The following is a 56806-nucleotide window of genomic DNA, read 5'->3' as shown; positions in this document are numbered from 1 at the left end:
CACCGGCATCCTGGCGAGCGTCGTGCTCCTCGGCGCGTCGCTGCTCACTGTCGGCCTGCGCCCGAGCCCACTGTTCCCGGCCCTCGGCCTGTTCGGCATGGGCCTGGCCACGGCCCTGGTCAACACGCACTGGTTGGCCATCGTGCAGGCCAAGGTCGGGCTGGAGCTGCAGGGCCGGGTGCTCTCGATGGGCCAGATGCTGTCCTGGCTGATGGTGCCGGCCGGTTTCCTCACCGCCGGTCCGCTCGCCGAGCACGTGTTCGCCCCGATGGTGTCGCCCGGCGGCCTGCTGTCCGCTGTCGTCGGCACCGGCCCGGGCCGCGGCATGGCCCTCACGGCGATCGTCGCCGGCCTCTGCTCGCTCGCCCTGGCCGCCGTCGGCATCGCCTACCGACCGATCCGCCACGTCGAGGACGAGCTGCCCGACAACGACCCCGGCACTGTCATCGTCGCCGACAAGGACCGCCTCCAGGCCGAGGCCGACCGACGGCTCGCCGAGCACCGTGCTGGGGGCCCGCAGCGGGCCGAGCCGGTCCCGGTGGGCGGGCGCGGTGGTCGTCGATGAGCGCCCCCGCCCGGCCCGCCGGCCCGACCCGCCGAACCGTGGGCCGACGCGCCACCGGCGTACCAGCCGACGTCGACTGTCTGCACCGGATGGTGGCCGCGCAGGCCGCCCGAACCCCTCACGCCGAGGCGGTACGGCACGCCGACCGCACGTGGTCGTACCGGGACCTCGATGAGGCGGCGAACCGGCTGGCCCGGGTCCTGCTCGCGCGCGGGGTGAGCCGGGAGGACCGCGTCGGCGTCTGTCTGCCCCGGACACCCGAACTGGTGGTCGCCCTGCTCGCCGTACTCAAGGCCGGCGCCTGTTACGTCCCGCTGGACCCGGCGTACCCGCCGGCCCGGGTGGCCTTCATGGCCGCCGACTCCGGGGCCCGGCTGGTGCTCACCCGCGCCGACCTCGCCGACCGGTTCCCCGACCTGGCCGTCCCGATCGACCGACTGGACCCGCCCGGGGACGGCACCGACCCGGCGGTGCCGACGACCCCGACGGACCTGGCGTACGTCATCTACACCTCCGGCTCCACCGGACGGCCCAAGGGCGTGGCGATCGAGCACCGCTCGGCGTCGGTGCTCATGCACTGGATCCGGCAGAGCTTCGACGACGCCGAACTGGGCGGCCTGCTCGCCGCCACCTCGGTCTGCTTCGACCTGTCCGTCTTCGAGATCTTCGGCCCGCTCTGCTGGGGCGGGCGGGTGCTGCTCGTCGACGACGTGCTGGCCCTCGCCGCCCCCGGCGTGGACCGGCTGCCCGTCACACTGGTCAACACCGTGCCCTCCGCGATGGGGGAACTGCTCACCGCCGACGCCCTGCCGGCGAGCGTGCGGACGGTCTGCCTCGCCGGTGAGCCACTCACCGCCGCGCTGGCCGCCCGGGTGTGGTCGCGTCCGCACGTCCGCCGGCTCTGCAACCTCTACGGCCCGTCGGAGGACACCACCTACTCCACCTGGGCGGAGGTGCCGCCGGACAGCGGGGACCCGCCGATCGGCCGGCCCCTGCCGCAGACCCGGGCCTACGTCCTCGACCCCGAGGGGCGGCCGGTCCCGCCGGGCGACCCGGGTGAACTCCACCTCGCCGGGGCGGGCGTGGCCCGGGGCTACCTCGACCGCCCGGAAGAGACGCGGGCCCGGTTCCTGCCCGACCCGTTCCGCCCCGGCGAGCGGATGTACCGCACCGGCGACCGGGTCCGGCTGCGCCCGGACGGGCAACTGGCCTACCTGGGCCGACTCGACGACCAGGTGAAACTGCGCGGCTACCGGATCGAGCTGGGTGAGGTCTCCGCCCGCCTCGCGGCCCTGCCCGGCGTACGCGAGGCGACCGCCGCCGTCCGGAAAGGGCCGAGCGGGGATCCGCTGCTGGTCGGCTACCTGGTCGGCGAGCGGCGCGACGACGTCCGGGCCCGGCTGGCCGGGGTGCTGCCCGCGCCGCTGGTCCCCGCGGCGGTGGTCTGGCTGGACCGGCTGCCCACCCTGCCCAACGGCAAGGTGGACCGCTCGGCACTGCCCTCCCCCGCTCTCGGCGGCGACGCCGGGCCCGGCGCCGGGCCGTTCGACGGCATGCTCGCCGAGGTGGCGGCCGTGTGGCGCGAGGTGCTCGGCGTGCCGGTGACCACCGCCGACGACGACTTCCTCACCCTCGGCGGAGACTCCCTGCTCGCGGTCCGCTGCGCCACCCGGCTGGCCGCCGCGACCGGCCGGCCGGTCCACGCCGGCGACCTCTTCGCGCATCCGACCGTCGGCGCGCTGGCGGCCCACCTCGACGGGCTGGCCGTCGACCCGACGCCGCTCGGGGAACCCGTCGGCCCGGCACCGGCCGGCCCCGCGCCGCTGTCGGCCGCGCAGACCCGGCTGTGGTTCCTGCACCGGCTCGACCCGGCGGACACCTCGTACCTGCTGGCCTTCGCGGTGCGGTTCGACGCGCCGGTGGACCCGGACCGGCTGGCCCGGGCGCTGGGTCGGGTGGTCGAGAAGCATCCGGCCCTGCGCACCGTGTTTCCGGTCGGGCCGGACGGGCCGGTGCAGCACGTCCTCCCCGGCGCCGGGGCGCCGCCGCTCGTCGCGCCGGCCGAACCGGGCACCCCGCTCGACGAGCGGCTCACCCAACTCGGCGTCGAGGCCACCCGGGCCCCCATGGACCTGGCCACCGGACCGTTGCTCCGCGCCCACCTGGTGCCGGACACCACCGGCCGTGCGGTGGCGCTGCTGCTCGTCGTGCACCACATCGTCTGCGACGACTGGTCGTTCGGCCTGATCGTGCGGGAACTGGCCCAGGCGTACGACATCGTCGCGGCAACGGCCCCGGAGCCCTCGGTGGTCGGCCCGGCGGCGTTCGCCCTGGCCCAGCGGGACTGGCTGGCCGGTCCGGCGGGACGGCGGGCGCTGGCCGACCAACTCGACGAGCTGCGCGGCGCACCGGATCTGCTCGACCTGCCCGCGGCGGGCCGGCTCGACCGACGCGCGGCGCAGGCCGGACCGCACCGGGCGCCGGCCGGCGCCACCCTGCGGACCACAGTGGACCCGGAAACCGCCGACGCGGTACGCGAGCTGGCTCGGGCCGAACGGGTCAGCCTGCACATGGTCGGGCTGGCCGCCTTCGCGACAGTGCTCGGCGCCGCCACCGGCCGGCACGACCTGCTGATCGGCGTGGCCTTCGCCGGCCGGACCAGTGTCGCCGCCGAACGAAGCGTCGGCTGCCACGTCAACACCGTGCCGCTGCGGCTGCGCCCCGCGCCGGAGCGCGGTTTCGCCGACCTGCTCGCCGAGGCCCGCCGGGTCACCCTGTTCGCCGCGGCCCACCAGGACGTGCCCTTCGACCTGCTGGTGGAGCGGCTACGGCCCACCCGCCAGCCGCACCGCACCCCGCTGGTGCAGGTCGCCTTCGGCGTGCAGAACGCCCCACCGGCCCGGCACCGCACCGCGGCCGGCGTCCAGTTCACCGGCGTGGAACTGACGCCGGACACCGCCCGCCTCGACCTGACCCTCTGGCTCGACGAGCGGCGGGACGGGCTGGCGGCGCTGTGGACGTACCGCACCGACCTGTTCGACCACGACGGGGTGGTCACCTGGCACCGCCGGTTCACGGCGTTGCTGCGGACCGCCGCCGCCGACCCCCGACGCAGTCTGGCCGACTGCGTCGACACCCTGGGAGCGAGAGATGACTGAGCAGACCCGGGTCGCGCGGAGCATTCCCCGTCGCGGCCGTGAACGGAACCTGGTGGACGTCCACCCCGACTGGCCCGGCGGCCCGCTGCCGGCGCTGATCCGGGCCAACACACCCGACGTGGACCTGGCCAGCTGGCTGGCCGGACGCCGCGACGAGGTCGACGAGCTGGCCCGCCGGCACGGGGCCGTGCTGTTCCGTGGCTTCGCCGTGGCCGGCGCCGAGGACTTCCGCACCGTGATGGCCGCGCTCTCCGACGAGGTCCTCAGCTACGGCGAACGGTCCTCGCCGCGCAGCCAGGTCACCGAGGGGGTGTACACCTCCACCGAGCACCCCGCCGACCAGCCGATCGTGCTGCACAACGAGCAGTCGTACACGGTGAACTGGCCCCTGCGGATCGTGTTCCACTGCGAGGTGGCGCCGGGCGCGGGTGGGCGTACCCCCCTCGCGGACAGCCGCCGGGTGCTCGCCCGGCTCCGCCCGGAGACCGTCGCCGAGTTCGAGCGGCGCGGGGTGCTCTACCGGCGCAACTACCTGCCCGGCATCAGCCTGACCTGGCAGACCGCGTTCCAGACCGAACGACGGGAGGACGTCGAGGCGTACTGCGCCCGCGCGCTGATCGACGTGGAGTGGGTCGGCGAGCGGCAGTTGCGCACCCGGCAGGTCCGCCCGGCGGTACGCCGCCACCCGGTCACCGGCGAGCGGACCTGGTTCAACCACGCGCTGTTCTTCCACGTCACCTCCCTGCCCGACGATGTCAGCGCAGGGCTGCGGGCCGCCCTGGGCGAGGAGGACCTGCCCTACCAGACCGCGTACGGCGACGGCACGCCCATCTCCGACGAGGTGCTGGCCGAGCTGCGGGCCGCGTACGCCGCCGAGACCCGCTCCTTCGACTGGCAGCGCGGGGACGTGCTGCTGGTGGAGAACATGTTGGCCGCGCACGCCCGGGATCCGTTCACCCCACCTCGGCGGATCCTCACCGCCATGTCCGATCCGACCGCCGCGCCCGAACTGACCGAGGCGAGCCACCCGATGCCGGCTCCGACCGGGGACCGGGCATGAGCGGGCCGGCGCCGCGTCGACGCGCTACCGGCACGGTCAGCTCGCCGGTGTCCCGGCGGGTGCTCGTGGACGACCGGTTCGTGCTGCTCGTCGAGGCCGCCGTGCCCGACCTCGACCTGGCCGGTTGGCTCGCCGGCAGGCGCGAGGAGCTGCTCCGGGACTTGGACGAATACGGGGCGGTGTTCTTCCGCGGCTTCGAGGTGCGCACCCCCGACGACTTCAGCCAGGCCGCCCGGGCGGTCAGCCCGGACCTGCTCGGCTACCTGGAACGGGCCGCGCCCCGGCACGAGGTCGCCGACCGGGTCTTCACCTCCACTGAGTTCAACGCCGAGCAGTGGATCCCGCTGCATCACGAGATGTCGTACTCGCACAACTGGCCCAGCTACCTCTACTTCTGGTGCGCGCAGCCGGCAACCGGCAGCGGCGGGGCCACCCCGCTGGCCAGCGAACGGGTCATCACCCCGCTGATCCCCGCCGACGTCCGGGAACTCTTCCTCCGCTCCGGGGTCTGCTACGTGCGCAACTACGGCCCGCACCTGGACCTGCCCTGGCAGGAGGCGTTCCAGACCACCGACCGGGCCGAGGTGGAGGCGTACTGCCACGCCTCGGCGACCGAGTTCACCTGGCTCGGCTCCGACGGCCTGCGAACCAGGGCCCGGCGGCAGGCGGTCGCCACGCATCCGCGTACCGGGGAGACGGTGTGGTTCAACCACGCCCACCTGTTCCACGTGTCGAACATGCCGGCCGAGGTGTCCGGCGCGCTGCTGCGCGAGTACGGCCCGGACGGGTTGCCCCGCAACGCGTATCTCGGTGACGGGCAGCCGATCCCCGACGAGGTGGTCGCCGGGCTGCGCGAGCTGTATCGGGAACACGCGGTGTCGGTTCCCTGGCAGCGCGGCGACGTGCTGGTGGTGGACAACTTCCTGGCGACCCACGGTCGCGAACCCTTCAGCGGCGACCGGCAGATCCTGGTCGCCATGTCCGACCTCTACATCAACCGGAGCGTTCTGTGAACGGTTACCGTCTGTCCCCCGTCCAGCGGCTCGCCTGGTCGGCCAAGCAGGACCTGGTCCGGGCGCGGGTGCGGTTGGACCGCCCGCTGGACCGGGCCCGGTTGCAGAGCGCCCTGGACGCGGTGGTGGCCCGGCACGAGGCGCTGCGCCTGACCCTGGTGCACCACCCGGGTCTGCGGGTGCCGATGCAGGACGTCGACGACGACCGCAGCGTCACCGTCGGCGCGCAGGGCGAGCTGTCGGTGACCCTCGCCGACGATGCGCTGGAGCTGACCGCCACCCCGCTGATCGCCGATCCGGCCAGCCTGCGTCTGGTCCTCGCCGACCTGTCCCGGGCGTACGCCGGCGAGGCGTTGCCGCAGGATCCGGAGGCGTTGCAGTTCCTCGACGTCGCCGAGTGGCAGCTTGAGGAGCGCGAGCAGGCACCGGCCAGCGCCGCGCCGACCGCACCGACCGCCCGACTGGTCACCCCGCACGGGGACGACCCGACGGCCGTGGTGTCCGCGACCGTTTCCGCCGCCGAGCTGACCGACGTGGCGCGGGCTGCCGGTGTCGAGCCGGAAACCGTGCTGCTGGCCGCGTGGGCGCTCGCGGTGTCCCGCCGCGCCGAGGCGCCCGAGGGCGCCGACGAGGTGGACCTGGTGCTGGCCCGGTGGAGCGACGGCCGCCATGCCGCTGGCACCGCCGAGGTGGTGGGTCCGCTGGGTGGCTACGGCCCGCTCCGGTTGGCCCTGCCGCTGCCCACCGCGCCCGCCGACCTGCTGGCCGTCGTCCGCGCGGCCGAGAGCACCGCCGACGACACGTTCCACCTGGTCGACCCGGTGGACGAGCAGTCCGGGGCGGTGGCGGGCTTCGCGGTGCTCCCGGCTGCCGCGCCGGCCACTGTGGCCGGGCTCGGTGGAGTCGCCGTGCACGTCGTCACCCCACCGGCGGCGGCCGGCCCGCAGCTGACAGTGCTGGCCGAGGGCGACCGGGTCACCTTGGACGTGGTCGGCGGCCAGTGGCTGCTCGACGCGCTGCTGGCGGTCCTGCGGACCCTGCCCGCCGCGCTCTCCGGCGCCGACGTGCCGTCGGTGCTCGGCGAGGCCGAGGGCCGCTGGCTGACCGACGCGGCGGGAACACCGTCGCAGGCGTCGGCGCGTACCCTCGTGGACCTTTTCGACGCGGGCCTGGCGGGGATGAACGAGCAGGCCGTGGCGGTGGTCGACGCGGACGGCGCGTACACGGTCGGTGAGCTGCGGGAACGGGCCGCGCGGGTGGCCGGGGCCCTGGCCGCGCGCGGCCTGTCCGGCGCCCCGGTCGGCGTGCTGGCCGACCGGTCCCGGGACACCGTCGTGGCGTTCCTCGGCGTGCTGCGCGCGGGGGCGGTCTTCGTGCCGTTGGACCCGGACGCCCCGCCCCGGCGGCTCGCCGCGCAGATCCGCGCGGTCGGCGCGGAGGTCGTCGTGGGCGACGGCGGTGCGGGGACCGTGACCGTCGGCGACCTCGTCGCGGCCGGCGACCGCCCGCCCGCCGCGGTGCCGACCCCGACCGACCCGGCGTACGTGATCTTCACGTCCGGCTCCACCGGCACTCCCCGACCGGTGCAGGTGTCGCACGGCGCCGCCGCGCACCTGGCCGACGCCCTGGAGCAGGTCGTGTACGCGGGCAGCCGCCCCGATCTGCGGGTGGCGGTGAACGCCCCGCTCACCTTCGACGCCAGCGTTAAGCAGCTCGTGCAGCTCGGCCACGGCCGCAGCCTGTACCTGGTGCCCGAGCAGGTCCGCCGGGACGGGACCGCACTGGCTGCCACGCTGGCCGACCACGGTGTCGACGTGCTCGACCTGACCCCCTCTCAGCTGCGCATCCTGCTCGCCGGGGCGGGTGACATCCGGCTGCCCGGCCTGCTGCTGCTCGGCGGCGAGGCGATCGCACCCGACCTGTGGGAGACCCTCGCGCCGCTGCCCGACGTCCGGGCGGTCAACCTGTACGGCCCGACGGAGTGCACGGTGGACACCACTGCGGCGCACGTGCGTGCCGGGGAGGCCCCGACGATCGGCCGACCCCTGCCCGGCGTCGCGGTGTGGGTGCTCGACGAGCAGCTGCGTCCGGTGCCGCCGGGCGTGGCCGGTGAACTCTGCGTCAGCGGCCCGCAGCTCGCCGACGGTTACCGGGGCGACCCGGAGGCCACCGCCCGGCGGTTCGTGACCGTGGCGCTGCCGTCCGGGCGCACCGAGCGGGTGTACCGCACCGGCGACCGGGTCCGCTTCGACGCCGACCGGCGGCTGCGCTACCTGGGTCGGCTCGACGACCAGGTGAAGATCCACGGGTTCCGGGTGGAGCCGGGCGAGATCGCGGCCACGCTGCGCGAGCACCCGGAGGTGGCCGACGCCGCGGTCGTGGCCCGCGACGACGACGGGCACGGCGACCGGCTCGTCGCCTACGTCCGCCCGGGTGACACACCGACCACTGTGGACGTCGACCGGATCGCCGGGGTCAACCCCCACGAGACCCGCTACCTGTACGACGAGATCTTCGTCCAGCAGGTCTACCTGCGCGACGGCATCGTGCTGCGGCCCGGGGCCACCGTCCTGGACGTGGGCGCGAACATCGGCATGTTCTCGCTGTTCGTGAACGCCGTCTGCCCGGACGCCACGATCCACGCGTTCGAGCCCGTGCCGTCGGTGGCCGACCTGTTGCGCCGCAACGTCGCCGAGTTCGGCGCGCCGGCCACCGTGCACGCCGTCGGGCTGTCCCGGGCTGCCGGAGAGGTGTCCTTCACCTACTACCCGGGCTACTCGATGATGTCCGGCCACGCCGCGTACGCCGACCCGGACGCAGAGGTGGCGGTGATCAAACGGTTCCTCGCCAACGAACGCGACGCCGGCGCCGACCGCGAGGTGCTGCTCGGCCGGGTCGACGAACTGCTCGCGGAACGCTTCGCCGGCCGGGAGCTCACCGTGCCGGTCCGGCCGCTGTCGGCGTTCCTCGACGAGCTCGCCCCGGAGCGGATCGACCTGCTGAAGATCGACGTACAGCGGGCCGAGGCGGACGTGCTCGCCGGGCTGGACGATCGGCACTGGCCGCTGGTCGCGCAGGTCGCCATGGAGGTGCACGACGCGCCCGGCACCGACACCGAGGGCCGACTGGCCGAGTTGGTCGCCACCTTCGAGGCGCGGGGCTTCGACGTGGTGACCCTGCAGGACGACCTGCTGATCGGCACCGACCGGCACACCCTGCACGCCGTGCGCCCCGAGTATGCCGCCGATCCACGCCCGGCCGTGGTCGTCCCGGCCGGGCCGACGGCAGAGCCCCTCGACGAGCGGCTCACCGGCTGGCTGGCCGACCGGCTCCCGGCCCACCTGGTCCCGGCGGCGGTGGTGCTCCTCGACGAGCTGCCGCTGACCCGCAACGGCAAGCTCGACCGGGCGGCGCTGCCCGTGCCCCGCCTCGACCGGCCGCAGAGCGGCACGGTGGTGGCGCCTGCCGACCGGGCCGAACAGATCCTCGTCGAGGCGTGGCGCGAGGTGCTCGGGGTGGCGACCGTCGGCGTGACGGACAGCTTCTTCGCGCTCGGCGGCGACTCCATCCGCAGCATCCAGATGCAGGTCGCCGCGAACAAGCGAGGGCTGTCCTTCCGGCTCAGCGACATCTTCACGTACCAGACGATCCGCGAGTTGGTCACGCACGGCGAGATCACCGTCGCCGGGACCGACGCGGTGGCCGGCTCGGCGTCGGTCCCGGCGGCCGGACGCTTCGCTCTGGTGGCCGCCGCCGACCGGGAGCTGCTGCCCGCCGGGCTGGCCGACGCGTACCCGATGACAACCCTCCAGCAGGGCATGGTCTACCACTGTGAGCTGACCGGGGACCCGGCGATGTACCACAACGTCACCGCGCACCGGATCGCCGCGCCGTTGGACGCGCCCGCGCTGCGGCGCGCGCTGGCCGGTCTGGTGGCCGCCCATCCGGTGCTGCGGACCGGGTTCGCGCTGGGCGCGTACTCCGAGCCGTTGCAGCTCGTGCACGCCGACGTGCCGGTCGAGGTGCCGGTGACGGATCTGACCGGTGTCGACGCGCACACCCGCCGGGCCCGGGTCGACGAACTCGTGGCGGCCGAGCGGGTACGCCCCTTCGACCTGGCCCGACCGCCGCTGCTGCGGTTGCACGCCGTCCGGGAGGACGCCGACGCGTTCACCCTGATCATCGCCGAGTACCACGCCATCCTCGATGGCTGGAGTCTGCACCTGTTCCGCACCGACCTGCTCGCCGCGTACGACCGGGAGCGGGCCGGCGCCTTCCATCCGGCCCGCCCCGGTCTGCCGTTCCGGGAGTACGTGGCCGCCGAGCGACGGGCCCGGACCGATGAGGCCAGCCGCCGGTTCTGGCTGGACGGTCCCGGCGCGGTGCCGCCGCTGCTGCTCGGCGGGGCAGCCCCACGGACCACCACCACCCAGCAGGTGCCGTTGCGAGCCGGCACCACCGACGCGGTCACCGAGGCGGCCCGGGCCGCCGGCGTACCCGTCAAGTCCTGGCTGCTCGCCATCCACCTGCGGATGCTCGGCGAACTCACCGGCCGCGACGACGTGGTCAGCGGACTGGTGGTCGGTGGGCGGCCGGAGGGCGAGGGCAGCGACGCCACCCTCGGGTTGTTCCTCAACACCCTGCCGGTCGGTGTGGAGCTGGGCACCCGTTCGCTGGCCGAGCTGGCCGCCGAGGTGTGGCGGGCCGAACGGGACATGATGGGGCACCACCGCTTTCCGCTGGCGGAGATCGTCCGGGCCGGAGGGGTCGGGCCGCGCTTCGACCACTTTTTCAACTGGACGCACTTCACCAACGACCCGGCCGGTGGCGGCCCTCGCATCGTGGACAGTCGGGGCGTCACCGTCGATGTGGCGTTCAGCCTCGCCGTCGACGCCGAGCTGGACGCGGACACCGGCCGCCTCGCCCTCACCCTCCAGTACGACCACCGCACCGTCGCCGGGGACCGGGTCGACGCGTTCGCCGACGGCTTCCGTCGCCTGCTGGCGGCCGACCCGCAGGCGCCGCTGCCCGCCGTTGCCAGCGGTGGGCAGGCGGCCGGCGATGCGTGGGCGACCCGGGTGGCGGCGGCCTGGCAGGAGGTGCTCGGGGTCGCGCCGGATGATGCGGCGACCGGATGGTCGGCCGCCGGCGGTGACTCGCTGCGCGCGCTGCGGCTGGTCACCATGCTGCGGCAGCGTCACGGCAGCGACCTCACGCTGCCCGAGTTCGTGACGCTGGGCAGTTACGGCGCACTGGTGGACCGGGTGGCCCGGTCATGACCGGTCTCAGCACCTCCGCCGTGCACGGCGACGACGGACTGGTCCCGGGCGGAGCCGTCGCGCCGCCGATCGTGCAGAGTGTCACCTTCAGCGCCGACTCCGACGAGCAGTTCACCGCGATCGCCACCGAGACGCGGGGCAGCGCCTTCTACACCCGCTACGGCAACCCGAACCACGCCCAGGTGGCCGCCGTCGTCGCCGAGCTGGAAGGCGCCGAGACGGGGCTGGTCACCGCCTCCGGGATGGGGGCGGTCAGCACCATCGCGCTGGCCCTGCTCTCCGCCGGCGACCACGTGGTGGTGCAGCGCAGCACGTACGGCGGCACCACCTCGCTCGCCACCGGCCTGCTGTCCCGGTTCGGGGTGTCGTACACCCAGGTGGACCAGACCGACACCGAGGCGTTCGCGCGGGCGATCCGGCCGCGGACGCGGCTCGTGCTGGTGGAGACGCCGAGCAATCCACTGCTGGAGCTGACCGACCTCACCGCGGTGGTGGAGGTCGCCCACGCGGCCGGCGCGCTGGTGGTGGTCGACAACACCTTCGCCACACCGGTCAACCAGCGTCCGATGGCAGCCGGGGCGGACCTGGTCTGGCACAGCGGCACCAAGTTCCTCGGCGGCCACTCCGACGTGTCGGCGGGGGTGGTCGTCGGCTCCGCCGAGCTGGTCGAGCGGGTGTGGCAGACGGCCATCGTCACCGGCGCCACCCTCGGCCCGGTGGACGCGTGGCTGCTGCTGCGCGGCATCCGTACGCTGCCGCTGCGAGTGGAGCGGCACAACGCCAACGCCCTGGCCCTGGCCCACGCGTTGGAGGAGCATCCGGCGGTGGCCCGGGTCCGTTACCCCGGGCTGCCGTCGCACCCGCAGCACGCGTTGGCGCGGCGGCAGATGACCGGCTTCGGCGGGGTGCTCAGCGTCGACCTGAGGGCCGGGCGGGCCGGAGCCGCCGCACTGCTGGACGGGCTGCGGCTGGCCAAACGAGCGGCCAGCCTCGGCAGCGTCAGCACGCTGGTGGTGCACCCCCGGTCGATGTGGGCGGGCATCGTGGACCCCGAGCAGTTGGCCGCGACCGGCATCGGGGACGGGCTGGTGCGCGTCTCCACCGGCATCGAGGACACCGCCGACCTGGTGGCCGACTTCCTCGCCGCGGCGGACAAGGCGACCGCGGCGAGGGATTCCACTGCCAACTGAGCTCGAACCGGCGACCCGGGCCGCCGGCTCACCCACCACCGGGACGGGGACGTCCCGGCCCGACCGCAGGGTGAGCCGGCGGGTCAGGCAGCCAGCGCGGTGGCGAGTCTGCGGGCCTCGGTCACCAACCGGCTCGTGCCGCCGCGCGCCACCACGTCACCCAGCCCCGGCACCTCGATGAGCACACCGGTCGCAGCGGCCGCCTCGGCCGCCAGATTGAGCAGGTCGGGCGTGCCGCGAGGTGGGGTGGGTGCGGCCAGCAACGGTGGCAGCGCGGCGGCGAGCAACCGCCAGACGCTCAGGCGGGCACCGGCCGCCATCGCGTCGCGCAGCGGTGTCGCCACCCGGGTCAGCGTCAGCTGGCCGTCCGCCGCCAACACGCCCAACTGGCCACCGACACCGGGAGAATCGAGGTCGCCGGCGGCTGCCAGCATCAGTAGGGCGTCGAGGGCGGCCACCCGGTCCACCTCGTGCCGGGCACACAGCCCGTACGCCAGCGCCAGGTCGAGCGCCGGGCCGCCCTCGCCGGTGCACTCGGCGAGCACCGGCAGGACCATGGCGAAATCCCGGGCGTCCTCCTGCGCGGCGCTGGCGATTTCAGGCAGGAGGTGGGCGGCGACCAGGCCCCGGTGCCCCGGCAGCAGCGCTGGCCACAGGTTGCTCCAGCGGTGCGGCCCTCGTCCGATCGGGTGCGCCGGCACGGTGAGGAGTCCGAGCGGGTCCGCTGCGCCCTCGGGCGGGGCGCTCGTGACGACGGTGCGTCTGACCGGCAGCTGGTCGAAGCCGTAGTCCCAGTTGCGTCTGCGCTCACGCCGGCCGACGGTGACCACCTCGTGGACCGGTGCCGGCAGGGCGTCGCCGCGCAGCCAACTGGCCAGTTCGTCGCCGGCCGGGGTGCCGAGCGCGGCGGCCCGGGTCGCCAGCGCCTCGTCCACGCCGACGGGCAGCCGCAGCAGGGCTTGGGTGAGATCCCACCGCCACACCGGACGGTCCCCGAGTGCGGCCAGCCGTTCATAGAGCGCGGTCGCGTCGAGGGCCCCGGTGACGGACGTCGGGGCGGCCAGCAGCCCGGGGTCGTTCCGTCCGTCCAGGCGCTGCCCGATCTCCGCGATCCGGGCGCAGTAGACCAGCGTGAGCGCGGACCCGTGGGGCGGCTCGACCGCCGGCCGGTTCCGGAACGGCCGCATCGTCCGGGTCAGTGACTGGCTGAGAATTCTGGACCACTGGTCGCGTCGGGTGGCCGCCTCGCCGGGTGCGGCGGCGGCCAGCAGAACGCCGTTCAGTTGGACCAGGACGTTGAACTCCGCCCACTGGTGGTCCCAGGCACCCACCTCGGCCCGCCGCAGCACCGGCAGTAGGGCGGTGGCCAGCCGGTCCCGGTCGGTGGTGGTCAATCGGACCAGCCCGTCGAGGACCCGCTCCAGGGTCGACGAGGGCCAGCGCTGGGCGTGCAGCGCGGCGACTTCCTCGACCAGTTCGTCCACCTCGGTGATCGGTGACGGAGCGGGTGCGGGCGACACCGGCGGGGGCAGCTCGTCGTCGGCCACTGCCACGGTGACCGTGGCGACCAGCCGATGGCCGTGCCGCTGCGCCAACGTCGCCGCGCGGTCGCGCAGGTCGGCGGCGGGATGTTCGGCACCCGACGCGAGTGCCTCGGCGATGTCGGCTGCCCGCTCGGGGTTCTGCCGGGCCAGTCTGTCCAACCAGGACAGCTGCGCCCGCACCAGCACCTTCTCCGGTCGGCCCAACACGACCCGCGAGGCGTCCAGCAGCGACTCGAACTCCACCTCGCGGCCCGAGTCGCGCAGCGCCCGCTGCGCGAGGCCGGCCACCGGTCCCGGTCCGTCGGCGAGCAGCCGCAGGTACGTGCTCGCCCGCGCCGCCACCTCGTCCGGGCTGGGTCCAAGCTGCTCGTGCAGGGCGAGGAACGGACGCAGCGCTCCGGGTCGGTCCCCGCGCAGGAGGCGGCCGAGAACCCCGTCCAGCAATGCCATCCGGTCGAGTCGACCCTCCATCGCGAGCGCCGCCAACGTCGGGGTCACCGCCTGCCCGGAGCCGGTGAAGGCCAGGTCCGCGCCGATCCCGTCGACCTCGAACAGGCGGGGCACCAGCGCGTCCAGGAACGGGTCGGCGCGCAGCCGGTCGAGCATCGGCACCTGCTGGCGCCCCTCGGCCGACCGCACCCACCACATCGAATGCGCCCAGCCGGCGACGAACGCGTCCCCGGTCGGCGGTGGCGCCTTCTCCGCCAGCAGCAGGTCCGCGATGAAGTGCCACCCGTCCCACGCTCGGCTGCGGGGCAGCCGCTCGGCCAGCCGGTACGCGAGGTCGGCCAGCCAGGGCACGCCCCGCTGCCGCGCTGCGGCGACCACCAGCTCGGAGTCGACGTCCTCCAACGTGACCGACCGCCGACCGAGCAGAGCCGCGGCCTTGGTCGCGGTGCTCAGCGTGCCCACGGCGGCTACCGCCAGCGCGGTCGCCTCCTTCCCCCACCACCAGTTGTCCCGCCGACGTCGGACGTGGGCGACCAGTTCGTCACCGAGCGCCCGCCGGGCCGGTTCGTCCAGCGTGTGCAGCGCTGCCTCGACGGTGCTCACGTCACCACGGATCAGCGCCCGGAAGAAGCCCGTCACGCCGTCACCTCCGCCACCATCGACACCGCGAGGGCATGCTTGCACGGGCCACGTTGCCCCTGGTGCGTCGCCCACCACCGGCAGGTGCACGTGAAGCCCCCGTCGGGCAGTCGGCGTACCCGGTAGTCCTCGTCGCCGCTGCGTACCGTGGCATGATCGCCGTCGCGGCGGACCGCGCCCTGCTCGACCAGCGTGCGCGCGCCGACCAGCCGGGGGTTGTCCCGCTCGGCCCGGCCGGCGTCGTGCGGCATCACCCGGTGGAAGTAGCCGGCGTCTGCGACGTCGTAGCCGACCCGTCCGGCGGTGCCGAGCTGGGCCAGGGCCGCGCGGACCCGGTCGTCGGGCAGGCCGGCCGCCTCGGCCAGCGCGACGACGTCGATCGTCGGATCCCAGGAGAGCAGGGCGCCGACCAGCTCCGCGTCGTCGATCACCTCGTCACCGGCGAGCGCGAGCAGTGCGGCCCCCTCGCCGGAGAACCCCCGGTACGGCTCGGGTGAGAGGGTCAGTGACAGCCGCAGCGACCCGGTGTCCAGCTCCCACGTGCTCGGCACGGCCGGTGAGCCGGTGCGCACCGTCGGCCCGTACACCCGCAGGGTGCGGGCGTGCCGGAGAAGCCCGCGCAGCGCCGCGAGTCGCCCCGCGCCGGCCAGACAGACCGCGCCCGGCGCCGGGCGCGAGGTCAGTCGGAGGGTGCGCCCGGCCGGTACCGCCCAGAGCACCGACCGATCGCTGCCCCCGGGCAGCCGGCGCAGGAACGCCGCTGCCTCCGTGGCGGGGACCTCGGCGCGCGGCTCGAACCCGGCGGTGAGAACGTGCACCTCGGCGAAGCCACGCATCCAACGCCCCGGCAGCGGGACCTTCCGCTCCACCACCGCCGCCTCCATTGTGGAGACGGTGAGGTCGTCCGGGCCGACAGCCAGGTGCAGCGGCTCGATCCCACCCACCCGGGCGAGGGCCTCGCGCAGCGGCGGGTTGACGTCGACGTTGGTGGTGCCGTGCCCGACGACCTCGCCGTCGAAGCCGGCCGGCACCACGTCCATCCGGGCGTACACCCCGCAACAGCCGGAGAAGGACTCGAAACGCAGCCGGTTCCGGCTGCCGGTCACCACCGGATCGAGGCTCGCCGGGCTGACCGGCTGGTGGTAGCGGGTGCGGGCCACCTCGGCCACGGCAAGCAGCCCGGCGGCCGCCGCCGCCGGGGTGGTGAGAAACCCGGAGAAGAAGCGCGGGTTGGCCGCCGGGCCGCCGCTGGTCTGGAGGTCGAGGCCAGCGGTACGCAAGGCGGACGGCTGGAGATATCGGTACGTCTGAACGGCGTTCACGGCGCACACCGTAGAGCGACCGACCGACATCCGTTCCGGTGCTTGCCCGTCGCTGCCCTCCCGAACCGCCCCGCCGCCTCAGGAACGGCGGGGCGGGCCGTTCGCACCTCGTCGGGTCACCTGTCGCCAGCGGCCCGCTCACGGTCGGCCTCGGCATCCGCGGCACCGGTCGGGACCCCGTCGCCGTCGCGGGCCGCGTGGGACAGGTCCACGTCGGCACCGGTCCGGGCGGCGTCGGCCGCCGCGTCGTCCGCGCCGACAATCTCCCCGCCGCCGTCGGCGCCCACGCCGTCGTCGTCGATGAGCTGTTCAGAGCCGGCCAGTGCGATCGGTACGTACCTGGGATCGGTCATCTCGTCCTCCTCGGGGGATCCGGAACTTCCCTAAGCGCTACCCCGAGATCCGTTCCACACACCCCCGCCCATGCCACCGACGGGCTCACTGTCGGCTGGGTAACCGCGCCGGCCGGAGCGGGCTTGGCCGGGGTGAGGTTTCGGGCCGGGCACAGTGGGCACTGGCCGCTCATGACCGACCAGCGCGGACCACACCTGGACGATTCACTCGGGTTCCTGCTCAACGGCTACGCCTGGCTACCCGCCCTGGCGCGACGCGACGGTCGGTCCACCGTGCGAACCCGCGTGATGGGCCAGCCGGCACTCACGCTGCGCGGGCCCGACGCGGTGCGGTTCTTCTACGACGAGCGGCAGGTACGTCGGCACGGGGCCATTCCGGAACCGGTACAGGGAACGTTGTTCGGCCACCGGGCCGTGCACACCCTCGACGGCGCGGACCACCGTCATCGCAAGGCGATGTTCCTGTCCCTGCTCACCGACCCGAGACGCGTCGCCGACCTGGTCGACCACGTCGGCGCGGCCTGGAACGAGGCGATCGCGAACAGCGGCGACGGGCGACGCGTCGTGCTCTTCGACGAGGCGAGTCGCGTGATCACCAAGGGCGTCTGCGGCTGGGCTGGGATTCCGGTCGACGACGCGGAGATCGCGCCGGTGGCCCGCGACCTGACCGCCCTGGTCGACGGCTTCGCCACAGTGGGTCCGCGACACTGGCGGGCGCGGCGCGCCCGTGGCCGGCGGGAGGACTGGCTGGCCGGGCTCGTCGAGCAGGTCCGCGCACATGTCGTCACCGCACCCGCGGGCTCCGTCCTCGAAGCGGTCGCCGGGCACCGCGACCGCGACGGCGAGCCCCTGGACCCCAAGCTCGCCGCGGTCGAGCTGCTCAACGTCATCCGCCCCACCGTCGCGGTGTCCTGGTTCGTGGCATTCACGGCCCACGCGCTGCACCTCTGGCCCGAGCACCGCGACCGGCTGCGCACCGGCGACGCCGCCTACGCCGTCGCGTTCGCCCACGAGGTACGCCGCTTCTACCCGTTCGCCCCGTTCGTGGGTGGCCGGGCCGTCACCGACCTGACCTGGCAGGGCCAGCATGTTCCCGCTGGGTCACTCGTGCTGCTCGACATCTACGGTCAGAACCACGATCCGGCGCTGTGGTCGGACCCGTACCGCTTCGACCCACAGCGATTCGTCGGGCGTGCTCCCGACCCGTACGAGCTCATCCCCCAGGGCGGGGCTGATCGGAGCACCGGGCATCGCTGCCCCGGCGAGGATGTCACAGTGGCTCTGCTCGCTGCCTTCGCCGGCTGGTTGGCGCGCCTGGACTACACAGTGCTCGAGCAGGACCTGACCATCTCGCTGCGCCGCATCCCCGCGCTGCCCCGCAGCCGATTCGTCCTGGCCGACGTGCGTCGGCCAGATCGGCCTGCCGAATTCGAACCGGTACGGCAGGCGACGCCGGACGCAGCAAGCTAGTCGGCGTGCGGCACTGCGGTCGCCGAGCACCGTTGGTCGGTCAGGCGGTGCCCAGTCGGACCATGAACTGGCAGCCGTCGGCGATGTTGCGCACCTCGACCCGACCTCCGTGCGCCTCCACGAGGCCACGAACGATGGCGAGACCGAGCCCTCCGGACGCCCCACCGTCGCCAGGCCCGGGGGTGCGGGCCGGTTCACCACGAAACGCGATGTCGAACAGCTGGGGAAGGTCGGCCGGTGGGATGCCGCCACAGGTGTCGGCAACGGACAGCCAGGCGTGCTCCCCCTCGCGGCCGGCCTCGATGCGGACGGTCCCGTCCTCCGGGGTGTAGCGGACGGCGTTCAGCAACAGGTTCGTCACCACCCGGGCCAGTTCCGGTTCGCTCGCGGCGACCATCGGCCATCCGGACTCGCTGGCGACCAGCTTGATCCGGCGAGCGTCGGCCAGCGGGGCGGTGCTTGCCAGCGCGTCCGAGACCACCTCGCCGAGCGGCACCGCCGTCAGCGACAACCGCAGCGCTCCCGCGTTGATCCGGGACAGCTCGAACAGGTCGTCGACGAGCCGGGTCATCCGGTCGGTCTCCAGCCGGATCCGCCGGTGGTACTCGTCGACCGTGTCCGGGTCACGGACCACCCGGTCCTCCAGCGCCTCGGCCATGGCCCGCAGCCCGGCGAGCGGCGTACGCAGGTCGTGCGAGACCCACGCGACCAGGTCACGCCGCCCCTTCTCCAGCTGTCGTTCCCGCTCGCGGGCCTGATCCCGCCAGACGGCGGCGAGTGCCAGTCGGCGGCCGAAGTGCCCGCCGACGGCGAGGCTGACCACGGCTGCGGCCGCGACGGTGATCAGCACCACCTCAAGATCATGTGGGGAGAGGAACATCGCCTCCGCGACCGCCATCACCCCGACGGTGACGGCGACGACCGTGGTGGTGAGCAGCACGCTGAGGTGCACGGTGATCGAGCTGCGCCGAAGCGCACGGAGCAGCACCGCACCGACGAACCCGATGGCAAGTGCCGCGCCGAGAGAGATCGCAAAGATCAGCAGGAGGTCACGCATGGGCGGGCTCGTACCGGTAGCCGACGCCCCAGACGGTCACGATCCGCCGTGGATCGGCCGGGTTGGCCTCGATCTTCTCCCGCAGCCGGCGTACGTGCACTGTCACTGTCGAGTGGTCGCCGAAGTTCCAGCCCCAGACCTGCTCCAGCAGTTCGGCCCGCCCGAACACCTGGGACGGGTGCCGCAGCAGGTGGACGAGCAGGTCGAATTCGCGCAGCGTCAGGGCCAGTTCGGTCCCGCCGAGGCGGGCGGTGCGGGACGCGGGGTGCACCACCAGCTCGCCGTCGGTCAGCGCCTCCGGTCGTTCGGGCGGCGGTTCACTGCCGGCACGACGGAGCACCGAGCGGACCCGCAGCACCAACTCCCGGGGGGAGAAGGGCTTGGTCAGGTAGTCGTCGGCGCCGAGTTGCAGCCCGAGGATCCGGTCCGACTCGTCACCGCGTGCGGTCAGCATGATGATCGGTACGCCATCCGGACGGGCTCGCAGCTCCCGGCACACCTGCAGGCCGTTGATCCGGGGCAGCATCAGGTCGAGCACGACCAGGTGAGGTGCCTGCCGCTGCACCGCCGCCAGGGCCGCTTCCCCGTCCGCGGCGAGGCTCACCTGGAAGCCGTCCTTCTCCAGGTAACGACGAATGACGTCGCTCACGGTCTGATCGTCGTCGACCACCAGCACGCGCTGTGTCACGAACCTCCCCCGTTCCGGCCCGTCATTCGCCGCACGTCCATCGGCCCAGCGTAGCCACGCAGCGTGGTCCGCCCGCACCAGCAAAAGCTTGCGAGGTTCTTACGGCTGCGCGAGCAGGCCCGCGCGGGCTTTCGCGAGGTCATACGGTGACCGGAATGCGGATACTTGTCACCGGTGCGGCCGGATTCATCGGCTCACACGTCGCCGATCTGCTCACCGACCGCGGGGACGAGGTGGTGGCCGTGGACGCGCTCCTGCCGGAGGCGCACGGTGCGACATCACCACCCTGGGCCGAGCGGCACGATCTCGTCGTCGGCGACATCCGTGACCTGGGACTACTGACCGGGCTGCTCGCCGGAGTCGACGCGGTGTGCCACCAGGCGGCCATGGTCGGCCACGGCGTCGATCCCGCCGACGCCCCCCGGTACGCCGCGCACAACGACCTCGGCACGGCCACCCTGCTCGCGGCGATGCACGCCACCGGGGTACGCCGCCTCGTGCTGGCCAGTTCGATGGTGGTCTACGGCGAGGGCCGCTACCACTGCCCGACACACGACATCGTCCGGCCCGCCGGCCGCCGAGCCGTCGACCTGGCGGAGGGCCGGTACGAGCCGACCTGCCCCCGCTGTGACCGGGTGCTCTCCCCCGGTCTCGTGCCGGAGGACGCACCGCTGGAACCGCACAGCACGTACGCCGCCACCAAGCTGGCTCAGGAACACCTCGCCGCCGCGTGGGCCCGGCAGACCGGCGGGTCGGTCTGGGCACTGCGCTACCACAACGTCTACGGCCCGCGGATGCCCCGCGACACCCCGTACGCCGGGGTCGCGTCGATCTTCCGGTCGGCGCTGGCCGCCGGGCAACCGCCCCGGGTCCTGGAGGACGGGCGGCAACGGCGCGACTTCGTGCACGTCACCGACGTTGCCGAGGCGAACCTGCTGGCGCTGACGACACCGGCACCGGAGCCGCTGGTCCCGGTCAACGTCTGCTCGGGTGAGCCGCACACCGTCGGTGAGCTGGCCCACGAGTTGGCCAGCGCGATGGGCGGGCCGGCGCCTGTCACGGTCGGGGGCGGACGGGCGGCGGACGTACGGCACGTGGTGGCCGATCCGGGCCGCGCGACCCGGCTGCTGGGTTTCACGGCCCGCACCGGTTTCGCCGCTGGCGTCGCCGACTTCACCACTGCGGTGATGCGGGCACCGGCGACGGTCAGGACCCCGTCCACAGCAGGTGGTTGACGGCGAGCGCGGTCGCGGCCTGGGCCGCCAGCCACCACCGTCGGTGGCTGGCGGGCAGGTGCGCGGTGGCGACCAGCAGCCAGACGGTGAACGGTAACCAGATGCGCTCCACCTCGGCCTTGCTCAGAGCGGACAGGTCCGCCGCGAGCACGGCCACCGCCGCCGCGATGGGCAACCACACAGTGGGTCCGGCGCTGGCGAACCGCTGCCGGAGGGTCGCCGCGAGCGGACGGCCCGGCCCTCGGATCGCAAGGGCGGCCACCGCCCGCCGCACCGCTGGCCCGGCCACCGGGCCGGCCGAGAGCAGCAGAGCGGCCAGGTTCGCCCAGACCCAGTAACCGAAGGGACGCTCCGCCGCCCAGCCCTGGTAGTAACGACGTGCCACCAGGTGGTAGCCGTCCAGCCACCAGAACCCGGCCAGGGTGAACACGGCGACAACCGCCGCGACGGCCGCCGCCGCGAGCAGGAACACGCCCAGGCGCTGCCGGGCCCGGAGCAGCACCACGGTCACGGCGAGCACCCCGACCAGGACGAACCCGTACGACAGGTAGAGCGCGAGACCGAGCAGCAGCCCGCCGGGTACGGCCCCGGCCCGACCACCCACCGCCAGCAGCGCCAGCCCGGCCGCGACCACCGCGGCGAAGATCCCGTCCGCGGACGCGCCCACCCAGACCGCCCCCGGGAAGAGAATCAGGAACGGCCACACCGCCCGAGCCGCGTCCTCGGCGCCAAGCGCCCGCAACGTCACCGGAACCGACACCGAGACCGTGGCTCCGAGCAGCACACAGGCGAGCCCCGCGGCAGCCCCGCCGCCCAGACCGATCCGTTCCAACCCCACGAAGAACAGCAACGCACCCGGTGGATGACCAGCGGTGTGCGTGGACCACGAATCGGGCTGGAAGTCGAGGATACGGGCGGCGAAGCCGGACAACATCGTGGCGACGTCCGTCACCCGGGGCACCTCATGCAGGTACTCGGCCTGCACCGTGAGCCGCTCGGTCAACCCGGCGGACCAGCCGTCCACCAGGGCCAGCGACAGTGTCCAGAGCACCGAGGCGAGGTATCCGACCGCCAGCAGCCACGGCCACCGTGTGTCGGTCGCCCAGCGCACGCCGTGCCAGACGCCCAGTGCCGCGACGAGAAGCGCGGCGGGGGTGCCCACACCCAGATGGGGCTGCCAACTGGCGTAGAGCGGAGCGGCGTCAGCGTGCAGCCGCACACCCCGATGGTTGAGCAGTGCCCCGACGGTGACGGCGGCGGCGAGCAGTGCCACCTCGGCACCGAGGACGATCAGGTCGGCGCGCCGGGATCGTCCCGGCCGGGTCATCGTGGTCATGGTGACGGCCGACGATACGACCTCCGACCAGCCACCCGACGGCTCGACGGTGAGACGTCAGGGACTCGTAAGACCCGTTGCCGCGTAAGCGATTCGTAAGGCGGCACGGCGGTCGGATCGGCGCGTGGCGGGCCTAGCGTCGCCGGTATGCACACAACGATCGACGTGGTGCTGCCGTGTCTGGACGAGGCGGCCGCACTGCCTGCCGTACTGAGCGGGCTACCGCCGGGCTACCGCGCCCTCGTGGTCGACAACGGCTCCACAGATGGTTCGCCGGTCATCGCCGCCGAGTACGGCGCCCGGGTCGTGCACGAGCCGACACGCGGGTACGGCGCGGCCGTGCACACCGGCCTGCTGGCAGCGGACGCCGATCTGGTCTGCGTCCTCGACGCGGACGGCTCGTTCGATCCAGCCGAGCTGCCCAGGCTCGTCGCGGCGGTGCTCGACGGTCGGGCGGATCTCGCCGTCGGGCGGCGGCGACCGGTCTCGGCGGACGCCTGGCCGTGGCATGCCCGTGCCGGCAACGCGCTGGTCGCGGCGTTGCTACGACGCCGTGGCGTCCCGGTGTACGACATCAGCCCGATCCGGGTGGCCCGTCAGGCAGCGTTGCTGCAACTCGGTGTCAACGACCGCGCGTTCGGCTATCCCCTGGAACTGCTGCTCCGCGCGGCCGGGGCGGGCTGGCGGATCGTCGAGCTGGACGTCGCGTACGCGCCCCGCGCCGCCGGCACCAGGTCGAAGGTCTCCGGGTCGGTCCGGGGCACCGTGCGGGCGGCCCGGGACTTCGCCGGAGTGCTGCGCGCCGGCGTCGGAGGTGGGAGATGAATGTCCTGCTCCTGGTCGCGAAGGCGCCGGTCCCGGGGCTGGTCAAGACCCGGCTCTGCCCGCCCGCTGATCCCACACAGGCCGCCCGGATCGCGGCGGCGGCGCTGCTGGACACCTTGGCGGCGTTGCGTGCCACCGCGTCGACCATTCCCGTGCTGGCCCACACCGGTCAGTTCGCCGACGCCGAGTCCGGCGCGGAGCTGACCGCCGCGCTGACGGGTTGGCACCTGATCCCGCAGCGCGGCGACACGTTCGCCGACCGCCTCGCCAACGCCCACGCCGACACCGGTACGGCCTTCCCCGGCCGACCGGTGCTGCAGATCGGCATGGACACACCGCAGGTCACGCCGGTCCTGCTCACCGCCGCGCTGGAGCGACTCGCCGAGCACGAGGCGGTGTTCGGACCAGCATTCGACGGTGGCTGGTGGGCACTCGGGTTACGCGATCCGGCCAACGGGAGCGTGTTGCGCGACGTACCCATGTCGACCGGCGACACCGGCCGACGCACCCTCGCCGCTCTTCGCGGGCGCGGCGTGCACCCGGCGATCCTGTCCGTCCAACGGGATGTCGACGACTGGCCGACAGCGTTGGCGGTCGCGGCCGACCTACCCGGCACCCGGTTCGCTGACGCCGTGGCGTCGGTAGGCGGCCAACTGGTGAGCGGACGCCTCCGGTGAGGTCGACGATCAGTCTCGGCGGTTTCGACGTGGTGCTGGGCAGGCTCGACGCGTGGCCGGCCGGTCCGGACGATTCCGGTACGCCGGCCGCCGCGTTGCCCCCGGCGCAACGCGAACACTGGCTGGTGCACGCCGACGGGCGACGTGACCTGCTGCCGGTACGCCGCTGGCACGGCCCACCCGAACCGGCGATCGAGTCCGTCGCCGCCCGGTGTACCGGCCCCACGATCGACCTCGGCTGCGGCCCCGGCCGGCTGACCATGGCACTCGCCCAACGAGGCCTCGTCGCACTGGGGGTGGACATCTCCGCCGAGGCGGTACGCCTGACTCGGGGCCGGGGTGTGGTCGCCCTGCGACGTGACGTCTTCGAACCACTTCCCGGCGAGGGGCGGTGGGCACACGCCCTGCTCGTCGATGGCAACATCGGCATCGGCGGGGACCCGGTCCGACTGCTGCGCCGGTGCGGCGACCTGATCGCGGCCGATGGGACGCTGGTGGTCGAGGTGGACCCTCCTGGCGCCGGCCTGTGGCAGGGACAGGCGTACGTCCTGTCCTGCTCGCGCCGTGGATCGGCGTTCAGCTGGGCTCGCGTCGGGGTGGAGGCGATGGACCGCACCGCGGCCGCCGCCGGCATGCGGGTCGTCGACGGTTTCCGGTCCGGCCCGCGCTGGTTCACCGAGTTGGCGCGCCGATGAAGCACAAGCCACGCGTTCCCACCCCGGAGGACTTTCCGGCGCCGTCACACTCGCCACTGGTCGCCGCCCGCCTCGGCCTCTGGCTCGGGGTGGCGTTCGGGCTGTGCTTCGTCACCGGACTGCTGAGCCACTACATCCAGCACCCGCCGGGCTGGTTCACCTGGCCGACCCGACCGGTCAACCTCTACCGAGTCACCCAGGGCGTCCACGTGCTCTCCGGGATCGCGGCGATCCCGTTGCTGCTCGGCAAACTGTGGAGCGTCTACCCCCGGCTGTTCGTCCGTCCGCCCCTGCGCCAGCCGATCCGGTTGTCCACGCACGTCCTCGAACGGATCTCCGTCCTGGTCCTGGTCTGCGCAGCGTTCTTCGAACTGGTCACGGGCCTGTTCAACGTGGCGCAGTCGTACCCGTGGGGGTTCTTCTTTCCGACGGCGCACTACGCGGTCGCCTGGCTGGTGGTGGGCGCGTTGCTGCTGCACATCGCAGTGAAGCTCCCGGTCGCCAGTGCGGCGCTGCGAACGCCACTGCGGCGGGAGGATGTGGGTGAGGCTGCGTCCACCGGGCGCGACGATCGAGACTCGTCCGGACGGCGCGCGTTCCTGCGTACCTCGGCAGGCGTCGCCGGCGTCGCCGTGCTGGCCACCGCCGGGGTCACAGTGCCGTGGCTGCGCCGGGTGTCCCCGCTGGCCTGGCGGTCCGCGTCCGGACCGCAGGGCGTGCCGATCAACCGTACGGCGGCGGCGGCCCGCATCGTCGTTCCACCGGACTGGCGGCTGGAGATCGTCTGGCCGGGCGGCCGGGGCACCCTGTCCCTGGCCGAGCTGACCGCCCTGCCACAACGCACCGCGGCACTGCCGATCGCCTGTGTCGAGGGCTGGAGCGTCTCCGCAAACTGGACCGGCGTACCCGTCGTCGAGCTGCTCCGACGGCTCGGGGCGCCGACCGGCCGACCGGTTCGGGTCTCCTCGCTGGAGACCGACGGTCTCTACGCGGCAAGCACGCTCCCGCCGGCCCATGCCGGCGACCCGCTGACCCTGCTCGCACTGCGGATCAACGGCGAAGAGCTGTCCGCCGACCACGGACACCCCTGCCGTCTCATCGCTCCGAGCCGGCCGGGCGTCCTCCAGACCAAGTGGGTGGCCCGACTGGAGGTGCTGCGGTGAGAGCCGTCCGCCTGTTCCTGGTCGCACTCGGTGCCGCGGCGGCGGCGTACGGGGGTTGGCTGCTCCTCCCCCAGCTCGGCACCCCAGTGCCCTGGCTGATCGGCGGCCCGGTGCTGCACGACCTCCTGGTGGCACCGCTGGTCGGGCTGGTCGGGCTGGCGCTGGGCCGGCTGGTGACAGACCGGCTACGCCGGGCCTGGATCAGCGCGGGCCTGCTGGCCAGCGCCACATTGCTGCTGATCGCGGTGCCACTGCTGTGGCGACCGCCCTCGGCACCTCCGAACCCGGGCCTGCCGGACCGCGACCATCCGCTGGGCCTCGCTGCCGGGCTGGCCGTCATCTGGGCCGTCACCGCTGTCGCTCTGGTGGTCGGCACGGTCAGCCGCCGCGTCAGGGACCGACGAGCCGACCGTCAGTGAGTGGGTCCCACACGCGCTTCCTTCCACTCCGCTCCGCTCCGAGGAGGAGTTCGCATGTCAGAAGGACCAGTCCCCACTGCCGACCGACCACCGATCGGCGTGATCGGCGGATCCGGTTTATACGAGTTCCTCGACGACGTCGCCAACCTCACCGTCGACACCCCGTACGGACCGCCAAGCGACGGCCTGTCCATCGGGAGACTCGCCGGGCGCCCGGTGGCGTTCCTGCCCCGCCACGGGCGGCGTCACACCCTTGCGCCGCACCGCATCAACTACCGGGCCAACCTGTGGGCGCTGCGAGCGATCGGTGTCCGCCAGGTGCTCGCAGCGGGCGCCGTGGGCGGCCTGCGACCGGATCTGGGCCCCGGGACCCTTGTCGTGCCGGACCAACTGGTCGACCGGACCAGCGGCCGCGAGCAGACCTACCACGACGGAACGCCCGGCGCCGACGGGCAGCTGCCCGGGGTGGTCCATGCTCCGTTCGCCGACCCCTACTGTCCGGTCGGACGCGCCACGGTCCTCGACGCCGGCCGCTCCGCCGGCTGGCAGCCGGTCGACGGCGGCACCATGGTCGTCATCGAGGGGCCCCGGTTCTCCACCCGCGCCGAGTCACGCTGGTATGGCCGAGAGGGCTGGTCGGTCGTCGGCATGACCGGCCACCCCGAAGCGGTTCTGGCACGCGAACTGGCACTGTGTTACACCGCGCTGTCGCTGGTGACCGACCTCGACTCCGGCGTCGAGGTCGGTCACGGTGTGACCCAGCAGGAGGTGTTCGCGGTCTTCGCACGAAACGTCGATCGCCTGCGCGGCCTGCTCAGCGAGGCGGTGACGACGTTGCCGGAGGGCCAGGACGACTGCCCCTGCGACTGGAGCCCAGCGGGCACGGAGAACGGCACCACCGATGACGCTCGGCATGACTAGTGTTTCGGTATGGCACAACGACTCGTCAGCGTGTGGCAACCGTTCTTCCTCGTCAGCGAAAGTCGGGGTGCGGCCATCGATGCCGCGACCGAGCTGGAGGAGCTCGGCTATGCACGGCTCTGGTTCTCGGGCGGTTTCGGGGAGAACGTCGCCCCCCGCTTCCGGGAGATCCTGGACGGGACCACCCGCATCGGGGTCGCGTCGGGGATCGTGAGCATCTGGCACTCGTCGCCCCCTGAGGTGGCGGCATTCGCGCAGGACGCGGAGCGGGCCCATCCCGGCCGGTTCCTGCTCGGCCTCGGCGCCAGTCACGCTGTGCTGCTGGAAGGCAGTGGCACCGCCTACCGCAAGCCGTATTCGAAGATGGTGGACTACCTCGACGGTCTTGACGCTGCCGGGCTCCCTCCGGAGCGGCGGATCCTGGCCGCACTCGGCCCACGGATGCTCGAACTCTCCCGCGACCGTTCAGCCGGGGCGCACCCATACTTCGTCCCTGCCAAACACACCGCAGAGGCCCGCGCGGCACTCGGGCCAGACCGGCTCCTCGCTCCCGAGGTCGCGGTGGTCCTCGACGCAGACCCCACCACCGCGCGCGCCACGGCCCGGCAGTACACGAGCGGATATCTCGCACTGCCGAACTACACCAACAACCTGCGGCGGTTCGGCTGGACCGACGAGGACTTCGCCGGCGGCGGCAGCGACCGCCTCGTCGACACCCTGATCCCCTGGGGCACAGCCGAGCAGGTCGCGGCCGGGCTGGAAAAGCACTACCGGGCCGGCGCGGACGAGGTGGCGGTCCAGGTGCTCAACGGCGGTGACGCCACGGCGTTCCCCGCCGACGCGTTCCGCGCTCTCGCCGCGATCCTGATCTGACCTTCCACAGAAGGCCCGCGTCCGGTGTGAGGTGATGGGGTGGTGACAGCAGAGGCAGCGGGAGCGTTCCGCCGGACGGCACTCGAGCGAGCAGATCAGCAGGTCGCCTGGGCCCGGGCTGACCAGGCCTTCTTCGCTGCCGGAGCGTGTCACATCCTCGCCTGGGCCTGTCGAGACGCATACCCCGCCCGGTCGATCGACGTGGCGGCGGTGCGTCTGGCGGGCGACACGCAGATCTTCCACGCCTACGCGAGCTGGAATGGTTGGGCGTTCGACCATTCGGGGTGGAATCCGGAGCCGCAACTGTTGGCCGTCAACGCCGACTTCGAGGGCCATCCGCTGGAGCGCGTCGGGATCACTGTCGATCTCGCTGAATTCTGTACAGAGCACCACCACCGGATGCCGGACCAGTTCTGGCGCGACCCAGTGCCCCGTGCTCGCCGGTATGTTGGCCTGTTCACCCCGCCCTGGGCGTAGCGCCAGTCGGAACCAGGCCGAACCACTCGGAGTGCTCGGAGAAGGTGAGTTCCTTCAGCGCCTGCCGCATGCGGCCATTCTAGGTAAGCACGGCCGGCCGCAGAAGCAAGATCACCACTCATTCGATAGGCACCCTAGGATCGGGCGGTATGACGTCAGCCCCTGCCGCCACAGCCTTCGACTCGCTGCGCCTCGACGCCGTACCCGACCAGGAGGCGCTTCGCCGGGTCTACGAACTCCCCAGTGACGCGGCCGTGCGAAAGCAGATGACCGAACTCACCGAGCAGACCCGGCGGCTGATCGCCTGCTCGTCGCTGGTCCTGGTGGCCAGCGTGGACGCCGAGGGCAACTGCGACGTCACCCCGCGCGGCGGCCCCGCCGGGTTTGTCGCCGTCCTGGACGCACGGACGGTGGCGATACCGGACGCCACCGGCAACAAACGTCTGGACACCCTGCAGAACGTCATCGCCACCGGGCGGGCCGGGCTGATGTTCGTCATCCCTGGGCGCACCACGACGCTCAGGGTGAACGGCCGGGCCTGCGTCTCCACCCGCCCGGAGCTGCTGTCGCAGCTGACCGCCGTGGGCAAGCCACCGGCCAGCGCGCTGGTGCTGGGGATCGAGGAGGTCTACCCGCACTGTCCCAAGGCACTGCTGCGCAGCGGGGCCTGGAAGCCGGAGCAGTGGCTGCCGGCGGACGCCCAGCCGACCTCGGCCGAGGTGACGCTGGCCCAACTGCGGATGCCGGAGCTAACCATCGCCGACATCGAGAAGACGGAGGCGGACTCGCTGAAGTACCGGTACGAGTGACGGGACAAGCGCCTCAGGCCGATTGTGTGTCACCGTTCGCAGACTTCTTCGCGTACCCGCTCATCGGTCAGCGGCGCACCCGGTAGCGCAGGTGGAGCACCCGGTTGCCCGGAATCACCGCGTCAGGTTCCTCCAACAGGTGCTGCGCGTCGACCGACCCGAAGTAGCGCTTGCCGGACCCGAACACGACGGGTACGACGTCCATGCGCACCTCGTCGACCAGGCCCGCGGCAAGCACCTGTCCGCCGACGTCGCCGGCGGCGACCTCGACGATGCGGTCACCCGCAAGCTCCTGCGCCCTGGCCACGGCTGCCTCGACGCCGTCGACGAAGTGAAACGGCGCCTCGGGGTCCCAGCCCTCGGGCTGCGGCCGGTGCGTCACGACGACCACGTGGTCGATCCCGCTCGGAGGCTTCCCGTCCCAGCCGTCCGTCATGTCGAAGACGTGGCGGCCGGTGATCGTCGCCCCGATCTGGTCCCAGTAGGACCGGGTGTAGTCGTAGGACGCCTGTGACACCTTCAACGCGCCGCTCTCGTCCAACGGCACGTCACCGCTGAGCAACCAGTCGAACAGCGGTCCGGGCTGGTCGTTGTCGTCGGCGATGAAGCCGTCCACCGACACCGAGCTGTACATGACCACTTTGCCCATGGGCGCTCCTCTGATTGCGGATGCCCTCAGGTTAGAGTCTCGTGAGCTGCCGTTCTTGTAAGAAATCAATCGGCCGGTAGCGGCCAGCCGTCCAGCACGTGGCCGGGATGTTCGCGCAGGAACCGTCGCCGGACTTCGACGTACCGTGTCGGTGTGAGCCCGGTGAACGCCCGGAACTCGTGGCCGAAGTGGGCCTGGTCGAAGTAGCCCGCCCTACTGGCGAGGTCGGCCCAGTCGATCGGTTCGGCGGGGTTGATCGAGAGCACGGTGACGGTGAAGCGGTAGGTGCGGGCCAGCCGCTTCGGCGTGACGCCGATGAGTTCCTTGAACCGCTGTGCCAGGTGAGTGCTGCTGACACCGGCTGAAACCCTCAGGTCGTCGATAGCCACCGCCCCGCTGGTCGCCGCGATCACGCTGCTCGTGTGGCGGACCAGCCCCAGGCCGGCCGCGTCGCCCAGCCGTCGCATCAGCTCCTGCTCCAACAGCGTCAGCATCTCGTGAGGTCCGTCTGCCGCGTTCAGCCGGTCTCGCAGCTCAGCAATGGCCGGCCGGCCCCACACCTGCTCCACCGTCACCGGCCGGTCACACAGCTCGGCCGCGGGCATCGGCAGGAACAGCGCCAGCCCCCAGGGCTTGAAGTGCACGCCGACGGACCGGGTCACCGACGGATAGCTGAACTCGAAGGCGCGGGTGGGCATGGTGACCACGCAGCCGTCGGCGTACTCGGCCGTCTCGATGTCGGTGCCGGCACGAATGCGGAACGGCGCCCCGAGGTTGACGATGAGGAACGCCGCCGGACTTGCCGGCAGCGTCAGCCGGGCGTACGGCGGCGCACCCTCCAGGTAGTAGAGGTCGTCGATCAGCCCGTCCAGCGGCGGTCGCGGCACTCGGGACACGTACTCCACGCGCACAGCATCGCCGACGCGGCGCCGGCCGCAACATTGACTGGCCGGTCTACGAGTCGTCTCGGCCCTGCCAGGTCGTCACACAAGCCTCGTTACCCTCGATATCGGCGAGAACCCAGAAGGCGGGAGCATCGGACGCGGACACAAGTCGGCCACCGGCCGTCAGCGCGGCTTCGATCCGCCGTGGTGCCTCGTCGTGCGGGACACAGATGTCGAAGTGGATGCGATTCCGGTCCGGGCGTGGCTGGTCCATCTGCTGAAACCAGATCGTCGGACTCTGCCCGACCGGGTCGACGATGGGATCCTTGGGACCGTCGGCTCCCGGCTCGTCCGTGTAGCCCAGCACGGCCTTCCAGAACGGCCGGACCGCTGCGATGTCGAGCGCGTCGACAGCGATCTCCACGAGCTGAACCGACCGCGGCGCTCCCGTACCAATCTCAGGCTCCGTCCGTAGCCCAACGGCCCGCATGGCGGCGGAAATCCGATGCGCAAGGTCGATATCGCAAGCGGTGAGCGCCGCCTGATCCATCGACTGAAGGGTCAAGACGACCCGGTCTGGCCGGATATCAGCGCGTAGGTGCCCATCGGCGTCGCTGCCGCACGCCGCCACCACGCGCGCCGCCACGTCGGCTGCCTGGACCAATGAGCCGACGGGGACCGACGTGCGCATCGCGCCCAGCAGATACCGCCATCCCTGGTCGCTGATCGCGTCCGAGGCCGCCCGCCGACTCAGTGTCTGTTCCATTCAGGCATCCTCACATGTGCCCGTCGTGACTTCCGCCCGCTGGCAGACGCGGCCTGGTCGGCGAGGATCCGCACCATCGCCACGGTCCGCATCACCTCAGGCCGAGTCGAACCTCAGAGGGCCGTGCGCGACCACTGCTGGTTGGTGCCGGTGTTGCACGAATACTGCTTCAGGACCACGCCGTCAGCCGTCGACAACGCCGGTACGTCCACGCATTTGCCGCTGTGGCGTGCGCGGAGCTGGAAGTAGCCACCGTTGGTCACCATCTGGAACTGCTGGTTGGTGCCGGTGCCGCAGGTGTACTGGACGAGTTCGGCACCGTCGGCGGTGGAAGCGCTCACCACGTCGAGGCACTTTCCGCTGTGCCGGCTGACGATGCGCCAGTAGCCGCTGCCGGCGTCCTGGAACTGCCACTGCTGCCACGCATTGCCGCCGTAGGTGTACTGACCGACGCGCGCACCGTTGTCGGTGTTCGGTGACTGGACGTCCATGGCCTTGCCGCTGTGCCGCGCGGTGATCCGGTAGAACGTGCCCGTCGCCGGCGGAGGCGTCGTGGGGCCTCCCCCGCTGGTGTCGCCCCACGCGTACCGGATCTGGTCAGCGCCGGAGGTGTTGCGGACCGTCAGGTTGAGGTCGGTGCCGCTGCCGCTGAGGGAGAACATCGAGTACCAGTCGTATCCGATGCTGCCCGGTTTGCCGCCGAGGGCGGGCCAGTAGGTGCCGCCCATCTGGTTGTCGCGCATGACCTGGGCCATGGCGCGGATGTGTCGCACGAAGTTGTCCGTGCTGCTGGCGTCGGCGTAGTTGCGGCCGTCGTTCATGGGCGCGCCGAACTCGGTCGCGACCGCCCGTGAGGCGCAGTTGCCGAGACGGGTCTGCATGTGGCTTCGGAAGGCGTCGTAGGTCATTGCGCCGTAGAAGAAGGCGTAGTGGTGGAAGGACAGCAGCGTCGCGTTGAAGCGGCTGTCGTTGCAGATGTCCCGCAGGTCCTGGCTGAAGCCGGTGCCGCCGATGAGCACCCGACCGGGCACGGCCGAGTAGTGGTAGCTGAGCCAGTTGGCCGCAACCGTGCGCCACTCCGCCGAACTGTAACCGTGCGGCTCGTTCATCGGCTCGAAGTAGACGTTGGTGTTCGAGCCGTACGTGTTGGTCACCGTCGACCACATCGCGTTCCAGGCGGCGAGGTTGGTGATCCTGCCGCCGGAGGCGGCGCCGTCCTCCCAGTAGGCCAGGATGACCTTGAATCCGCGGGCGGTGGCGGCGTCGATGGCGCCTCGGTAGGCGTCCCACCACGCCGTCCCCACCGTGTGGGTGTTGATGGGCAGCCGGACGGTGTTGACCCCCATGGTGGAGGCCATGTCGTCGTAGAGGGCATTGGCCTTGGCCCGCACTGTCGCGTTGCTGTCGGACGAGCTCAGGCCCTGCACGACGAGCGGGCCGGTGCTGAAGTTGTCACCCAGCACTGCCCAGTTCATGCCGCGGAACTGGTTGGTGGCGGCAGTGGCCGGCGACGACGTGACGACGACGACGCCGACCATCGCGGTCATCGCGGCCGCCAGGGCGATCAGTATCCGGCGCATCAACCGGGTGCTCCGCGATACGTGCTCCAGGGGCAAGCTGGTGTGTGTCATGACCTGTCCAATCGGTGTCACCCGCAGTCGGGGTTCAGCTCGTCACGCGGAAGGTGGCGTCGGCGCGACTCTGCGCGTCGGAGACCGGGTCGAGCCGGAGCAGATAGGCGTAGTGCCGGATGTAGCGGTCCGGGTGGCTGTAGGACTGGAATGACGTCCACGAGGAGTTGGCGAGGCCCGCGACCTGCCGGAACGTGGAGTCGCCGGCGAAGGTGGCGGTGCCGTCATTGGCTTCCAGCCGGAAGTCGAACCCGTAGTGGCGCAGGTAGTGGCCCGGGAAGTTGACCGACTGGATGGAGACAGTGCCGGAGCCGACCAGGCCGGGCACCACCCGCCACTGGCCGTCCTGCGCGGGGCTGACGTTCGGGTCGATGCGGACGTCGTAGTCGGCGTGGCGCACATACCGGTCCTGGAAGTTGTACGACTGGACCCGGTTGATCGCGGTGGCGGGCCAGCGGGCGAGCACGCGGGTCTGCTCCGCGGCGGTCAGGTTGAGGATCGAACCGTGCCGCTTCTTGGTGCCACCCATGGCGTACGAGCCGGACGCCGGCAGCCGGAAGGCGCTCGGGCTCGACGGGTTGGTGGTCAGGACGGGCAGGTAGCCGCGCCCGGTGGCGTACTGGTCAAGGTAGAGAACCCACTCGTTGCGGGAGTTGAACTTCATCCACATCGGGCCCTCGACCTGGGCCCCGGTCAGCCCGATACCGGACAGGTTCCCGAGGGTCGTCCAGGTGCCGAGCAGGGAGTTGCTGCCCTCGATGGTGATCTGGTCGTCCCGGGAGGCCCGGACATAGCGGTAGGCGCCGACGCCGGTCGGCACCTCGACGATCTGGGTGTCGATGATCTCCTGGCTGCCGGGCCGGCTGAGGTAGACCTGCGGCGTGGTGATGCTGCGGAAGTCCGCCGTGCGCGAGTAGTAGATGCGGTGCTTGGCCGCCCCGTTGAGCGGCACGTTCGTCGCCCAGTAGAGGACGTAGTCGCCGGTGGCCGGGTTCCAGATCGCCTCCGGAGCCCAGGCGTTGCGTCCGTCCGGGATCGGGCCGGCGACGTTCAGCAGCCACGGCGCCGACCAGTTGACCAGGTCGATGGACTCCCACACGACCAAGTTGCGGCTGCCGTTGTTGATCGCGGTCGACCAGTCCTGCCCGCAGCCGATGCACAGGTCCGTGGCGATGATCCAGTAGCGGTCACCAGCGGGCGAGCGGACCAGGGCGGGGTCGCGGACGCCACGGGTGCCGACTGTGGAACGCAGCACGAGCCCGCCGTTGTTGAGGTCGGTCCAGCGTAGGCCGTCGGTGCTGTGGGCCAGGTAGATCTGCTGGTTGGTCGACGACTCGCCGGTGAAGTGCGCCATCAGGTAGCCGACGGTCGGATCCAGCGCGGCTGCCTCCTTCGGCGTCGCCGCCGACCAGGTGGTGAACAGCAGGCACGCGGTGACCGCCACCGCGCAGAGCCGGGCAAGGACTCTCGACATGGGTCTCTCTCCTTCGCGGAGGGGCATACGAGGAGGTCGGATGGTGTTAGCGCTAACAGACGTGACGCGGCGAGGCTTGGGGTTCTGCGATTTCTAGGCGGCAGCGACCTGGCGGAACGGGTGGCTCTGGCGCTTCAGGTTGACGAAGGCGCCGTGTGTCCACTTCGTTAACGTCACGTTGCAGACCAGTGTTAGCGATCGCATCTGGAGTGTCAAGGCATCGAAGACCTTCGTTCGGCTGAGGTGCCGCCACCACAGCGAGCGGCGGTGCCGGTGGCGCGCCGACGTGCTCCACTCGGCGCAGCACGGCCTGCGACCTGCCACTGAGCCAACGGGCGCAGGTGCCCGGTGACGAACCAGACCGTGGGCAACGCCTCCTCTCATGGTGTCGCCGGCTTTCAGCCGGTCAGCCGAGCGCGGCGGTCAACGGTCCGACAACAGCTTGAGCCACAGCCCGCTGTCAGAGTGCTCCGGGAGCCAGTCCACCGAGAGGATTGTCGGCATGTGGAGCCGGGACCTCGACGTACTGGTACCGACGTGGCAGGGCGCGGACGACCTCCGTTTGCGCGAGGGCGCGACCGCACTGGCTGCCCTCACCACCCCTGGAACACACCCGCGAGCTCGCCGAGCGGGACGGCATTCCCTGCGGCTGCTGCTCCTGGACGCGTCAACGCTGGGCGTGCATCCCGCCCGACTGGCCGAGCTACCCCCGCCCGACGCCGCGGTGTACGTACACCTCGACCTGGACGTGCTGGACCCGTCCGCGTTGCCTGCCGTGGCCGTCCCCACGCCCGACGGCCTGACAACCGCCACGCTGACGCGATCGCTGACCGCGCTGCGCGCCCACCACCAGGTGGCCGGAGTGGGGATCACCGAGTACGTTCCGCAGCTCGCGCACGACCAGCAGGTCCTCAATGAGGTGCTTGACGCACTCGGGCTGACCGGTGCCCGGCCGACAGCACCCGATGGCGGGGTCCGCTGATCAAACACTCTGAACAGCCGGCGCGCACAGACGTTCAGGGGAGTCATCCAGGTGGGCAAGCCATCGACGGACGGCTGCGAAATCCGCGTCGGTCAGGCCCTTGTACGGGTCGACGCGGTGCAGCAGCGCTCGCGCCGGATGATGAGCCGCGACCCATCGCCGGTCAACGTCGGTCGTCTCGTCGTCGAGCCAGACAAACGGTCGTCCCGCCGCCCACTGCGTCAGATATGCGGTCTTCCAGTGCAGGCCGTGCGCTGGATCCTCATCGTCGTCCGGCCATTCGACGACAGGTAGGGCAGGTAGGCCGAGCAGTGGCGAGATGACTTCGTTCGCGTCGGCCATCCACGTCGTCGCCCACACCAACTGGCAATTCAGAGCCGACAGCCGCTGACCGTCAGCTGGGTCGATCCGGTCGAGCAAGGGGTTGCCGGCGCCTCCTGAGGAACGTGCCACGGCACCCGTGAAGGAGTGCCCACCGCCAACCGACCTGGCCCTGAACGGGATCAGTGGTCCGTCCACATCGAGAAATACCAAGGGCAGGTTGGCAAGACCATGCGTCACGCGCGAACCGTATCGTGCGGGTGACCTTGTGCCGCTCATCGGGCACAATGTCCCGGGTGAGCGCTCCCGTGCCGCGCCGGGTCGAGGAAAGAACCCTGCGGCTCGACTACGGCCAGTTCTGCCTCTACGGCAACCCATCGCCCGACGCCGACTATATGACCCTGCTGGAACAGGCGATCAACGGCTCAGGCATCGCGGCAGACGACACGGGGGTCGTCGTCATCTCCCCTCACCAGAACAACTTCGAGATGCCGTTCCGTCTGGAGGTGTGGGACGACCCGCCGCCTGATGATCGCGAAGACTGGGAGGAGGCCTTCGAGGCCAGCCTCCTGGTGGTCGATGACGTGCTCCAGTATTTCAGCCCCACGGACACGGTCGTCACCTTCGAGGTGCCGAGCGGCCGGTACGCCGCACGAATATCGGGTCGGGGGTTCGTCAACCGGGGCTGGCCCGGCTCGACCACCCCCGGCGACAGGTGGCGGGTGCAGCTCTGGTCGCCTGCCGGCGATTTCCCCGCGCGCCGGCTCAAGCAGTGGCGTCAACCTGCCGTCTGAGCACTTCGTACGATCCTGGACATGTCTGATCTGCGGCGCTAGGTTGAAACGTCATTGATGACCGTCTTTATGCCGCACAGGTACGGGGGCCCGCATGTCCACGTCTGTCACTCGCCGCACCGTCCTGGCCGGTGGTGCCGGTGCCGCCATCGGCCTCGCGCTGCCCGGCGCCGCAGCCCACGCCGGTGGCCACCACCCCACCAGCGTGAGATTCACCCTTGACGCGAGGACCCTTGACGGCGGTGAGCAGGTCACCTCGGTCACCCTGGAGACCGGCCGGCTCGGGCCGATCGACCCCGCCGGGCTCACCCCCGGCACGTTCACCGTCCACGCCAAGGCCACCAGCCCGATCCCGATCGCTCCCGGGGACCAGATCTTCAGCGAGTACGACCTGGACCGCACGGTGACCACGGCCCGGCTCGACCGGCACGGAAACATCGTGCTGGAGCTGAGCCACGCCGAAGGTCAACCCGGCGGTGGCACCCTCGGCTACATCGTGAGCAGGGGCCGCAACGTCCGGCTGGACCTCGTCTACACCATCAGGCAGAACACCCCACTCGTCCGGCGCCACGGCTCGCCGGTCACCATCACGCGCTTCGTGCAGGGGCGGCTGTCGAACCCCGAGGTGGACGCGTTCAGCCACCACGTCTCCGGCTCGGGCCTGAAGTACCGGCTGTACTCCCCGGAGCGCTCGCCCCGCCACGGTCGGCGGCCGTTGATCCTCTGGCTGCACGGTGGCGGCGAGGGTGCCTCACTGCCCGACGACTACTACGACAACGAGACCACGCTGCGCGCCAACCGGGGCGCCCTGGGCTTCGCCACCCCGGAGGCTCAACGGATCTTCTCCGGCGCGTACGTCGTCGCTCCGCAGAGCACCTCCTACTGGATGGAGGACGGCCCCCGGTTCGCCCCGTTGATCCGGGAGATCGTCCAGGACCTCGTCCGCCGCAAGCGCGTCGACCCGGACCGGATCTACGTGGCCGGTTGCAGCAACGGCGGCTACATGTCCCTGGAGATGACCGTCGCCTATCCGGACCTGTTCGCCGCGTCGGTGCCGATCTGCGGCATCGTCGAGCCGCTCAGCGGGGAGGGGCCGCCGCTGATCACCGATGAGGAGCTGGCGGAGATCCAGACCCCGACCTGGCTGGTCACCTCGCTCGACGACGACACGGTGCCACCCGAGACCAACACGATCCATGCCCACGACCTCATCCCGGGCTCACGGATCACCCTGTACGACCACGTCGTCTGGAACGGCTACCAGTTCCCCGGTCACTGGTCCTGGATCTACGTGGCCCGCAACGACCCGAGCCGCAACGGCACCCACATCTGGCAGTGGATGGCCCGCCGCCGTCGGTGATCCGCCGTCCGGGGTCAAGCGGGCGGGCGCACCGTCGGCTGGAGCGGGCTTGTCCCATCCCTGTGCTCCAATCCGGTCATGCATGTCGTCGTCACAGGTGCACTCGTTGAGAACGGCGCGGTCCTGCTGGTCCACCGCAGCCCGACCCGCCGGGCATACCCGGATCTCTGGGATCTGCCCGGGGGCCATGTCGACACGGGTGAGTCCGAACTACAAGCACTCGCGCGGGAGATGCACGAGGAGCTGGGTGTTCACATCGTGGCGGAGTCCGCTTCACGATTGGGCGACTGGCATGCCGGCAGTGGCGAGGACGCCGTTCACGTGGGCGTCTGGAAAATTGGAGACTGGGTCGGCTCTCCCACCAACCGTGCACCCGACGAGCATGACGACATCGCTTGGGTCGGGATCAACGAGCTGGGTGGCCTTCCCCTGGTGTTCGGCGACCTGGCGGCGCTGCTTCGGGACGGGACGCCTTGAGCCCTATCTGGCAACCAGGGGCCTGACACCCTGGGGAGTCGACCTTTCACCCGAGATGATCCGCGTGGCTCGGCGTGACCATGCGACCTTCCGGTTCGATGTTGCCGACCTGCGTGAGCTGCCCTTCGAGGACGCGTCGCTGGTAGGCGTGGTCTGCTGGCACTCCCTCATTTTCCTGGCCCCGGCCGATCGACCGGCGGCCTACGGCGAGCTGTGTCGCGTCGTCAAGCCGGGTGGGTATCTGGTGACCGCCTTCAAGGCCGGAGCTGTCACGGACGCTGGCTTCACGACCGTGTTCTGGGGCGGCGTGCCCGCCGATGGGCCGGACAGCCCCGCCCAGGGGTATCTGCTCGCCCAGAAAGCCTGATGCCGATCCCCCGCCGTGCCGCCGAACCCCTCAACGCGGCAGACCGCACGAGGCCTTGAAGGCAAGCCCGAACGAACGCATCCCGTTGACAACATCACCCGCATCCCAATACGCTTAACACACTGGTTAAGTGAAGGAGCTCACGATGGCTGGCACCGATCAGCTCAGCGCGGTGTTCTCGGCGCTCGCCGACCCGACTCGACGGGCAATCGTCGCCGAGTTGGCCGAACGCGACGCCACGGTCACCGAACTCACCGCTCCTCTGTCCATCTCGATGCCAGCGGTGTCACGGCACCTGAAGGTGCTCGAACGCGCCGCGCTCATCTCGCGGTCACGGTCGGGCAAGTGGCGCGCGAGTCACCTCGAAGCTGCCCCGCTGCGCGAGGCAGCCGACTGGATCGAGCGCTACCGGCGGTTCTGGGACTCGTCCCTCACTCGCCTCGATGCCCACCTCGCCGCGGTGCAGGCCGCCGGACCGGCAACGGACCGGGTGGCTGACGACCCCAGGGAGCCCGAATGACCACCGAAACTCCGCAGCTCGTCATCTCTCGCGTGTTCGACGCGCCGCGGGAGCTCGTCTACCGAGCCTTCACCGATCCCGACCATCTGGCGGCGTGGTGGGGCCCGACCGGCAACTCACTGCCGCGCGACGAGATCGAGTTCGACGTACGCCCCGGCGGCTTTCAACGGTGGACGGAGGTCAGTGCCGCCCAACCCGAGCTTCGGGTGCACGTCCACGTCGACCTCACGGACGTCGCCGACGGCGAACTGCTCCAAGGCGTCATGCACGTCGGCGGCCGGCTGCAGGAGGGCCTCGAGCCGTTCGAGACGAGACTCCGGGTCGAGTTCCACGACGAGGCAGGCGGACGGACGCGACTCGAGATCCGCCAGTGGCTTCCCGAACGCCTGGCGCGCCCCAGCGAGGAGGGCTGGCGCCAGGCGTTCACCAAGCTGGACACCGCGCTGATGAATGCGCAGGCCGTTGCAACAAGTCATCGAGAGGCAGAGGCATGGCAAAGCTGATCTACGTGACGAACGTGTCGCTTGACGGGTACATCGAGGACGAACGCGGCGCGTTCGACTGGTTTCCACTCGGCGACGAGGTGTTCGCGTTCCACACCGACCTCCTGCGATCCGTGGGCACGTTTCTCTACGGGCGGAGCCTGTACGAGGCGATGGCCGTCTGGGAGACCGACCCCGCTCTGGCGGCGCAGTCCGACCTCGCAGCAAACTTCGCGAACGCCTGGCAGGCGGCGAGCAAGGTCGTCTACTCCACGACCCTCGACGCGGCCTCAACTGCCGACACTCGAATCGAACGCCGTTTCGACCCCGCCGCCGTACGCGAACTGAAGGCCACGGCCAGCACCGATCTCACCGTTGGAGGTGCCGACCTCGCGGCGCAGGCTTTCAAGGCCGGGCTGGTCGACGAGTGCCAGCTGATGATCCTGCCGGTTGTCGTCGGCGGCGGCAAGCCAGGGCTGCCGACCGGCATGCGCACCGACCTTGAGCTCCTCGATGAGCGCCGATTCCCAAACGGGGTCGTACACCTGCGCTACCGCCCTCGCGGGCAGTGAACGACAGCCCTGCGAGGTTGGATGACGGCGGTGGCTCAGTGGCCGCGGAACGCCTCCTCCAGCCACCATGAGCCGTGCGCCGCGCTGACTTTGGCGTCGACCACCAGTGGCCGGGTGCGGGAACCAGCGAGCCAGTGGCGTACCGGTCCGAGATCGTCGACGGTCCGGACGGTCAACCCGTCGCAGCCGTAGCCACGGGCGATCGCGGCCAGGTCGGTTTCGGGGAAGGTGATCGTCTCCAACGGGTGCCCGTCCGGGCCGAAGTGGTGCACCTCGGCGCCGTACGCCGCGTCGTTGTAGATCACCACGACGAGGGGTGCCGCCAGCCGGACGGCGCTGACCAGTTCGGTCGCGGACATGACGAAGCCACCGTCGCCGACCGCCGCGACGGTGAGCCGGTCCGGCCGGGCGACCGCCGCGCCGAGTGCACTGGCCAGGCCGAGCCCGACCGACTGGAAAGCCTGGGTGAAACAGAACCCGGCCACGTCCGGCACGTCGAGCCACATGGACGGGTAGCCCATGAAGTTGCCCGAGTCGACCACCACCGTCCGGTCGGGCGGCAGCAGGTCGTCCAGGGCTGCCGACAGCGTCCTCGGGTCGATCGTCGCCGGGGTGTCGGACCGCGCCGGCCCACCCTCGTCTGAGTACGGGACGGTCCGCCACCGGCCGTGGTCGCGAATCCGTTGCGCCAGCTCCGGCGTACGCCAGCCGCCGGGCCCGGCGTCCACGGGCCCCGTGGAGCCCAGTCGACCGAGTGTCGCCTCGGCGACCGCCGAAACCTCGCCCGCCACCGTCAGGTCGACCGGGCGGTTCACCCCGAACGCGGCCGGGTCGTGGTCCACCTGGACGACGACGGCGGAGGGCGGGATCAGTTCACCGTGCCGGGTGGTCCACATGTTCAGTGTGCTGCCCCACGCGACGACCAGGTCCGCCGCACCGATCAGCTCGGCGGCGAGCGGGGTGGCGAAGCCGCCGGCCACGTCGATATACCACGGGTTCCCGGCGAACAGGCCCTTCGCTGCGGCGGAGACCGCGAGCAGTGCCCCGCACGCGTCGGCGAGCCGTGTCAGCGGTTCCCGGGCCGCCCGGGCGCCCCGACCCGCGATGAAGACCGGTCGACGTGCGGCCTGGAGCGCGGCCAGCAACGGCTCGACCTGCGGGACGGTGGCCGGGGTGGGCGCGACCGCAGGGAACAGGCCGGACCACGGTTCGGTCACGGTGAGCTGCACCTCCAACGGGAGGCCCAGCACCACCGTCGCGCCCCGGGCGGCAGCCCGGTACGCCGCGCCCGCGTCCTCGGCCGCGTGTGTCGCGCGTACCCGATGGAAGTCCGCCCCGACCGCGGCGGCGAGCGCCGGCAGGTCGATGAAGAAGTTAGACCGCGGCGCGGTCGCCTCCGGGGCCAGGACCACCATCGGGGTACGGCTCTTCGCGGCCTCGGTGAGGCCGGTCAGCGCGTTGGTGACACCCGGACCCTGGTGCACCGAGAGCAGGCCCACCGTCCCGGAGGTGCGGGCGTACCCGTCCGCCATGCTCGCCGCGCCGCCCTCGTGGGCCGCCGCCACGAACCGGGCACCGGCCGCCACGAGCGCGTTCGTGACATGGAAGTTGCCACTGCCGACCACCCCGAAGACGTACCGTGCGCCGTGTTCGTACAGAACCCGGCCGACCACCTCGGCGACCCGCATCTGTGGCCCGGTCCTACCGTTCGACCAGCGCGAGGACCCGGCACGGGCTGCCGGATCCGGAGACGATCGGCAGCGGTCCGGCGATCACCACCGCGCCGGTCGTCGGCAACTGCGCCAGGTTGCGTAGCTGGGTCAGGCCGTACTTCTCCTGGCCGAGCAGGAACGAGTGGCACGGGAACGGCGGGTCGAACGAGTGCGCGGCGCCCGCGTCGGTGCCGACCGTCTCCACTCCGACGCCCTGGATCGGCGACTCCTCGGCCAGCCAGCGGGCGCATTCGACGGAGATGCCCGGGGTACGCCCGGCGTTGGCGTACCGCTCCGGGTCGTCGCCGTACGCGTCCCAACCGGTGCGGTAGAGCAGCCAGCCGCCGGTGGGCAGGGCACCATGTTCCGCCTCCCACGCCTTGATGTGCTCGACCTCGAGCAGGAAGTCACTGTTGTCGGCGGCGTCGGCCGCGTGGTCGATCACCACCGCCGGGGCGATCAACTGACGCACCGGGACCTGGGAGACGTCCGCGCCCTGTTGACCGGAGACCCAGTGCACCGGCGCGTCGAAGTGGGTGCCGGTGTGCTCGCCGGTGGAGAAGTTGTTCCAGTACCAGGCCGGACCACGGTCGTCGTACCGGCTGATCTCGCTGAGCCGGAACGGCCAGGTCTGGCCGAACTGCTCGGGCAGACCCAGGATCGGGGTCTGGTCCGAGAGCGGGGCGGTGAGGTCGACAACCTGGATCCGGCCGCTGGAAAGAGCGGCGACAAACTCCTGCAGCACCGTCATGCGGCGACGGTACACCGCACTCACGATCCACGATGGATGCCCGGACGGGTCACGTGATCTGCTCGGCCAGCGCGACGATGATGCCTGCGGGGCCACGGAGGTAACAGAGCCGGTAGCTGTTCTCGTATCGCACCACTTCGCCGACGAGTTCGGCTCCGTGTGGCCGCAGTCGGTCGAGGATGTCGTCCATGTCCTCGACGGCGAACATGACGCGATGCGCGCCCAGCGTGTTCGTCGGCGCCCGCGGGTCACCGTCTGGGCTCGTCGGCGTGTGGTACCTGGTCAGCTCGAGCCGTCCGTGGCCGTCCGGGGTGCGCATCACCACGATGTCTGAGCGGACGCCCTCGAGCCCGACGAGGCGGTCCACCGCGCTGCCCTCGACTGTCGCCTCACCTTCGAACTCCAGGCCGAGTGCGACGAAGAATGCCCTGGCTGCCGGGAGGTCGTCGACGACGATGGCGATGTTGTCCATCCGCTGGATCGTCCCCCGCCCAGGTTGGGGGTCCCGCTGGTCGGCGTCTTCCATGAGCCACAGATTACAATTCCGCCATGGACGACCCCACCCGCGGCGTACGAATCAGACGCGGTGGCCCGGCCGACGCACCCGCAGTGCTGACCATGCTCGACTCAGCGGTGGCTTGGATGAACGATCGCGGCAACACCGAGCAGTGGGGCACGACGCCGTTCTCCGAAAAGCCCGAACGGGTCGAGCTGGTCGACCGGTATCTGACCGAGAGCCTTCCGTTCATCGCGGAAATGGACGGAACGCCGGCCGCGGCATTGGTGTTGGATGCCGGGCCCGATCCGAAAGCACCGATCGCGCCTGCGGCAGAACCGGAGCGCTACGTCCGTCTCCTGGTTTCCGACCGACGATTCGCCGGCCGGAGCCTGGGGTCTGCCCTGTTGGCACACGCCGTGAACGAGACCCGACGAGCGGGCGTGCGGTTGCTACGGGTCGATTGCTGGGCGGGCGGCGGTGGCGAGTTGGTGGCGTTCTACGAGCGCCACGGGTTCACCCCCACCCACACCTTCCTGTCTGGGTCCTGGCCGGGTCAGGTGCTGGCCCAGCGGGTCGACTGAACCGCACTTCTTCACCTGAACCCTGGGCGCCGGCCGGTCCGGCCCTTACCGCAGGACGGGGACGGGCCCGGCGCAGAGAGTGCTCCTCCGCGCCGGGCCGCAGCTCCCGGATGGGTCAGCCGACGCAGACGGCGATCCTGCCCGGGCCGGTGCCGTTGCCCTGGAAGCCGAAGGTGGTCGACTGCCGGCCGGCGACGCGTCCGTTGTAGCTCACGTTGGTGAACTGGACGGCGCCGCTGGTGCCGCTGGCCTGCGCGTTCCAGGTGCCGGTGACCGCGGCGCCTGCGGGCAGTTCGACGGTCACCTTCCAGCCGTTGATTTCCGACTTGCCGGCGGTGACCGTCACGGTCGCAGTGAAGCCCTCGGCCCACTGGTTGACCGCCACATCCGCGTAGCAGCCGTCACCGGTCGGCGGCGAGCTGTTCGGCGGAGGGGTGGTCGGCGGGGTGGTCGTCGGCGGGGTGGTGGTCGGAGGAGTGGTCGTCGGCGGAGCGGTGGTCGGCGGGTTGGGCGCGCCGTTGGCCAGGCTGAAGGCCAGGTCGGGCTGGAACGAACCGGCCGTGTAGCGGCACCCGTCCGCCTCCCCCGGCGGCTTCACCCAGAGGTACGCGTCGATGTTGCTGTCTCCGGTGCTGGTCGTCGGGTACTGCCCGATGCGCCGGTCGGTGTTGTCGTCGCCGCACCAGTCCCCGCTGGCCCCTCCGTTACGGCTGGTGTCGATGACCTGGCGCTTGCCCGAGATGCCCATGCCGTTGAGGGCGGAGATGACGTTCCGGCCGAAGTTCGCCTCGCCGGAGGTGGAGTTGTAGTTCGACACGTTGGTGAAGAAGCCGTCGGCGTACTGCACGCCGGCCGCCCGGAGCCGGTTGGCCGTCTCCCCCGCGCTGTTCCAGGTGGAGTGACCGCCGTCGAGATACACCTTGGCGTTGGGGTTGGCCGACTTGATGGTCCGGGTGGCCGTCGAGATCGCCTCGTTGCGAGCGCTGATCTCGCCGCCGCTCAGGCACGTCAGCAGGGCGAGCGAGTCGGTTTCCAGGATGATGATGACGGTCTGGTTGCCCAGTCCCCTGGCGAAGTTGGACACCCACGTCTGGTACTGGTTGAGGTCCGGCGCCCCACCGGCGCTGGCTCCGCCGCAGTCCCGGTTGGTGATCTCGTACACCGCCAGCACCGGGATCTGCTGCGCCGCGTTGGCGGCGCCGATGTGCTCGGAGACCTCGGACTGCACTGTCGACGGGTTGAAGTTGGCGAACCAGCGGGCCTGCGGCTGGCTCGCGATCTTGTCGCGGATGACGGCGGTACGCGAGTCGCCGGGGTTCGCGGCGACCCAACGGACGACGGCCGAACTCGGGTCGCGGTAGAGCGAGCCGGACAGCGTGCCGGCGGAGGCACTGCCGACGGTCAGGCAGACGCCCACGACGGTGGCGGCCGCGACGGCCGCCATGCTGATGGCCGCCGATCTGCGGCGAAGCGAGGAGAGGGTAGGCACGACGTGTTGCCTCCTGATCACATAGATGTTTCCACGTTCATGGGAGCGTTCCCAGGACGGTATCGGAGGCGCGCCCCCCTGCCAAGACGTGGAGGCCCGTCGATGAGCAGGACCTCGTCATCCGTCAAGGCGGGACGAATGCACACTGATACTTGTCGATGTTGCCAGAACGGGCTCAGGCGTGCTGGAATGACTCACATCGCCGCAGCGCGGGGGCAACCGCGCTGGGAACGGCCAGCGCGGGAGCATCGCAGTGCCGGCAGCGCGCCGCTTGGCGGACGCTCACCTGCCGCATCGCCGGGCCATCTCCAGGACGACGGGCAGGCATCCTCGCCCGCCGTAGGCATTCCTCACTGCGCATCCCCCGACGGCCGACGCGCTCGACGTCTGACACGCCGTGCATCCGATCCGGTCCGTCAGCGCACCAGAACCGGCGACGAATTGAGAAGCAATCATGATTTCCCGAGAACGTTTCGCGGGTTGGCACCGAAACCGCTATGTGTGGATGGCGGTGATCCTGCTGGTGGTGTCGGCCGGCGCGGTCATACTGCTCAACAGGGCCGACCCGAAGGCGAAGCCGGCCGATCTGCAGGGGCAGATCATGGCTCGGATGCGTACCACGCTCGAACAGGCGGACCCGGGGCAGCACAATCACGCCGGACACACTGCCCAGCAGGTGACCACCGAGAAGCCGGCAGTGATCTGCGGGGTCCGCGTCTACGGCTACGAGCCGGCCAAGGTCAGCGCGCTTGCCGACGTGCGGACGGTCTACGGCTTCCACCTCTGCGGGGTCGCCGAGCAGAAGCGCCCCTGGGACGTGGCGGTCAAGCTGGCCGGCCCCGTGATCATGGATATGTCCACCGAACCTCCGGGCATCCAGGTGGTCGAGGCGACCGCCGACGTCATGTTCACCGACCGGCTGCGCGAGATGTTCCCGGAGAAGTACGCGGAGTTGGCGCTCAAGGAGGCGCTGACCGACTCGGAAATGGCCGACCAACGCCGCCGGTACGACGCCGCAGCCGGGCTCTGAAGGCTATGCGAAAGTGCCGCTGGTGCGTGCCGCGATGCGAATGGTGGTCCCTGCGGGTCCGCTGACGACGAGGAGGTAGTCGGCCATCTGCCCGACCACCCACAGGCCCATACCTCCCGTTTCGGACAGGGGTGGTCGCTCGGTGCGCGGAAGGTAGTGCGCGGTGTTGAAGCCCGGTCCGCAGTCGGTGACTTCACAGGTGAGCTGGCCATCCACGAGCAGGCGTAGGCCACCTCTGCCGCCCCCGTGCCGAATCACGTTGATCATCAGTTCGTTGACCGCAGTGACCCAGTTCTCGATCTCGTCGTGGCCGAGGCCGCACCGGCGGCTGGCGGCCTCAACCTCGCGTCGGACGCGGGTCAGGTCGGCGAGGGTGAACGACGTCGAGAGCAGCGGCTTCCTGGCGGAGGGAGCATGGTGGCCGAGCGGTGGGTTCGCCACTGCTTCCCCTCCCTGTCGGATGCGGAGCCGGTGAGCTTGTCGATGGCACGAGGGAAGACAGCTCTCCGGAACGGGTTCGCCGGACGATCAGTGCATCGATGTGACATGGGAAGATACCCCACCCCGGCGGCGCAACACTGTTGATCTCGCTGCTGGCATGCAGTCGGCGGCGTGCCGGCGTCTAGGCTGCCTGCGTGGCGGACGCCGAGCTGATGACCAATGACGAGCGGCTGCGTCGTATCGAGGCGATCACCGATGCCGCCCTGTCGGGGCTGCACGTCGCCGAGTTGCTCGACGAGCTGTTGGAACGCGTCCGGGACCTGCTCAAGGTCGACACCGCCACCATCCTGCTGCTGGACGAACACACCGGCGAGCTCGTCGCGACAGCGGCAAAAGGCCTGGAGGAAGAGGTACGTCGCGGTTTCCGCCTCCGGGTCGGACGCGGCTTCGCCGGGCGAGTGGCGGCGACACGTGCGCCGGTCACGATCCATGACGTCACGCCCGACGACGTGGTCAATCCCGTCCTGCTCGCCACGGGCGTACGTGCTCTGCTCGGCGTGCCCATGCTCGTCAACGGCGACCTCGTCGGCGTACTGCACGTCGGCTCCCTGGCCCTGCGGCGGTTCGGTCCCGACGACGTGCGGCTGTTGCAGCTGGTTGCCGATCGCGCCAGCCTCGCGGGTCGGGCCCGAGCGCAGGTCCTCGACCGGCAGGCAGCGCTGGCCCTGCAACGTAGCCTGCTGCCCGGCCGACTACCCGACATCCCCGGCCTGGACCTGGCCGCCCGGTACGTGCCCGGCCACGACCTGGGCATTGGTGGCGACTGGTACGACGTGTTCACGTTGCCCTCGGGTTGGCTGGGCACCGTCATCGGTGACGTCTCGGGCCACGGACTGCCTTCCGCCGTCGTCATGGGACGCATCCGCAGCGCGCTGCGCGCCTACGCCCTCGATTCCGACGATCCCGCCCAAGCGCTGACATCCCTCGACCGCAAGATCCACCATTTCGAAGCGGGCACCCTCACCACCGCCGTCTACGCCCTGATCACACCCGATCGCACGAGGGTGCACCTCTCCTCCGCCGGCCACCTGCCACCGCTGCTGGCTGTCCCCGGCCGTCCCACCGCGCTCGTCAACCTGACGGTGGACCGGCCACTCGGTGTGGGCAGACCATCAGCCACTCGCCGCAACACCGTGCTGGACCTACCACCGGGCGCGGCGCTCATCTTCTACACCGACGGACTGATCGAACGCCGCACCGAACTGATCGACACCGGCATCGAGCGCCTCGCCGACGCCGTGCGGTCCGGGCCAGCCGAGGCGTTGTGCGACCACATCATGGCCACAACCGCAGAGGAGCACCCCAACGACGACATCGCCCTCCTGGTCATCCGGCGCCAGCCACCGCCGGATTGAGCCGCTCGGGCAACCGTCGGCCACCTCCGCAGGGTCACGATGCCCTGATCAGGTGCGCTACTGCGTAAGGGCTGCCGTCGGGCTACCGGGGCAACTGGTGGCCGGTCCGATCAGCACGCAGCGAGCGCAGCGCCTCCACCACGGCGTCGGGTGCCCGCAACGGCACGAAATGGTCGGCGCCGGGTATCCGCACAAGGCGGCACCCGGGAATGCGTCGCGCGGCCTCGACGCAGGCCGGGACGAACGACTGGCGCTCGAGATCGCCGAGCAGCAGCACGCAGGGGGTGGCCACACTTTCCAGCCGGGACCACGCGTCGCCGTCATCAGTGAAGGCGTCGCCCCAGTTGAGCCAGAACCGAACCGCCGAGCGCAGCAGATCGACGACGAGCGGATCTCGGCCGGCGCGGGCCCATCGGGCGATGCCCTGTTCGAGGAAGATCTCCGGGTCGGAGCTGTCCGGCTCGTCGTCGGGATCGTGGGCGGGCGGGGCGCCAGAGATGCCGGGGCAGGCCAGCACCATCCCGCGGACCCGATCCGGCTCGGCGAGGGCGAGGTCGAGCGCGGTGCCGCCGCCCATGCTGCAACCGACGAACAACGCCGGCCCGACCTCGAGCCGATCGAGCACCCGACGCAGGTCGTCCAGCCGGGAGAACCGCCCGGCCGGCGGTGCTGAGCGCGCGAAGCCCCGCACGTCGTACCGGATCAGCCGGTGCTGCCCGGCGAGCCGCTCCCACACCGGGTCCCAGATGCGAGAGTCGCCAACGCCCGGATGCAGCAGCACGACGGGCGGAAGGCCACCCCCGGTGTCCTGGGCCCACACGGACCCGTCACCCACGTTGATGAACTGATCCACGGCTCCGAGCCTTCCACAGTCGAGTGACGCACAGTTCAGCAGGCGGTTCGAGCGTGGATGACCAAATTCTGTGGTCGCGCCGGACTCCTACCGGGACGACCACCAGGTCGAGGTGCCGGTGACGGCGAACCCCAAGGACTCGTACAGCGGCTGGCCCAGTCGGGAGGCGGTCAGCGTGACCGGCAGCTCCGCCATCGGAGCCAGGGATCCCAGCATGACCGCCCGCCCGACACCACGGGACCGGAACTCCGGTGCGGTTCCGACCCAGTAGTGACTGCCGAGCCCACCGTGCACGACGGTGACGCACACCCCGGCGATCTCGCCATCCAGGCTGGCGACGAACACGTCCACACCTGGTTGGTGGATCAACGCCGTCGGGAACATCTCGCCGGCTCGGTGGGGCACGAACCTGGCCAGCTCGAAAGCGGCGATCACGGTACGCTCCGCGGCTCGCAGGTCCTCCTCGCTTCGCAGCCGGATGACCGCCATCTCCGGCTCGGCCACGACCCCGGGCTGGCGCAGCATGACCGGCATCTGCCAGGAACGCATGTCGAGGTGGCGCAGATCCGTCGAGCTGAACGGGTCCTCGGCGTCCACCGGCCCGGTCGCCCGGGCCGCCAGTTCGGTGATCTCGGCCAGTTCCTCACGACGGAGGTCGGGCTCCTGGATCAGGATGCGCAGGCCCGCGCGCCCGTCGCCGACGACGGCGAGGAAGCCCCGCCGACGGAGCACCTTGTGGCCGCGGACCCGCCCGGTGGTGGCCCAGAAGGCAGCGGAGTTACGGGCCTGGCGCAGTGGCGCGTCGGAGGCGGACAGGGACCGGGCGCGTTCGTTCGCTTCTGTCGTCATGGCGGTAGTTGTCCCAGAGAAGAGGTCTCGACTCGGCGCGTGACACGGCGAGGCTAGGCAAAACTGAGGCCGCCAGCCCGGACGCGTTTGAGTTCGGAGAAGGCCCCGCAGGAGGCGAGCAGACGGGCACCGTCGAAGACGTGCAGGGCCTCTTCCCCGCGCGGGATCGAGGTCAGTACGGGGCCGAAGAACGCCACGTCGTCGACCACGATCGTCGGGGTGCCGAGGTCCTCGCCCACGAGTTGCTGTGCGCGGGCGGTGCTCGCCCGCATCCGCGGGTCGATGTCGCTGCGATGGGCGGCCCCGGCCAGGTCGGCGGGAAGGCCCGCCTCGGCAAGAGCCGCGGGGACGACGGCGTCGAAATCCTTGTCGCCCTCGTCGTGGATCCGGCGGCCGAGCGCCGCGTACAGACTCGCGAGGGCGGTCGGGCCGTGTTCGGCGGACACCGCCGTGCACACCCGCGCCGGCCCCCATGCCCGGTCGTTGAATTCGCGGTACCAGGGCTCCAGATCGCGATGCTCGTCGATCACCGCGAGGCTCATCACCTCGAACCGCAGATCGATCGGACGCATCCGTGCCACCTCCACCAGCCAGCGCGAGGTGATCCAGGCGAACGGACAGGACGGGTCCACGTACGCCGTGACCGTCGACGCACGGTCAAAATTGTCTTCCATGGAAGGCAAGTTACCTTCCATGGAAGGTAAGATGCAACGGTGGATGACGACCGCATCACCCAGATCGTTGGTCAATGGCGACGCGAGCGACCAGACCTCGACCCCAACCCGCTGCTGATCATCGGTCGGATCCAGCAGCTGGCCGTAGCACTCGACGCAGCCCTGCGGCCGCCGTTCGCCGCTGCGGACCTCGGCAACGGTGAGTTCGACGTGCTCGCGGCGCTGCGTCGCGAGGGTGATCCGTACGCGCTCACGGCCGGGCAGCTGAGCCAGCGGATGCTCGTCACCACCGGTGCGGTGACCAAGCGGGTGGACCGGTTGATCGCCAGAGGGCTCGTGTCACGCTCGGTGTTCGAATCCGACGCGCGCGGCAGGGTGGTGGCGTTGACCCCCGCCGGGATGACGTTGATCGACCAGCTGATCGAGGAGCATCTGGCCAATGAGGCGCGCATCCTGCGTGGCCTCACCGACAGCGACCGCGCAGCGCTCGAGCGCCTACTGGCGACGCTGACCCGCGCCGTGGGTGCCTGAGTGCGAGCCCTCACTCGTTCCAGGGCCGGTGGGCGACGGTGAGGATGTGGGTCGTCGGCCAGTCGAGGGGCTGCCCATCGAGGTCGGCGAGAGAGGCGACAGGTGCGATCCGGTTGTCGATCACCCACTCGTTGCGGACGACGGTGCAGGCAGGACCGATCTCGAGGCCCGCTTCGGTCAGCAGGGTCGTCCACTCGGCGAAACTGAGGCCACAGAACTGTTCCTTCGTCTCGGAGAGCCAGTTGTCGGTGTAGTCCTTGCGGGTCAGGTAGTCCATCGCGGAGCCCAGCTCAAGCCGCACCGAGCCGTCGGGCAGCGCCTCGTAGTCGAAGGGGAACGCAAAGTCGACAGCGAACTGATCCAGCCGTGCCCGCGTCGACAGTCCGCCGACATACCGCCTGACCTCGGCGGAGTCGAGGCTGGCGAGGTCCCGGTGCGGCGATGCCGGGTTGTCGCCGTCATCCGCCACGAGTCGCAGGATCACCGGACGGTGGGGATCGTCCGGGCCACACACGTCACTGTTGATCCAGACGCCACCGGGCACGGTGTGGTCGTGGATGCGGCGGGCGAACTGCAACAGTGACTCCCGCTGCCGCCCGTACGACCAGATCTCATGGGTCAGCGCGAAGGTGAGGGTGGTGTCCACCGACCGGTCCTTGAAGACCGCGCCACCGAGGACGTTGCGGTGGAAGAAGTACACGTTGGCGTTGCGGAACACGCCCTGCGCCTTCTTGTGCAGGCACTCCTGAAAGAGGTGTCGGGCGACCTCGACGCCGATGAGGTCACTCTCGTGCAGGCCAGCCTCCCGGTCGGCCAACTCCAGGATCGCCCCGGCGCCACAGCCGATATCCACGATCCGACCGGGTTGCACGTACTGCCGGACGGCGGCCCACTTGCGCTCGGCGGCGCCGGCGAAGGCCTCCACGTAGGTCCGGTAGTCGCGGGTGACGGTAAGGCCACCCTCGTCGCCGACGAGGGGGTCGTTGACCACCATCCGGATCTCGTCGACCAGACGGTAGCGCTCGAAGACGTCGATCGTCGCCGGGTGCGTCAGCTTGCGCCACGTGTCGTCGCCCGCTGCCAGGCGCAGCAGGACATCCCAGGGCCGTTCGGGCGTGGTACGCAGCTCGGGGTCGGCCTCGACCTGCGCGATGGTGAAACCGAGCCGCTCGTACAGCTTGGCGACCTGCGGCGTCGAGCAAGCCACCAGGGTGTCGGCAGGAGTGAGTTCGAGTCCGGTGGCTACCGCGATGTTCTTGAGGGTCACCTCGGCGAAGGCATCGGTGTACGCGGTGTCGAAGATCGGCACGACCATTGACCGCAGCCCGCTCAGCACGCTGAATCGCTCGATCGCGGCCTCCCGCCGGTGGTACGGGACCGGATTGCGCTTGGTGTTCTCGTGGTTGGCGGAGGTCACCGCCCAGACGATCGTGACAGCGCCGTCCTCGGCGAGCCGCCGCAGGTAGTCAGCCTGGAAGCAGGTCAGCAGGTGATGCCGCCCCGGAAAGAGCACGAAGCGGGTGGACAGGCCAGCCATGGTCACCCCACGTTGTCCGGGCCGATGTGCGGCCCGCGATCATAACGGGAGGCTTGTTGCGGTCATCCGGCCGGGACGGCGACGACGCCGTTGCGCAGCTGTGACCGACGTGGCGCGGGGCGGCGCCTCAGCACGAGCCGTTGACCTGGCTGGCCGATCCGGTGTACAGGTACGCGTCGGGGACCCAGGTGCCGTCGGTCAGCTTGTTCCACAGGGTGCTGGCGCCCCAGCGGCCGGTCAGACTGGTGCCGTTCGACGAGCAGGCGATGCTCGCTGTGGCACCGTCCGCGAGCGAGCCGACGACGCCGTAGCCGGTGCCCGGCCCGGACCGCCGGCTGATCGACGTGCCGCCGTTGCTGTCGACGATTCCCTGGGTGAAGCCGAGTGCGCCGTAGTTGTAGAGCGCCCCGCCGACGTAGACGCGTTTCGAGCCGTGCAGCGCGGAGCCCTCGTAGGCCGTGCTGCCCTCTCTCGGCACCCACTTGCCCAGGTTGTGGGTCGCGATCGCCACGTACGCGCTGTTCTGCCGGAGCCCCAGGTGCACGTGCCGGCTGCTGGCAGAGCCGCCGCAGGTGATGTCGGTGCCGGTGTCGCCGAGGTAGGTGCCCGCCGAGACGGACGCGCCATCGACGTTGATGTTGTTCCAGAGGTGGTAGTAGTCCGTGGCGTACCCCCGGTCGTGGATCACCCGGATCCAGCCCTTGCACATCGTGTACGCGGTGCCGGCGCGCACGGCCAGCACCCGCTGGTCACCGCCTTGGAGATCGATCGAGCTGAACGGTCGCGGGGAGCCCGACCAGCCGTGCGGGCCACCTCGCAGGGTCCAGGACTGGCCGACGGTGAACGGCAGGCGCATGCCGGTGCGGAAGTCTCCGTTCGCGGCCAGGGTGCCGGGGGCTGTGAGAGCGGCCATTTCCTGTCGGGGGACGACGGAGGCGGGCGCGGCCGCGGTCAGTTCGGCGAAGGTGGCCTCCCCCTCGAAGGCGACCTGCCAGTCGCCGCGCTGGTGGCGGGCGACGAAGATCCAGCCGGACGGGTAGAGCCCTTCCTCCTGCGGAGCGACGAGCACCGCGGTGCCGAATGCCCAGGCCCGGCCGTCCCGGCGGGTGACGGTCACCCGGGTGTCCGCCGGACCGGCGGCGCGGGCTCCCTGGCCCGCCGTGACCGCGGCCTCCTCAAGCAGCCTGTGCTGCACGGCGATCGTGACGTCATTGGCCGGCGCGGCGTGGGCGCCGCTCGGCACGGTGCTGATCATGGTGGCAACGAGCAGCATCGCCGTGGCGGTACCGAGCCAGCGTTGAGTAATGATCATGTCCTCTCCAGAGGGGGTTGAGAGGCTGATGTATACCGCAGGAGGCTATACCGCAGATCGGTCTTTGTCTATGAAGGGAGGACGCGCTAGCCGGCGGTGGCCTCACGCTGGATCTGCGCGAACTGGGCCGCCATCGCGGCGGCCAGGGCCTGCGCGGCGGACAGCGGGCGAACCATCACGGTGAACTCGTCGATCAGGCCGTTCTCGTCCAGGTGCAGGAAGTCACAACCTTCGACGGCGACGTCGCCGATCCGCGCCTCGAACACCAGCGCGTGATCGCGATCGTCGTCACCGCTCAACTCACGGACGTACCGGAAGTCCTCGAACACCCGCAGAACGCCCCGCAGGATCGCCGCGGTGATTGCCTTGCCCGGATACGGCTTGAACGCCACCGGGCTGCGAAAAACCACGTCGTCGGCCAGGGCCGCCGTGATGGCATCGGGATCGCGTGCCTCAACCGCCGCGCGAAAGTCGATCACGACGCCAGCGTACGGGCTTCCTGACCACCGGTCACCCGGTGATCGCCGAGCCGGCACCCGTTGGAGCTGCTGCCTGGAACCAAGTCGGTCATATTTGGTGGAAGACCTGGACCGGCTGTGCCAGCCTGAGCGGAGGCCGCCACCACGGGGCCCGGTGCCATGACGGATCGAACCGACCGACGGGAGCACGGCGATGCGAGGACTCGAAACCTTCCCGCCCATCCGGACGCGAGCTTTCGAGGAACCGTCAGCCCATGCAGACCATCAACCTTGGCATCGTCGCCCACGTCGACGCCGGTAAGACCAGTCTGACCGAACGACTGCTGCACGCCACCGGTGTCACCGACCGGCTCGGCAGTGTCGACGCGGGCACCACGCAGACCGACACCGGCGAGATCGAGCGCCGCCGGGGCATCACCATCCGCAGCGCCGTCGCCGCGTTCGGATTACCCGACCGCCAGGTCAACCTGCTCGACACCCCCGGGCACAGCGACTTCGTGGCCGAGGTCGAACGCGCGCTGGGGGTGCTCGACGCGGCGATCCTGGTGCTGTCGGCCGTCGAGGGGGTGCAACCGCACAGCCGGCGGATCATGCGAATCCTCCGGTCACTCCGGCTACCCACGCTGATCTTCGTCAACAAGATCGACCGGAGGGGTGCCCACACCGACGAGCTGGTCGCGGACGTACGACGGCTGCTCACCCCGGCCGTCGCCCCGCTGGGCACGGTCCGCGGGCCCGGCACCCCCGAGGCCGCCTTCCGGCTCGACGATCCGCGGTACGACCGCAGCGCCGCCCACCGGCTCGCCGAGGCCCTCGCCGAGCACGACGACGAGCTGCTGGCCACCCTCGTGGACGACCTGCCACCCGACCCCGATCGGATCGACAAGTCGCTTCGGGTCCAGGTAGCGGCCGGGCAGGTCCACCCCCTGCTGTTCGGCTCGGCGCTGTCCGGAGCCGGCGTACCGGAACTGCTGGACGCCATCGCGGCCCTGCTTCCGGCGTCGCCACCGGCGGAGCCCGAGCCGCGGGCCCGGGTCTTCGCCATCGAACGCGACCCCGCCGGCGAGCGGGTGGCGTACCTGCGGTCGTACGCCGGGGAGCTTCGGGCCCGCCAGCGGGTCATCGCGTACCGCCGGGAGCCGGACGGCCAGATCACCGCGACCCGCGCCCGGATCACCCGGCTCGACGTGATCGGCGCGCCCACCGACCAGGCCGAGCCGACCGGCCGGGACGACCTGCCGGCCGCGCTGACCGCCGGGTACATCGCCCGGGTCACCGGCCTGACCGGGGTACGCCTCGGCGACCAGCTCGGCAGCTCGGCCGGCCTCGACGGGCGGTCGTACTTTCCGGCACCGACCATGGAGGCGGTGGTGCGGCCCCGCGACCCGGCCCGGACGCTGGCGCTGCACGCCGCGTTGCTGGACATCGCGGACACCGACCCGTTCATCCGGACCCGGGTGGCCCCGAACGGCGGCACGAGCGTGCTGCTCTACGGCGAGGTGCAGCGCGAGGTGCTGGCCGCCACGCTGGCCGAGGCGTACGGGATCGAGGCCGAGTTCGGGGCGGGCCGCCTCATGCACGTCGAGCGGCCAACCGGCACCGGCTCGGCGGTGGAGATCATCGGGCACGGTTTCTTCGGCACCGTCGGGTTCCGGGTCGAGCCCGGCTCCGCGGTGGACTACCGGCTGGAGGTCGAGCTCGGCTCGCTGCCGCTGTCGTTCCACAAGGCCATCGAGGAGGCCACCCGGGCCGCCCTCGACCAGGGTTGTCACGGCTGGCCGGTCACCGACATCCGGGTAACCCTCACGCACAGCGGCTACTGGTCGCCGATCACCACTGCCGGGCACTTCCGGGACCTGGCGCCGTACGTCCTCATGCAGGCGCTCGCCGAGGCCGGCACCCGGGTCTACGAGCCGTGCCGGCGGTTCGAGGCGGAGGTACCGGCCGACCGGCTCGGCGCTGTCACGTCGTACCTGGGCCGGCTCGGCGCCCGCATCGACGGCACCGACGAGATTGCCGCCGGCTGGCGGATCGGCGGGGTGCTGCCGGCGCGGCTCGAACCGGAGGCGCAGCGGCGGCTGCCGGACCTGTCCAGCGGGGAAGGGCTGTGGTCGTCGGTGCCCGGCGGCGACCGCCTGGTGCCCGGTGACCCGCCG

52 protein-coding genes and 1 pseudogene (2 of these 53 only partly in view) are annotated in these 56806 nt (G+C 71.3%); 30 read left to right on the top strand and 23 right to left on the bottom strand.

Features of this window, described 5'->3' with window-relative positions:
* The 6 genes in view from KBX46_RS21550 to KBX46_RS21525 are tightly spaced (each overlapping or abutting the next) and all read left to right on the top strand, a layout consistent with a single transcriptional unit that may run on beyond the window.
* Positions 1–565, top strand: the end of a protein-coding gene (locus KBX46_RS21550; RefSeq protein ID WP_210793821.1) for a non-ribosomal peptide synthetase/type I polyketide synthase. 11525 nt of this gene lie to the left of the window's left edge; the window shows 565 of its 12090 coding nt (coding positions 11526–12090); the start codon falls outside the window, past its left edge; it ends in the stop codon at positions 563–565.
* Positions 562–3723, top strand: a complete 3162-nt coding sequence (locus KBX46_RS21545; protein WP_210793820.1) for a non-ribosomal peptide synthetase — start codon at positions 562–564, stop codon at positions 3721–3723. Before KBX46_RS21550 ends, KBX46_RS21545 begins: the two co-directional genes overlap by 4 nt.
* A complete protein-coding gene (locus tag KBX46_RS21540) occupies positions 3716–4783 on the top strand; it encodes a TauD/TfdA family dioxygenase (protein ID WP_210793819.1) in 1068 nt (355 codons plus the stop codon). The genes KBX46_RS21545 and KBX46_RS21540 overlap by 8 nt, the downstream gene beginning before the upstream one ends.
* A complete protein-coding gene (locus tag KBX46_RS21535) occupies positions 4780–5796 on the top strand; it encodes a TauD/TfdA family dioxygenase (RefSeq protein ID WP_210793818.1) in 1017 nt (338 codons plus the stop codon). The genes KBX46_RS21540 and KBX46_RS21535 overlap by 4 nt, the downstream gene beginning before the upstream one ends.
* The gene (locus KBX46_RS21530) at positions 5793–11075 is read left to right on the top strand and encodes a non-ribosomal peptide synthetase (RefSeq protein WP_210793817.1); all 5283 of its coding nucleotides are present in this window, start codon (positions 5793–5795) and stop codon (positions 11073–11075) included. Before KBX46_RS21535 ends, KBX46_RS21530 begins: the two co-directional genes overlap by 4 nt.
* Positions 11072–12265: a PLP-dependent aspartate aminotransferase family protein gene (locus KBX46_RS21525; protein ID WP_210793816.1), complete on the top strand. Its 1194-nt coding sequence runs from the start codon at positions 11072–11074 to the stop codon at positions 12263–12265. Before KBX46_RS21530 ends, KBX46_RS21525 begins: the two co-directional genes overlap by 4 nt.
* Positions 12266–12348: 83 nt before the next feature.
* On the opposite strand, the gene KBX46_RS21520 is transcribed toward KBX46_RS21525, so the two are convergent.
* The 3 genes from KBX46_RS21520 to KBX46_RS21510 form a co-directional block, all read right to left on the bottom strand.
* A complete protein-coding gene (locus KBX46_RS21520; protein ID WP_210793815.1) occupies positions 12349–14898 on the bottom strand; it encodes a DUF6493 family protein in 2550 nt (849 codons plus the stop codon).
* Positions 14895–16220, bottom strand: a complete 1326-nt coding sequence (locus tag KBX46_RS21515) for an SWIM zinc finger family protein (protein ID WP_210793814.1) — start codon at positions 16218–16220, stop codon at positions 14895–14897. The genes KBX46_RS21520 and KBX46_RS21515 overlap by 4 nt, the downstream gene beginning before the upstream one ends.
* 116 nt (positions 16221–16336) lie before the next feature.
* The gene (locus KBX46_RS21510) at positions 16337–16573 is read right to left on the bottom strand and encodes a hypothetical protein (RefSeq protein WP_099854988.1); all 237 of its coding nucleotides are present in this window, start codon (positions 16571–16573) and stop codon (positions 16337–16339) included.
* A gap of 171 nt (positions 16574–16744) precedes the next feature.
* Here KBX46_RS21510 and KBX46_RS21505 point away from each other — a divergent pair, with 171 nt between their 5' ends.
* Positions 16745–18043: a cytochrome P450 gene (locus KBX46_RS21505; RefSeq protein WP_210793813.1), complete on the top strand. Its 1299-nt coding sequence runs from the start codon at positions 16745–16747 to the stop codon at positions 18041–18043.
* Positions 18044–18083: 40 nt separating this feature from the next.
* On the opposite strand, the gene KBX46_RS21500 is transcribed toward KBX46_RS21505, so the two are convergent.
* Both KBX46_RS21500 and KBX46_RS21495 read right to left on the bottom strand, forming a co-directional pair.
* The gene (locus tag KBX46_RS21500; protein ID WP_210793812.1) at positions 18084–19100 is read right to left on the bottom strand and encodes a sensor histidine kinase KdpD; all 1017 of its coding nucleotides are present in this window, start codon (positions 19098–19100) and stop codon (positions 18084–18086) included.
* The gene (locus KBX46_RS21495; protein WP_210793811.1) at positions 19093–19788 is read right to left on the bottom strand and encodes a response regulator transcription factor; all 696 of its coding nucleotides are present in this window, start codon (positions 19786–19788) and stop codon (positions 19093–19095) included. The genes KBX46_RS21500 and KBX46_RS21495 overlap by 8 nt, the downstream gene beginning before the upstream one ends.
* Positions 19789–19943: 155 nt before the next feature.
* Between KBX46_RS21495 and KBX46_RS21490 the strand changes: the two genes are divergently transcribed.
* Entirely contained in the window at positions 19944–21023 is a 1080-nt protein-coding gene (locus KBX46_RS21490; protein WP_210793810.1) for an NAD-dependent epimerase/dehydratase family protein, read from the top strand.
* Here the strand turns inward: KBX46_RS21490 and KBX46_RS21485 are convergent.
* Positions 20995–22359: a hypothetical protein gene (locus KBX46_RS21485; protein ID WP_210793809.1), complete on the bottom strand. Its 1365-nt coding sequence runs from the start codon at positions 22357–22359 to the stop codon at positions 20995–20997. The two genes, KBX46_RS21490 and KBX46_RS21485, sit on opposite strands and share 29 nt — an antisense overlap.
* Before the next feature lie 147 nt (positions 22360–22506).
* Between KBX46_RS21485 and KBX46_RS21480 the strand changes: the two genes are divergently transcribed.
* From KBX46_RS21480 to KBX46_RS21440, 9 genes are all read left to right on the top strand, one after another.
* The gene (locus tag KBX46_RS21480; RefSeq protein ID WP_210793808.1) at positions 22507–23184 is read left to right on the top strand and encodes a glycosyltransferase family 2 protein; all 678 of its coding nucleotides are present in this window, start codon (positions 22507–22509) and stop codon (positions 23182–23184) included.
* Positions 23181–23861 carry a DUF2064 domain-containing protein gene (locus tag KBX46_RS21475; RefSeq protein ID WP_210793807.1) on the top strand — a complete coding sequence of 227 codons (681 nt, stop codon included), beginning with the start codon at positions 23181–23183 and terminating at the stop codon, positions 23859–23861. The genes KBX46_RS21480 and KBX46_RS21475 overlap by 4 nt, the downstream gene beginning before the upstream one ends.
* Positions 23862–23890: 29 nt before the next feature.
* Positions 23891–24556: a class I SAM-dependent methyltransferase gene (locus KBX46_RS21470; RefSeq protein ID WP_210793855.1), complete on the top strand. Its 666-nt coding sequence runs from the start codon at positions 23891–23893 to the stop codon at positions 24554–24556.
* Positions 24553–25719, top strand: coding sequence for a molybdopterin-dependent oxidoreductase (locus KBX46_RS21465; protein ID WP_210793806.1), 1167 nt, complete (start codon positions 24553–24555; stop codon positions 25717–25719). Before KBX46_RS21470 ends, KBX46_RS21465 begins: the two co-directional genes overlap by 4 nt.
* The gene (locus KBX46_RS21460; protein WP_210793805.1) at positions 25716–26138 is read left to right on the top strand and encodes a hypothetical protein; all 423 of its coding nucleotides are present in this window, start codon (positions 25716–25718) and stop codon (positions 26136–26138) included. Before KBX46_RS21465 ends, KBX46_RS21460 begins: the two co-directional genes overlap by 4 nt.
* Before the next feature lie 54 nt (positions 26139–26192).
* A complete protein-coding gene (locus KBX46_RS21455) occupies positions 26193–27059 on the top strand; it encodes an S-methyl-5'-thioadenosine phosphorylase (RefSeq protein ID WP_210793804.1) in 867 nt (288 codons plus the stop codon).
* A 9-nt stretch (positions 27060–27068) separates the two neighbouring features.
* On the top strand, positions 27069–27932 hold the full coding sequence (locus KBX46_RS21450) for an LLM class F420-dependent oxidoreductase (RefSeq protein WP_210793803.1): 864 nt from the start codon (positions 27069–27071) through the stop codon (positions 27930–27932).
* Between the two features lie 42 nt (positions 27933–27974).
* Complete coding sequence (locus tag KBX46_RS21445) at positions 27975–28409, top strand: hypothetical protein (RefSeq protein ID WP_210793802.1); 435 nt, start codon at positions 27975–27977, stop codon at positions 28407–28409.
* Between the two features lie 149 nt (positions 28410–28558).
* Positions 28559–29218, top strand: a complete 660-nt coding sequence (locus tag KBX46_RS21440; RefSeq protein ID WP_210793801.1) for an MSMEG_1061 family FMN-dependent PPOX-type flavoprotein — start codon at positions 28559–28561, stop codon at positions 29216–29218.
* Between the two features lie 67 nt (positions 29219–29285).
* Here the strand turns inward: KBX46_RS21440 and KBX46_RS21435 are convergent, their stop codons facing one another.
* From KBX46_RS21435 to KBX46_RS21415, 5 genes are all read right to left on the bottom strand, one after another.
* The gene (locus KBX46_RS21435) at positions 29286–29867 is read right to left on the bottom strand and encodes a dihydrofolate reductase family protein (RefSeq protein WP_210793800.1); all 582 of its coding nucleotides are present in this window, start codon (positions 29865–29867) and stop codon (positions 29286–29288) included.
* Positions 29868–29932: 65 nt separating this feature from the next.
* Positions 29933–30772: a helix-turn-helix domain-containing protein gene (locus KBX46_RS21430; protein WP_308159653.1), complete on the bottom strand. Its 840-nt coding sequence runs from the start codon at positions 30770–30772 to the stop codon at positions 29933–29935.
* 49 nt (positions 30773–30821) lie between these two features.
* Positions 30822–31517 (bottom strand): VOC family protein, encoded by a 696-nt coding sequence (locus tag KBX46_RS21425; RefSeq protein WP_210793799.1) that lies wholly within the window; start codon positions 31515–31517, stop codon positions 30822–30824.
* A 113-nt stretch (positions 31518–31630) separates the two neighbouring features.
* Positions 31631–33097, bottom strand: a complete 1467-nt coding sequence (locus KBX46_RS21420; protein ID WP_247667909.1) for an RICIN domain-containing protein — start codon at positions 33095–33097, stop codon at positions 31631–31633.
* Positions 33098–33182: 85 nt separating this feature from the next.
* Positions 33183–34622, bottom strand: coding sequence for a glycoside hydrolase family 43 protein (locus KBX46_RS21415; protein WP_210793797.1), 1440 nt, complete (start codon positions 34620–34622; stop codon positions 33183–33185).
* 502 nt (positions 34623–35124) lie between these two features.
* Between KBX46_RS21415 and KBX46_RS21410 the strand changes: the two genes are divergently transcribed.
* Positions 35125–35604, top strand: a complete 480-nt coding sequence (locus KBX46_RS21410; RefSeq protein WP_210793796.1) for an arginase family protein — start codon at positions 35125–35127, stop codon at positions 35602–35604.
* Here KBX46_RS21410 and KBX46_RS21405 read toward each other — a convergent pair whose 3' ends face one another.
* Positions 35605–36165, bottom strand: a complete 561-nt coding sequence (locus tag KBX46_RS21405; RefSeq protein WP_374225005.1) for an HAD domain-containing protein — start codon at positions 36163–36165, stop codon at positions 35605–35607.
* Positions 36166–36221: 56 nt separating this feature from the next.
* On the opposite strand from KBX46_RS21405, the gene KBX46_RS21400 reads away from it, so the two are divergent.
* The 7 genes and pseudogenes from KBX46_RS21400 (at position 36222) to KBX46_RS21375 (ending at position 40497) form a co-directional block, all read left to right on the top strand.
* A complete protein-coding gene (locus KBX46_RS21400; protein WP_210793794.1) occupies positions 36222–36719 on the top strand; it encodes a hypothetical protein in 498 nt (165 codons plus the stop codon).
* Positions 36720–36813: 94 nt separating this feature from the next.
* Positions 36814–38079, top strand: coding sequence for a prolyl oligopeptidase family serine peptidase (locus tag KBX46_RS21395; RefSeq protein ID WP_210793793.1), 1266 nt, complete (start codon positions 36814–36816; stop codon positions 38077–38079).
* Positions 38080–38157: 78 nt separating this feature from the next.
* Positions 38158–38556, top strand: coding sequence for an NUDIX domain-containing protein (locus KBX46_RS32630; RefSeq protein ID WP_247667908.1), 399 nt, complete (start codon positions 38158–38160; stop codon positions 38554–38556).
* Positions 38540–38923: pseudogene (locus KBX46_RS21390) on the top strand (class I SAM-dependent methyltransferase); the annotation flags it as partial. The gene KBX46_RS32630 and the pseudogene KBX46_RS21390, both read left to right, overlap by 17 nt.
* A gap of 145 nt (positions 38924–39068) precedes the next feature.
* Positions 39069–39443, top strand: a complete 375-nt coding sequence (locus KBX46_RS21385; RefSeq protein WP_210793791.1) for a helix-turn-helix transcriptional regulator — start codon at positions 39069–39071, stop codon at positions 39441–39443.
* Entirely contained in the window at positions 39440–39946 is a 507-nt protein-coding gene (locus KBX46_RS21380) for an SRPBCC domain-containing protein (protein ID WP_210793790.1), read from the top strand. Before KBX46_RS21385 ends, KBX46_RS21380 begins: the two co-directional genes overlap by 4 nt.
* Entirely contained in the window at positions 39934–40497 is a 564-nt protein-coding gene (locus KBX46_RS21375; RefSeq protein WP_210793789.1) for a dihydrofolate reductase family protein, read from the top strand. The genes KBX46_RS21380 and KBX46_RS21375 overlap by 13 nt, the downstream gene beginning before the upstream one ends.
* Before the next feature lie 35 nt (positions 40498–40532).
* Here KBX46_RS21375 and KBX46_RS21370 read toward each other — a convergent pair whose 3' ends face one another.
* The 3 genes from KBX46_RS21370 to KBX46_RS21360 are packed head-to-tail and all read right to left on the bottom strand — an operon-like array spanning position 40533 to position 43486.
* Positions 40533–42185, bottom strand: a complete 1653-nt coding sequence (locus KBX46_RS21370) for a thiamine pyrophosphate-binding protein (RefSeq protein ID WP_210793788.1) — start codon at positions 42183–42185, stop codon at positions 40533–40535.
* A 13-nt stretch (positions 42186–42198) separates the two neighbouring features.
* The gene (locus KBX46_RS21365) at positions 42199–42960 is read right to left on the bottom strand and encodes a cyclase family protein (RefSeq protein ID WP_210793787.1); all 762 of its coding nucleotides are present in this window, start codon (positions 42958–42960) and stop codon (positions 42199–42201) included.
* 49 nt (positions 42961–43009) lie between these two features.
* Positions 43010–43486, bottom strand: coding sequence for a VOC family protein (locus KBX46_RS21360; RefSeq protein WP_247667907.1), 477 nt, complete (start codon positions 43484–43486; stop codon positions 43010–43012).
* 92 nt (positions 43487–43578) lie between these two features.
* Between KBX46_RS21360 and KBX46_RS21355 the strand changes: the two genes are divergently transcribed.
* Positions 43579–44040 carry a GNAT family N-acetyltransferase gene (locus KBX46_RS21355; RefSeq protein ID WP_247667932.1) on the top strand — a complete coding sequence of 154 codons (462 nt, stop codon included), beginning with the start codon at positions 43579–43581 and terminating at the stop codon, positions 44038–44040.
* A 115-nt stretch (positions 44041–44155) separates the two neighbouring features.
* Here KBX46_RS21355 and KBX46_RS21350 read toward each other — a convergent pair whose 3' ends face one another.
* Positions 44156–45484: a glycoside hydrolase family 6 protein gene (locus KBX46_RS21350; protein ID WP_210793852.1), complete on the bottom strand. Its 1329-nt coding sequence runs from the start codon at positions 45482–45484 to the stop codon at positions 44156–44158.
* 499 nt (positions 45485–45983) lie between these two features.
* Between KBX46_RS21350 and KBX46_RS21345 the strand changes: the two genes are divergently transcribed.
* Entirely contained in the window at positions 45984–46559 is a 576-nt protein-coding gene (locus KBX46_RS21345) for a hypothetical protein (RefSeq protein WP_210793785.1), read from the top strand.
* Positions 46560–46562: 3 nt separating this feature from the next.
* On the opposite strand, the gene KBX46_RS21340 is transcribed toward KBX46_RS21345, so the two are convergent.
* Positions 46563–47000, bottom strand: coding sequence for an ATP-binding protein (locus tag KBX46_RS21340; RefSeq protein ID WP_210793784.1), 438 nt, complete (start codon positions 46998–47000; stop codon positions 46563–46565).
* A 194-nt stretch (positions 47001–47194) separates the two neighbouring features.
* On the opposite strand from KBX46_RS21340, the gene KBX46_RS21335 reads away from it, so the two are divergent.
* Entirely contained in the window at positions 47195–48415 is a 1221-nt protein-coding gene (locus KBX46_RS21335) for a SpoIIE family protein phosphatase (protein WP_308159651.1), read from the top strand.
* Positions 48416–48497: 82 nt separating this feature from the next.
* On the opposite strand, the gene KBX46_RS21330 is transcribed toward KBX46_RS21335, so the two are convergent.
* From KBX46_RS21330 to KBX46_RS21320, 3 genes are all read right to left on the bottom strand, one after another.
* Entirely contained in the window at positions 48498–49268 is a 771-nt protein-coding gene (locus KBX46_RS21330) for an alpha/beta fold hydrolase (RefSeq protein WP_210793783.1), read from the bottom strand.
* 87 nt (positions 49269–49355) lie between these two features.
* Positions 49356–50117: a GNAT family N-acetyltransferase gene (locus KBX46_RS21325; RefSeq protein WP_210793782.1), complete on the bottom strand. Its 762-nt coding sequence runs from the start codon at positions 50115–50117 to the stop codon at positions 49356–49358.
* A 53-nt stretch (positions 50118–50170) separates the two neighbouring features.
* Positions 50171–50866 (bottom strand): disulfide bond formation protein DsbA, encoded by a 696-nt coding sequence (locus KBX46_RS21320; protein ID WP_305798155.1) that lies wholly within the window; start codon positions 50864–50866, stop codon positions 50171–50173.
* Between KBX46_RS21320 and KBX46_RS32625 the strand changes: the two genes are divergently transcribed.
* A complete protein-coding gene (locus KBX46_RS32625) occupies positions 50831–51322 on the top strand; it encodes a MarR family winged helix-turn-helix transcriptional regulator (RefSeq protein ID WP_210793781.1) in 492 nt (163 codons plus the stop codon). The two genes, KBX46_RS21320 and KBX46_RS32625, sit on opposite strands and share 36 nt — an antisense overlap.
* Positions 51323–51332: 10 nt before the next feature.
* Here the strand turns inward: KBX46_RS32625 and KBX46_RS21310 are convergent, their stop codons facing one another.
* The 3 genes from KBX46_RS21310 to KBX46_RS33185 form a co-directional block, all read right to left on the bottom strand.
* A complete protein-coding gene (locus KBX46_RS21310; RefSeq protein ID WP_210793780.1) occupies positions 51333–52859 on the bottom strand; it encodes a methyltransferase domain-containing protein in 1527 nt (508 codons plus the stop codon).
* A 127-nt stretch (positions 52860–52986) separates the two neighbouring features.
* Positions 52987–54171, bottom strand: a complete 1185-nt coding sequence (locus KBX46_RS21305) for a peptidase M23 (protein WP_210793779.1) — start codon at positions 54169–54171, stop codon at positions 52987–52989.
* Positions 54172–54257: 86 nt separating this feature from the next.
* The gene (locus KBX46_RS33185; RefSeq protein ID WP_210793778.1) at positions 54258–54650 is read right to left on the bottom strand and encodes a nuclear transport factor 2 family protein; all 393 of its coding nucleotides are present in this window, start codon (positions 54648–54650) and stop codon (positions 54258–54260) included.
* Positions 54651–54904: 254 nt separating this feature from the next.
* Between KBX46_RS33185 and KBX46_RS21295 the strand changes: the two genes are divergently transcribed.
* Positions 54905–56806, top strand: partial view of a GTP-binding protein gene (locus tag KBX46_RS21295; RefSeq protein ID WP_210793777.1) — the 5' portion only. 81 nt of this gene lie beyond the right edge of the window; 1902 of the gene's 1983 nt are visible here — the first part of the coding sequence; its start codon is at positions 54905–54907; its stop codon lies off the right edge, out of view.

The organism is Micromonospora sp. C81 (assembly GCF_018070425.1).
GTDB classification, from domain to species: Bacteria; Actinomycetota; Actinomycetes; order Mycobacteriales; family Micromonosporaceae; genus Micromonospora; species Micromonospora zamorensis.
Note: the sequence above shows the minus strand (reverse complement) of the source record. Positions and strands in the feature narration are given on the sequence as shown.

Bases quoted from the DNA above. Each gene is read 5' to 3' on its own strand.
- KBX46_RS21525 (WP_210793816.1), top strand. From the start codon at position 11,072: ATGACCGGTCTCAGCACCTCCGCCGTGCACGGCGACGACGGACTGGTC.
- KBX46_RS21345 (WP_210793785.1), top strand. From the start codon at position 45,984: ATGATTTCCCGAGAACGTTTCGCGGGTTGGCACCGAAACCGCTATGTG.
- KBX46_RS21325 (WP_210793782.1), bottom strand. From the start codon at position 50,117: ATGACGACAGAAGCGAACGAACGCGCCCGGTCCCTGTCCGCCTCCGAC.
- KBX46_RS21365 (WP_210793787.1), bottom strand. From the start codon at position 42,960: ATGACGGTGCTGCAGGAGTTTGTCGCCGCTCTTTCCAGCGGCCGGATC.
- KBX46_RS21450 (WP_210793803.1), top strand. From the start codon at position 27,069: ATGGCACAACGACTCGTCAGCGTGTGGCAACCGTTCTTCCTCGTCAGC.
- KBX46_RS21360 (WP_247667907.1), bottom strand. From the start codon at position 43,486: ATGGAAGACGCCGACCAGCGGGACCCCCAACCTGGGCGGGGGACGATC.
- KBX46_RS21455 (WP_210793804.1), top strand. From the start codon at position 26,193: ATGTCAGAAGGACCAGTCCCCACTGCCGACCGACCACCGATCGGCGTG.
- KBX46_RS21375 (WP_210793789.1), top strand. From the start codon at position 39,934: ATGGCAAAGCTGATCTACGTGACGAACGTGTCGCTTGACGGGTACATC.
- KBX46_RS21380 (WP_210793790.1), top strand. From the start codon at position 39,440: ATGACCACCGAAACTCCGCAGCTCGTCATCTCTCGCGTGTTCGACGCG.
- KBX46_RS21465 (WP_210793806.1), top strand. From the start codon at position 24,553: ATGAAGCACAAGCCACGCGTTCCCACCCCGGAGGACTTTCCGGCGCCG.
- KBX46_RS21355 (WP_247667932.1), top strand. From the start codon at position 43,579: ATGCTCGACTCAGCGGTGGCTTGGATGAACGATCGCGGCAACACCGAG.
- KBX46_RS21395 (WP_210793793.1), top strand. From the start codon at position 36,814: ATGTCCACGTCTGTCACTCGCCGCACCGTCCTGGCCGGTGGTGCCGGT.
- KBX46_RS21305 (WP_210793779.1), bottom strand. From the start codon at position 54,171: ATGATCATTACTCAACGCTGGCTCGGTACCGCCACGGCGATGCTGCTC.
- KBX46_RS21475 (WP_210793807.1), top strand. From the start codon at position 23,181: ATGAATGTCCTGCTCCTGGTCGCGAAGGCGCCGGTCCCGGGGCTGGTC.
- KBX46_RS21440 (WP_210793801.1), top strand. From the start codon at position 28,559: ATGACGTCAGCCCCTGCCGCCACAGCCTTCGACTCGCTGCGCCTCGAC.
- KBX46_RS21435 (WP_210793800.1), bottom strand. From the start codon at position 29,867: ATGGGCAAAGTGGTCATGTACAGCTCGGTGTCGGTGGACGGCTTCATC.
- KBX46_RS32630 (WP_247667908.1), top strand. From the start codon at position 38,158: ATGCATGTCGTCGTCACAGGTGCACTCGTTGAGAACGGCGCGGTCCTG.
- KBX46_RS21415 (WP_210793797.1), bottom strand. From the start codon at position 34,622: ATGTCGAGAGTCCTTGCCCGGCTCTGCGCGGTGGCGGTCACCGCGTGC.
- KBX46_RS21505 (WP_210793813.1), top strand. From the start codon at position 16,745: ATGACCGACCAGCGCGGACCACACCTGGACGATTCACTCGGGTTCCTG.
- KBX46_RS21410 (WP_210793796.1), top strand. From the start codon at position 35,125: ATGTGGAGCCGGGACCTCGACGTACTGGTACCGACGTGGCAGGGCGCG.
- KBX46_RS21545 (WP_210793820.1), top strand. From the start codon at position 562: ATGAGCGCCCCCGCCCGGCCCGCCGGCCCGACCCGCCGAACCGTGGGC.
- KBX46_RS21500 (WP_210793812.1), bottom strand. From the start codon at position 19,100: ATGCGTGACCTCCTGCTGATCTTTGCGATCTCTCTCGGCGCGGCACTT.
- KBX46_RS21510 (WP_099854988.1), bottom strand. From the start codon at position 16,573: ATGACCGATCCCAGGTACGTACCGATCGCACTGGCCGGCTCTGAACAG.
- KBX46_RS21350 (WP_210793852.1), bottom strand. From the start codon at position 45,484: ATGGCGGCCGTCGCGGCCGCCACCGTCGTGGGCGTCTGCCTGACCGTC.
- KBX46_RS21370 (WP_210793788.1), bottom strand. From the start codon at position 42,185: ATGCGGGTCGCCGAGGTGGTCGGCCGGGTTCTGTACGAACACGGCGCA.
- KBX46_RS21420 (WP_247667909.1), bottom strand. From the start codon at position 33,097: ATGCGCCGGATACTGATCGCCCTGGCGGCCGCGATGACCGCGATGGTC.
- KBX46_RS21385 (WP_210793791.1), top strand. From the start codon at position 39,069: ATGGCTGGCACCGATCAGCTCAGCGCGGTGTTCTCGGCGCTCGCCGAC.
- KBX46_RS21425 (WP_210793799.1), bottom strand. From the start codon at position 31,517: ATGGAACAGACACTGAGTCGGCGGGCGGCCTCGGACGCGATCAGCGAC.
- KBX46_RS21310 (WP_210793780.1), bottom strand. From the start codon at position 52,859: ATGGCTGGCCTGTCCACCCGCTTCGTGCTCTTTCCGGGGCGGCATCAC.
- KBX46_RS21480 (WP_210793808.1), top strand. From the start codon at position 22,507: ATGCACACAACGATCGACGTGGTGCTGCCGTGTCTGGACGAGGCGGCC.
- KBX46_RS21535 (WP_210793818.1), top strand. From the start codon at position 4,780: ATGAGCGGGCCGGCGCCGCGTCGACGCGCTACCGGCACGGTCAGCTCG.
- KBX46_RS21485 (WP_210793809.1), bottom strand. From the start codon at position 22,359: ATGACCACGATGACCCGGCCGGGACGATCCCGGCGCGCCGACCTGATC.
- KBX46_RS21490 (WP_210793810.1), top strand. From the start codon at position 19,944: ATGCGGATACTTGTCACCGGTGCGGCCGGATTCATCGGCTCACACGTC.
- KBX46_RS21540 (WP_210793819.1), top strand. From the start codon at position 3,716: ATGACTGAGCAGACCCGGGTCGCGCGGAGCATTCCCCGTCGCGGCCGT.